This is a genomic window from Eubacterium sp. An3, assembly GCF_002159465.1.
Lineage (GTDB): Bacteria > Bacillota > Clostridia > Lachnospirales > Lachnospiraceae > Anaerobutyricum > Anaerobutyricum stercoris.
In genome coordinates, this window is the sequence record NZ_NFIR01000021.1 from 1 (window position 1) to 54,645 (window position 54,645).

General features: G+C 45.4%; 70 protein-coding genes (1 of these 70 only partly in view). 33 read left to right on the forward strand and 37 right to left on the reverse strand.

The window, feature by feature from the left end; translation table 11 throughout:
- Window positions 1-117 precede the first annotated feature (117 nt).
- The 8 genes from B5F87_RS14590 (at window position 118) to B5F87_RS14625 (ending at window position 6,090) form a co-directional block, all read left to right on the forward strand.
- The gene (locus B5F87_RS14590) at window positions 118-2,478 is read left to right on the forward strand and encodes a VaFE repeat-containing surface-anchored protein (protein WP_087282303.1); all 2,361 of its coding nucleotides are present in this window, start codon (window positions 118-120) and stop codon (window positions 2,476-2,478) included.
- 67 nt (window positions 2,479-2,545) lie between these two features.
- On the forward strand, window positions 2,546-2,908 hold the full coding sequence (locus B5F87_RS14595; protein WP_087282305.1) for a hypothetical protein: 363 nt from the start codon (window positions 2,546-2,548) through the stop codon (window positions 2,906-2,908).
- A gap of 62 nt (window positions 2,909-2,970) precedes the next feature.
- On the forward strand, window positions 2,971-3,249 hold the full coding sequence (locus B5F87_RS14600) for a hypothetical protein (RefSeq protein WP_087282307.1): 279 nt from the start codon (window positions 2,971-2,973) through the stop codon (window positions 3,247-3,249).
- Window positions 3,250-3,412: 163 nt separating this feature from the next.
- Window positions 3,413-3,826: a DUF3268 family zinc-finger domain-containing protein gene (locus B5F87_RS14605; RefSeq protein ID WP_087282309.1), complete on the forward strand. Its 414-nt coding sequence runs from the start codon at window positions 3,413-3,415 to the stop codon at window positions 3,824-3,826.
- 15 nt (window positions 3,827-3,841) lie between these two features.
- The gene (locus B5F87_RS14610) at window positions 3,842-4,417 is read left to right on the forward strand and encodes a sigma-70 family RNA polymerase sigma factor (protein WP_087162279.1); all 576 of its coding nucleotides are present in this window, start codon (window positions 3,842-3,844) and stop codon (window positions 4,415-4,417) included.
- Window positions 4,418-4,437: 20 nt separating this feature from the next.
- A complete protein-coding gene (locus B5F87_RS14615; protein ID WP_087282311.1) occupies window positions 4,438-5,121 on the forward strand; it encodes a hypothetical protein in 684 nt (227 codons plus the stop codon).
- A 17-nt stretch (window positions 5,122-5,138) separates the two neighbouring features.
- Window positions 5,139-5,576, forward strand: a complete 438-nt coding sequence (locus B5F87_RS14620) for a hypothetical protein (RefSeq protein WP_087282313.1) — start codon at window positions 5,139-5,141, stop codon at window positions 5,574-5,576.
- Window positions 5,577-5,685: 109 nt separating this feature from the next.
- Window positions 5,686-6,090, forward strand: coding sequence for a HEPN domain-containing protein (locus B5F87_RS14625; RefSeq protein WP_087282315.1), 405 nt, complete (start codon window positions 5,686-5,688; stop codon window positions 6,088-6,090).
- Between the two features lie 54 nt (window positions 6,091-6,144).
- On the opposite strand, the gene B5F87_RS14630 is transcribed toward B5F87_RS14625, so the two are convergent.
- From B5F87_RS14630 to B5F87_RS14675, 10 genes are all read right to left on the reverse strand, one after another.
- Window positions 6,145-6,561 carry a response regulator transcription factor gene (locus tag B5F87_RS14630; RefSeq protein WP_087282317.1) on the reverse strand — a complete coding sequence of 139 codons (417 nt, stop codon included), beginning with the start codon at window positions 6,559-6,561 and terminating at the stop codon, window positions 6,145-6,147.
- A 76-nt stretch (window positions 6,562-6,637) separates the two neighbouring features.
- Entirely contained in the window at window positions 6,638-7,873 is a 1,236-nt protein-coding gene (locus B5F87_RS14635) for an ABC transporter permease (protein ID WP_087282319.1), read from the reverse strand.
- Window positions 7,873-8,757, reverse strand: a complete 885-nt coding sequence (locus B5F87_RS14640) for an ABC transporter ATP-binding protein (RefSeq protein WP_087282321.1) — start codon at window positions 8,755-8,757, stop codon at window positions 7,873-7,875. The genes B5F87_RS14635 and B5F87_RS14640 overlap by 1 nt, the downstream gene beginning before the upstream one ends.
- Window positions 8,729-9,499 (reverse strand): hypothetical protein, encoded by a 771-nt coding sequence (locus tag B5F87_RS14645; protein WP_087282323.1) that lies wholly within the window; start codon window positions 9,497-9,499, stop codon window positions 8,729-8,731. The genes B5F87_RS14640 and B5F87_RS14645 overlap by 29 nt, the downstream gene beginning before the upstream one ends.
- A gap of 3 nt (window positions 9,500-9,502) precedes the next feature.
- Complete coding sequence (locus tag B5F87_RS14650) at window positions 9,503-10,006, reverse strand: sigma-70 family RNA polymerase sigma factor (RefSeq protein ID WP_158097058.1); 504 nt, start codon at window positions 10,004-10,006, stop codon at window positions 9,503-9,505.
- A 210-nt stretch (window positions 10,007-10,216) separates the two neighbouring features.
- Window positions 10,217-10,549 carry a winged helix-turn-helix domain-containing protein gene (locus B5F87_RS14655; protein WP_242964497.1) on the reverse strand — a complete coding sequence of 111 codons (333 nt, stop codon included), beginning with the start codon at window positions 10,547-10,549 and terminating at the stop codon, window positions 10,217-10,219.
- A 31-nt stretch (window positions 10,550-10,580) separates the two neighbouring features.
- Window positions 10,581-10,961, reverse strand: a complete 381-nt coding sequence (locus tag B5F87_RS14660) for a response regulator (protein ID WP_343215684.1) — start codon at window positions 10,959-10,961, stop codon at window positions 10,581-10,583.
- Window positions 10,962-10,967: 6 nt separating this feature from the next.
- Window positions 10,968-11,765 (reverse strand): ABC transporter permease subunit, encoded by a 798-nt coding sequence (locus B5F87_RS14665; protein WP_087162312.1) that lies wholly within the window; start codon window positions 11,763-11,765, stop codon window positions 10,968-10,970.
- On the reverse strand, window positions 11,762-12,652 hold the full coding sequence (locus B5F87_RS14670) for an ABC transporter ATP-binding protein (RefSeq protein WP_087162313.1): 891 nt from the start codon (window positions 12,650-12,652) through the stop codon (window positions 11,762-11,764). Before B5F87_RS14670 ends, B5F87_RS14665 begins: the two co-directional genes overlap by 4 nt.
- On the reverse strand, window positions 12,649-13,272 hold the full coding sequence (locus B5F87_RS14675; protein ID WP_087282329.1) for a TetR/AcrR family transcriptional regulator: 624 nt from the start codon (window positions 13,270-13,272) through the stop codon (window positions 12,649-12,651). Before B5F87_RS14675 ends, B5F87_RS14670 begins: the two co-directional genes overlap by 4 nt.
- Window positions 13,273-13,679: 407 nt before the next feature.
- Between B5F87_RS14675 and B5F87_RS14685 the strand changes: the two genes are divergently transcribed.
- The 14 genes from B5F87_RS14685 (at window position 13,680) to B5F87_RS21725 (ending at window position 24,602) form a co-directional block, all read left to right on the forward strand.
- A complete protein-coding gene (locus tag B5F87_RS14685) occupies window positions 13,680-14,465 on the forward strand; it encodes a single-stranded DNA-binding protein (RefSeq protein WP_087282433.1) in 786 nt (261 codons plus the stop codon).
- Between the two features lie 169 nt (window positions 14,466-14,634).
- The gene (locus tag B5F87_RS14690; protein ID WP_242964499.1) at window positions 14,635-15,405 is read left to right on the forward strand and encodes a hypothetical protein; all 771 of its coding nucleotides are present in this window, start codon (window positions 14,635-14,637) and stop codon (window positions 15,403-15,405) included.
- 15 nt (window positions 15,406-15,420) lie between these two features.
- Window positions 15,421-17,235, forward strand: coding sequence for an AAA family ATPase (locus B5F87_RS14695; protein WP_087282331.1), 1,815 nt, complete (start codon window positions 15,421-15,423; stop codon window positions 17,233-17,235).
- Window positions 17,236-17,254: 19 nt separating this feature from the next.
- Window positions 17,255-17,506 (forward strand): helix-turn-helix transcriptional regulator, encoded by a 252-nt coding sequence (locus tag B5F87_RS14700; protein WP_087282333.1) that lies wholly within the window; start codon window positions 17,255-17,257, stop codon window positions 17,504-17,506.
- 4 nt (window positions 17,507-17,510) lie between these two features.
- Window positions 17,511-19,628: a nitric oxide reductase activation protein NorD gene (locus tag B5F87_RS14705; protein WP_204245551.1), complete on the forward strand. Its 2,118-nt coding sequence runs from the start codon at window positions 17,511-17,513 to the stop codon at window positions 19,626-19,628.
- 30 nt (window positions 19,629-19,658) lie between these two features.
- A complete protein-coding gene (locus tag B5F87_RS14710) occupies window positions 19,659-20,351 on the forward strand; it encodes a hypothetical protein (RefSeq protein ID WP_087282335.1) in 693 nt (230 codons plus the stop codon).
- Between the two features lie 87 nt (window positions 20,352-20,438).
- Window positions 20,439-20,978 (forward strand): AbrB/MazE/SpoVT family DNA-binding domain-containing protein, encoded by a 540-nt coding sequence (locus B5F87_RS14715; RefSeq protein WP_087282337.1) that lies wholly within the window; start codon window positions 20,439-20,441, stop codon window positions 20,976-20,978.
- Window positions 20,975-21,517, forward strand: coding sequence for a sigma-70 family RNA polymerase sigma factor (locus tag B5F87_RS14720; protein WP_087282340.1), 543 nt, complete (start codon window positions 20,975-20,977; stop codon window positions 21,515-21,517). Before B5F87_RS14715 ends, B5F87_RS14720 begins: the two co-directional genes overlap by 4 nt.
- Window positions 21,518-21,552: 35 nt before the next feature.
- Window positions 21,553-21,804, forward strand: coding sequence for a hypothetical protein (locus B5F87_RS14725; protein ID WP_087282342.1), 252 nt, complete (start codon window positions 21,553-21,555; stop codon window positions 21,802-21,804).
- Complete coding sequence (locus tag B5F87_RS14730; protein WP_204245550.1) at window positions 21,801-22,442, forward strand: hypothetical protein; 642 nt, start codon at window positions 21,801-21,803, stop codon at window positions 22,440-22,442. The genes B5F87_RS14725 and B5F87_RS14730 overlap by 4 nt, the downstream gene beginning before the upstream one ends.
- Window positions 22,363-22,920: a hypothetical protein gene (locus B5F87_RS14735; protein WP_087282343.1), complete on the forward strand. Its 558-nt coding sequence runs from the start codon at window positions 22,363-22,365 to the stop codon at window positions 22,918-22,920. Before B5F87_RS14730 ends, B5F87_RS14735 begins: the two co-directional genes overlap by 80 nt.
- Window positions 22,920-23,498 (forward strand): hypothetical protein, encoded by a 579-nt coding sequence (locus B5F87_RS14740; RefSeq protein WP_087282345.1) that lies wholly within the window; start codon window positions 22,920-22,922, stop codon window positions 23,496-23,498. Before B5F87_RS14735 ends, B5F87_RS14740 begins: the two co-directional genes overlap by 1 nt.
- A 16-nt stretch (window positions 23,499-23,514) precedes the next feature.
- A complete protein-coding gene (locus B5F87_RS14745) occupies window positions 23,515-23,775 on the forward strand; it encodes a hypothetical protein (protein ID WP_087282347.1) in 261 nt (86 codons plus the stop codon).
- A 509-nt stretch (window positions 23,776-24,284) separates the two neighbouring features.
- Complete coding sequence (locus B5F87_RS21725) at window positions 24,285-24,602, forward strand: Fic family protein (RefSeq protein ID WP_343215681.1); 318 nt, start codon at window positions 24,285-24,287, stop codon at window positions 24,600-24,602.
- A gap of 35 nt (window positions 24,603-24,637) precedes the next feature.
- On the opposite strand, the gene B5F87_RS14755 is transcribed toward B5F87_RS21725, so the two are convergent.
- The 11 genes from B5F87_RS14755 to B5F87_RS14800 form a co-directional block, all read right to left on the reverse strand.
- On the reverse strand, window positions 24,638-24,991 hold the full coding sequence (locus tag B5F87_RS14755; protein ID WP_087282439.1) for a winged helix-turn-helix domain-containing protein: 354 nt from the start codon (window positions 24,989-24,991) through the stop codon (window positions 24,638-24,640).
- Window positions 24,992-25,218: 227 nt separating this feature from the next.
- Window positions 25,219-26,229: an ABC transporter permease gene (locus tag B5F87_RS14760; RefSeq protein WP_087282349.1), complete on the reverse strand. Its 1,011-nt coding sequence runs from the start codon at window positions 26,227-26,229 to the stop codon at window positions 25,219-25,221.
- Between the two features lie 3 nt (window positions 26,230-26,232).
- Window positions 26,233-27,225, reverse strand: coding sequence for an ABC transporter permease (locus B5F87_RS14765; RefSeq protein WP_087282350.1), 993 nt, complete (start codon window positions 27,223-27,225; stop codon window positions 26,233-26,235).
- Complete coding sequence (locus B5F87_RS14770) at window positions 27,225-28,073, reverse strand: ABC transporter ATP-binding protein (protein ID WP_087282352.1); 849 nt, start codon at window positions 28,071-28,073, stop codon at window positions 27,225-27,227. The genes B5F87_RS14765 and B5F87_RS14770 overlap by 1 nt, the downstream gene beginning before the upstream one ends.
- On the reverse strand, window positions 28,070-28,222 hold the full coding sequence (locus B5F87_RS21220) for a hypothetical protein (protein WP_204245549.1): 153 nt from the start codon (window positions 28,220-28,222) through the stop codon (window positions 28,070-28,072). Before B5F87_RS21220 ends, B5F87_RS14770 begins: the two co-directional genes overlap by 4 nt.
- A 169-nt stretch (window positions 28,223-28,391) precedes the next feature.
- Window positions 28,392-29,468, reverse strand: coding sequence for a HAMP domain-containing sensor histidine kinase (locus B5F87_RS14775; protein ID WP_087282354.1), 1,077 nt, complete (start codon window positions 29,466-29,468; stop codon window positions 28,392-28,394).
- Entirely contained in the window at window positions 29,465-30,133 is a 669-nt protein-coding gene (locus B5F87_RS14780) for a response regulator transcription factor (protein ID WP_087282356.1), read from the reverse strand. Before B5F87_RS14780 ends, B5F87_RS14775 begins: the two co-directional genes overlap by 4 nt.
- Before the next feature lie 76 nt (window positions 30,134-30,209).
- Complete coding sequence (locus B5F87_RS14785) at window positions 30,210-30,791, reverse strand: SOS response-associated peptidase (RefSeq protein ID WP_087282357.1); 582 nt, start codon at window positions 30,789-30,791, stop codon at window positions 30,210-30,212.
- 10 nt (window positions 30,792-30,801) lie between these two features.
- The gene (locus B5F87_RS14790) at window positions 30,802-31,131 is read right to left on the reverse strand and encodes a hypothetical protein (RefSeq protein WP_087163000.1); all 330 of its coding nucleotides are present in this window, start codon (window positions 31,129-31,131) and stop codon (window positions 30,802-30,804) included.
- Entirely contained in the window at window positions 31,131-31,448 is a 318-nt protein-coding gene (locus tag B5F87_RS14795; protein WP_087282359.1) for a hypothetical protein, read from the reverse strand. Before B5F87_RS14795 ends, B5F87_RS14790 begins: the two co-directional genes overlap by 1 nt.
- A gap of 18 nt (window positions 31,449-31,466) precedes the next feature.
- Window positions 31,467-32,735 carry a DNA polymerase IV gene (locus tag B5F87_RS14800; protein WP_343215772.1) on the reverse strand — a complete coding sequence of 423 codons (1,269 nt, stop codon included), beginning with the start codon at window positions 32,733-32,735 and terminating at the stop codon, window positions 31,467-31,469.
- A 410-nt stretch (window positions 32,736-33,145) separates the two neighbouring features.
- Between B5F87_RS14800 and B5F87_RS14805 the strand changes: the two genes are divergently transcribed.
- The 9 genes from B5F87_RS14805 (at window position 33,146) to B5F87_RS14845 (ending at window position 39,954) form a co-directional block, all read left to right on the forward strand.
- Window positions 33,146-34,048: a DUF5688 family protein gene (locus B5F87_RS14805; RefSeq protein ID WP_140398064.1), complete on the forward strand. Its 903-nt coding sequence runs from the start codon at window positions 33,146-33,148 to the stop codon at window positions 34,046-34,048.
- Between the two features lie 36 nt (window positions 34,049-34,084).
- Window positions 34,085-36,082 (forward strand): NAD-dependent DNA ligase LigA, encoded by a 1,998-nt coding sequence (gene ligA / locus B5F87_RS14810; RefSeq protein ID WP_242964500.1) that lies wholly within the window; start codon window positions 34,085-34,087, stop codon window positions 36,080-36,082.
- 156 nt (window positions 36,083-36,238) lie between these two features.
- Complete coding sequence (locus tag B5F87_RS14815; RefSeq protein ID WP_204245555.1) at window positions 36,239-36,928, forward strand: DUF3990 domain-containing protein; 690 nt, start codon at window positions 36,239-36,241, stop codon at window positions 36,926-36,928.
- A gap of 3 nt (window positions 36,929-36,931) precedes the next feature.
- Window positions 36,932-37,180: a hypothetical protein gene (locus B5F87_RS14820; RefSeq protein ID WP_054353166.1), complete on the forward strand. Its 249-nt coding sequence runs from the start codon at window positions 36,932-36,934 to the stop codon at window positions 37,178-37,180.
- 77 nt (window positions 37,181-37,257) lie between these two features.
- Window positions 37,258-37,764 (forward strand): NADAR family protein, encoded by a 507-nt coding sequence (locus B5F87_RS14825; protein ID WP_087282367.1) that lies wholly within the window; start codon window positions 37,258-37,260, stop codon window positions 37,762-37,764.
- A 15-nt stretch (window positions 37,765-37,779) separates the two neighbouring features.
- Window positions 37,780-38,226: an LPD11 domain-containing protein gene (locus tag B5F87_RS14830; RefSeq protein ID WP_087282370.1), complete on the forward strand. Its 447-nt coding sequence runs from the start codon at window positions 37,780-37,782 to the stop codon at window positions 38,224-38,226.
- A 66-nt stretch (window positions 38,227-38,292) separates the two neighbouring features.
- On the forward strand, window positions 38,293-39,024 hold the full coding sequence (locus B5F87_RS14835) for a YodL domain-containing protein (protein WP_087282371.1): 732 nt from the start codon (window positions 38,293-38,295) through the stop codon (window positions 39,022-39,024).
- Between the two features lie 20 nt (window positions 39,025-39,044).
- Window positions 39,045-39,713: a macro domain-containing protein gene (locus tag B5F87_RS14840; protein ID WP_087282373.1), complete on the forward strand. Its 669-nt coding sequence runs from the start codon at window positions 39,045-39,047 to the stop codon at window positions 39,711-39,713.
- A gap of 7 nt (window positions 39,714-39,720) precedes the next feature.
- Window positions 39,721-39,954: a hypothetical protein gene (locus B5F87_RS14845; protein ID WP_087282375.1), complete on the forward strand. Its 234-nt coding sequence runs from the start codon at window positions 39,721-39,723 to the stop codon at window positions 39,952-39,954.
- A 37-nt stretch (window positions 39,955-39,991) separates the two neighbouring features.
- Here B5F87_RS14845 and B5F87_RS14850 read toward each other — a convergent pair whose 3' ends face one another.
- The 5 genes from B5F87_RS14850 to B5F87_RS14870 are packed head-to-tail and all read right to left on the reverse strand — an operon-like array spanning window position 39,992 to window position 44,304.
- On the reverse strand, window positions 39,992-40,486 hold the full coding sequence (locus tag B5F87_RS14850; protein ID WP_087282377.1) for a winged helix-turn-helix domain-containing protein: 495 nt from the start codon (window positions 40,484-40,486) through the stop codon (window positions 39,992-39,994).
- Window positions 40,464-41,096, reverse strand: a complete 633-nt coding sequence (locus tag B5F87_RS14855) for an ABC transporter ATP-binding protein (protein ID WP_087282379.1) — start codon at window positions 41,094-41,096, stop codon at window positions 40,464-40,466. The genes B5F87_RS14850 and B5F87_RS14855 overlap by 23 nt, the downstream gene beginning before the upstream one ends.
- An 11-nt stretch (window positions 41,097-41,107) precedes the next feature.
- Window positions 41,108-42,553: an ABC transporter permease gene (locus B5F87_RS14860; RefSeq protein ID WP_204245541.1), complete on the reverse strand. Its 1,446-nt coding sequence runs from the start codon at window positions 42,551-42,553 to the stop codon at window positions 41,108-41,110.
- Window positions 42,554-42,557: 4 nt separating this feature from the next.
- Window positions 42,558-43,778: an ABC transporter permease gene (locus tag B5F87_RS14865; RefSeq protein ID WP_087282381.1), complete on the reverse strand. Its 1,221-nt coding sequence runs from the start codon at window positions 43,776-43,778 to the stop codon at window positions 42,558-42,560.
- A gap of 16 nt (window positions 43,779-43,794) precedes the next feature.
- Complete coding sequence (locus B5F87_RS14870) at window positions 43,795-44,304, reverse strand: hypothetical protein (protein ID WP_087282383.1); 510 nt, start codon at window positions 44,302-44,304, stop codon at window positions 43,795-43,797.
- Between the two features lie 165 nt (window positions 44,305-44,469).
- Between B5F87_RS14870 and B5F87_RS14875 the strand changes: the two genes are divergently transcribed.
- Together B5F87_RS14875 and B5F87_RS14880 are read left to right on the forward strand one after the other, a co-directional pair.
- Window positions 44,470-45,156: a response regulator transcription factor gene (locus B5F87_RS14875; RefSeq protein ID WP_201310237.1), complete on the forward strand. Its 687-nt coding sequence runs from the start codon at window positions 44,470-44,472 to the stop codon at window positions 45,154-45,156.
- Window positions 45,149-46,447, forward strand: a complete 1,299-nt coding sequence (locus B5F87_RS14880) for a HAMP domain-containing sensor histidine kinase (RefSeq protein WP_087282388.1) — start codon at window positions 45,149-45,151, stop codon at window positions 46,445-46,447. The genes B5F87_RS14875 and B5F87_RS14880 overlap by 8 nt, the downstream gene beginning before the upstream one ends.
- Window positions 46,448-46,539: 92 nt before the next feature.
- On the opposite strand, the gene B5F87_RS14885 is transcribed toward B5F87_RS14880, so the two are convergent.
- From B5F87_RS14885 to B5F87_RS14935, 11 genes are all read right to left on the reverse strand, one after another.
- Window positions 46,540-47,784 carry an ATP-binding protein gene (locus B5F87_RS14885; protein ID WP_087282390.1) on the reverse strand — a complete coding sequence of 415 codons (1,245 nt, stop codon included), beginning with the start codon at window positions 47,782-47,784 and terminating at the stop codon, window positions 46,540-46,542.
- A gap of 74 nt (window positions 47,785-47,858) precedes the next feature.
- On the reverse strand, window positions 47,859-48,695 hold the full coding sequence (locus tag B5F87_RS14890) for a tyrosine-type recombinase/integrase (RefSeq protein WP_087282392.1): 837 nt from the start codon (window positions 48,693-48,695) through the stop codon (window positions 47,859-47,861).
- Window positions 48,696-48,933: 238 nt separating this feature from the next.
- The gene (locus B5F87_RS14895; protein WP_087282393.1) at window positions 48,934-49,422 is read right to left on the reverse strand and encodes a hypothetical protein; all 489 of its coding nucleotides are present in this window, start codon (window positions 49,420-49,422) and stop codon (window positions 48,934-48,936) included.
- Window positions 49,419-49,724 (reverse strand): hypothetical protein, encoded by a 306-nt coding sequence (locus B5F87_RS14900; protein ID WP_087282444.1) that lies wholly within the window; start codon window positions 49,722-49,724, stop codon window positions 49,419-49,421. The genes B5F87_RS14895 and B5F87_RS14900 overlap by 4 nt, the downstream gene beginning before the upstream one ends.
- A gap of 22 nt (window positions 49,725-49,746) precedes the next feature.
- A complete protein-coding gene (locus B5F87_RS14905) occupies window positions 49,747-49,977 on the reverse strand; it encodes a DUF5348 domain-containing protein (RefSeq protein ID WP_087282395.1) in 231 nt (76 codons plus the stop codon).
- Window positions 49,978-50,277: 300 nt separating this feature from the next.
- Entirely contained in the window at window positions 50,278-50,889 is a 612-nt protein-coding gene (locus B5F87_RS14910) for a Type 1 glutamine amidotransferase-like domain-containing protein (RefSeq protein WP_087282399.1), read from the reverse strand.
- Between the two features lie 219 nt (window positions 50,890-51,108).
- A complete protein-coding gene (locus tag B5F87_RS14915; RefSeq protein ID WP_087282401.1) occupies window positions 51,109-52,116 on the reverse strand; it encodes a C45 family peptidase in 1,008 nt (335 codons plus the stop codon).
- 421 nt (window positions 52,117-52,537) lie between these two features.
- Window positions 52,538-53,170 carry an ABC-2 transporter permease gene (locus tag B5F87_RS14920; RefSeq protein WP_242963795.1) on the reverse strand — a complete coding sequence of 211 codons (633 nt, stop codon included), beginning with the start codon at window positions 53,168-53,170 and terminating at the stop codon, window positions 52,538-52,540.
- Window positions 53,167-54,018, reverse strand: coding sequence for an ABC transporter ATP-binding protein (locus B5F87_RS14925; protein WP_087282405.1), 852 nt, complete (start codon window positions 54,016-54,018; stop codon window positions 53,167-53,169). The genes B5F87_RS14920 and B5F87_RS14925 overlap by 4 nt, the downstream gene beginning before the upstream one ends.
- A 2-nt stretch (window positions 54,019-54,020) precedes the next feature.
- Window positions 54,021-54,395: a GntR family transcriptional regulator gene (locus B5F87_RS14930; RefSeq protein ID WP_087282408.1), complete on the reverse strand. Its 375-nt coding sequence runs from the start codon at window positions 54,393-54,395 to the stop codon at window positions 54,021-54,023.
- A 215-nt stretch (window positions 54,396-54,610) separates the two neighbouring features.
- On the reverse strand, window positions 54,611-54,645 hold the end of the coding sequence (locus B5F87_RS14935) for a flavodoxin domain-containing protein (protein ID WP_087282409.1). Its footprint extends 490 nt past the window's final position; the window shows 35 of its 525 coding nt (coding positions 491-525); its start codon lies beyond the right edge, outside the window — the gene reads right to left on this strand; the stop codon is at window positions 54,611-54,613.

Consider the following 54,645-nt stretch of genomic DNA (forward strand, 5'->3'; position numbering starts at 1 on the left):
GATCAGTATGAAAAAGAATACTATGCAGCATTAGATGAAAGAGCTGAAGCTTTAGCAGGGTAACTCAACATTAAAAGGGCATATTTAATTTGTACTTTTTCTTGACATAGGACCAAAGTGCAGAAACGTGACATCGAAACCGGGAAAGCTGCCGCTCAGGGCGGTGCTACCTTGGAAGGCGCAGAATTTACCATCACCAGCTTAAATGCCAATCCGGTGATCGTGGACGGGGAAACCTACGAAAACGGGGAAATCGTCCTGACGCTTGTGACGGATGAGAAGGGGCTGGCTTCCACGGCGAAAGATGCCCTGCCTTACGGCCATTACCGGGTGGATGAGACAAAAGCACCGGAAGGGTATCTGAACGAGGGCCGTATCTCCCTGGAATTTGACATCACGGAAGACGGCAAGATCGTGGAACTGACCGAAACCGGCTCATCCATTGAAAACCAGGTCATCCGTGGGGACCTGGAGCTTGTTAAAGTCAGCGACGGGGATCTGTCCCGTCTCGCAGGCGTACCGTTTACTATTACTTCCAAAACAACCGGCGAGAGCCATACCATCGTGACCGATAAAAACGGTTATGCCAGCACATCCGCAGAGTGGAACAAACATACCTCCAATACCAACCGGGGTGAGACTGCGGAAGACGGCATCTGGTTTGGAACCTCCGAGCCGGATGACTCCAAAGGTGCCCTGATCTATGATACTTACACCATCGAAGAACAGCGCTGCGAAGCCAATGAGGGCAGAAACCTTCTTACCTTTGATGTAGAAGTGTACCGGGACTCTGTTACCATCGACCTGGGAACGCTGACCAATGACAAGGTGGAGATTGCTACAACCGCACTGGATAAAGAAAGCGGCTCCCATATGGCAAAGCCCGATGACAAGGTAACGATTGTGGACACGGTTGAGTATGAAGGGCTGAAAAAAGGCGTGGAGTACCGGGTGGTCGGCACGCTCATGAACAAAGAAACCGGGGAACCTTTTGAAATTGATGGGAAACCGGTCACAGCAGAGACGACCTTTACGGCGAAAAAATCTACCGGCAGCGTGGAAGTAGAATTTACCTTTGACGCTACGGGCCTTGGCGGAACTACCGTGGTCTGCTTCGAGGAACTGTGGCAGGATGACCTGAAAATGGCTGTTCACGCCGATATCGAGGATCAGGACCAGTCCATCTTCTTCCCGGAGATCGGTACTCAGGTGAAAGATTCCGAAACCGGCCTTCAGATGGCTCACGCGGATGAGGAAGTGACACTCATTGATACCGTATCCTATTCCAACGTACCCGCCGGAGAAGAGCTTACCCTGCAGGGAATCCTGATGGATAAAGAAACCGGGGAAGCATTGGAGATTGACGGGGAAACCGTGACTTCTGAGCTGACCTTTACACCGGAAAGCACGGAAGGGACCGTGGATGTGGAGTTCACTTTCAACGCCACGGAAGCGGCAGGCAAGACACTGGTTGTCTTTGAATCTCTATATTATGGGGAGGAAGAAATCGCTTCCCACCAGGATCTCGATTCACCGGAGCAGACCCTGGTCCTGCCTTCTGTCAGCACCACTGCAAGAAATCCGGAACTTGGGAACCAGACCGGTCTTGCGAAAACGGAAGCATCCATTACGGATACAGCCGAATATACCAACCTCATTGCCGGGGAAACCTTCACGATCCGCGGCACGCTGATGGATCAGGAAACCGGCGAAGAGCTGCTGATCGATGACAAGCCCGTAACGGCTGAAGCAGAATTTACCCCGGAGGAGACTTCCGGAACCACCGAGCTGACCTTTACGTTTAACGCAGAGGCACTGGCCGGAAAAACACTGGTGGTCTTCGAGGAAATCTTTTATAAAGATCAGGTGGTTGCGTCCCACAGGGACATTTCTTCCGATCCGCAAAGTATCTACTTCCCGCAGATCGGCACCTCTGCCACAGACGGGGAGGACGGGGATCAGGAGATCCTGGCCGACAGCGAGGTAACCATCAAGGATACGGTTTCCTATGAAAACCTGATTCCCGGGGCATCCTATCTCTTAAAGGGCGTGCTGATGGATCAGGAAACCGGGGAAGAACTGCTTCTTGACGGCAATCCGGTCACGGCTGAAACCGCATTTACACCGGAAGAGCGCAGCGGCTCCGTAGAGGTTGTATTTACCTTAGACGGCAGCTCCCTTGCAGGAAAATCCCTGGTTGTCTTTGAAACCCTCTACTATGTAGATGCAGACGGGACACAGCGGGAGATCTGCTCTCACAAGGATATTGACGATGCGGGACAGACCGTACATCTCTCCGAAAATCCTCCGGAAGTACCGGAAGAGCCGACGGAAACACCTTCCGTTTCTAATCCGGTCAAGACCGGGGATGATGCACCCATCCTTCTTTACCTTGGCATCGGGGCAGGCGCTCTTGTCCTTGCCGGGACACTGACCTTCCTGTATCTGCGCAGACGGAAACAGAAGGATAACCAGTAACCCACACATTGACTCTAACAGGCGGTTCCTATTACTGAACCGCCTGTTTCTATGGAAGGTGACAGATATGGAACGAACCCACTGTACGGCGGATGCCAGGCATATCCGCCATTTCCTGGACTGTTGCGAAGGGAACTGGCACCAGTGCGTATATGTGCGCTGCGTTTCCTGCAAAACTCCGGGATATTGCAGACAGCCGGACTTTTTGTATCATCCGGATCCGGAGGGGAAGCCCTGTATCCTCCTCATGAGGGATGCCAGGCTTCTTTTCGCCCGGCTTCCGGAGCCCACCGAGTGCGCCGGCGCATTGACCATGGAGCAGTTTATCTCCCTGTACCGGCTTTATCTGGAGAAAGAGGGGCTGCTTGACGCCCCCTGTCTTCCGGAAGCACTGCTGCGTCTTCAGGAGGCAGCCTGCTATGACTGGTAAAGTTGCGTTTTGCAGGGCTTCTACGTATGGGATAAGTAAGAAAACGAAAGGAGGAGCATCACATGAGTTATCTGATTCTGATCATCTGCTGGATCGACAGGACATTTACCACCCTGATCTTTCTCCCCATGCTGTATATCCTGTACCGGAAGTTCCGCCCCACAAAGCCCTGGACGCCCCGCACCATGCGGCTGTACCTGGTCTGCAAGGTTCTGGTGATCCTGTTTCTGGTGCGTATCTTCTGCGCCGGATTCATCTTCACACCAGTCAACTATGAGCGCTTCACGGACAGCGGCCTGTTTCCGCTGATCAAGGCCATCTTTTACTCGGACTGGCCGTAAAAATGGTGAAACGTGCCATTTGGTCCGGATCTGGGACCAGTTTCGGCGCTCATCCTATGGGCATCTGTCACCTTTATCCTTACACTATAAGTAAGCAATACGTAGAGAATGATAAACGTATGCCGTACTTATGCCATACGTATGAAATTGAGGTGAACAGACTATGAAACAGAAGAAATCCATCCGCTGCCCATACTGCGGCGGCACTGCCATCCTCCGGGACGCTTCCTTCGTCTATGGGGAGAAGTCCTACGGCGGCAAGGTTTATGTATGCAGCAACTATCCCAGGTGCGACGCCTATGTAGGAGTCCATCCCGGAACCCGGATCCCCAAAGGCACGCTGGCAGACCAGGAACTTCGGAAGAAACGGATGCTGGCACATCAGATCTTTGACCAGATCTGGCTGAGGGGGATCTTAAGCCGCCCCGACGCCTATCACTGGATGGCGGACAAGTTCTGCCTCTCCGATGAGCAGGCACACATCGGGATGTTCGGGAACTATATGTGTGACCAGGTGATCCGGGAGTCCAAAAAACTTCTGGCAAACCAGCGCCCCCGCCTTCAGGCGGCAGGCTGAAGGGAGGGAAATGCGATGGTAAAGCCCATGACACCCGCCCAGAAGCAGCTGGCGGAAGATCATATGGATCTGGTCCCAAAGATCATCCGCTCAATGACAAACGGAAGCCCTTTAACCAGCGAGCAGCGGCAGGAACTTTGCCAGATCGGATACCTGGCCCTGTGCCGGGCAGCCGTCTCCTGCGGGGAAGGGTTCCCCTTCACTCCATACGCTGCAGCTGCTATCCGCAATGCCATTTATGACTCCTGGCGTCACGAAATCCGGGGAAAAGATCTTTTCTGCCCGCTGCAGGAAGATCTGCTGGATGCTATGCCGGCCCTGCAGATTGGCCAGGAGCAGGAAGCAATGCCGGATGCAGCGCCCCTGGCACTGAAAGATACGGCGGCAGGTGCTTATCTGGAGACGCTCAAAGCCTCCCAGTGCAGCACCATCCAAAAAGGCATTGAGGCCCTCTGCTTCCAGCTTGAGGGTTACTCGGCCAAGGAGCTGTCCGCTCACTACCAGGTGCCTTCCAACCATATCCGGGCCTGGCAGAGCAAAGCCCGCAGATTTTTACAGCAGGATGCAGCGCTGTGCGCTCTGTTATCCTGAACGATAAAGGAGGAACTTTTATGCTTACGCTCTATACCGCTGTCGGCAGTCTTCAGTTTGTAAATGTGAACGGGAAACCGGTCCCCCATGTGATCAATAATCAGAAGGAATACGGGATGTCCAAAGAAGAGCTTCTGGTGTGGAGCTGCCTGGCCTTCCAGATCCTGACCTATCCGGAACTGGAGCGGCTGTTTGAAAAGAACTGTGCGGACTCCGGCCAGTCCATCTCTCTGCCGCTGTCCCATTACCTGAACCGGCTGCTCCTGCGGGGCCTCTTGGTAAAAGGGATGGGAGTAAGCGCTGTGGACGCCCTGTACCGGCTTCTGGGAACGCTGACCATCACACCCGTCGAGGACCGTTTCCTTCCCCGGCTTGCCAGTGTGTTCCTGCTCTACACCAAAGGGCAGGTGCGTTTAAAAGACATTCCCCGGCTCCTGCGTAAGACAAAATGTACGCCCACGGAGCGGGAAGTCCTGGCTCTTGCCGGGAAAGCGTCTCTGTCCACGGCAGAGCTGCTGCTCAGTATGGAGCGGGGCGTCCTGATCCGGAAGGAAGAGGATATCCTGGAAAAGCTCTACACCTCGCCGGAAGACACCTGCAGCACCCTTACGGATACCGTGCAGATCACCCACGCCCAGTATCCCATCCTGCAAGCGGTCAGCAACCTGTACCTGAACCAGAAGATCCTGTTCCAGAAGATTTGATCCGAAAGGAGAACCCTATGCCGAAACCATTATTCACCCGGCTGGCTGCCATCTGTGCAGTCGGCCTTTTCTGTGTCCTGTTTGGAGGCGTTTATGCCCTGTCTCAGAAGGATACCATCCTGCTGGTCATGAGCCTGCTTCTTGGAGTGTGCTGCATCATCCGCTTCCTTCTTTTATATCGTACCATCAAGACGGAAGACTACCTGATCCTGGAAGGCACCTGTGTTAAGCGGGAGAAATCGCCCCTCACCCGGAATCAGCAGGTGTTGTTCCGTACTACGGAAGGGAAAGAATACCGCTTCAGCCTGGAAAAAAATACCCGGCTTCTGGCTGGCCACAGTTATCGGCTTTATTTTAAAAGAGAATACGCGCTGGAAGAAAATCCAGGAAAAGCACTTCACGATCCGGCGCTGATCGGTTACGAGGAACTGGTGGAAGTATCTGCAGAAGAATAAAGTAATTTTAACAATTTGCTTCCATCCATTGATTGTTTTCTGATAATAAAGTAGAATATTTTATGTAATGTAACTTAGACTATTTTCACAGGAACATAGGAGGTGCATCATGTTTCGCGCTCACTATATGTTAGCATTTGGCCACTACGAGCAGGCTACTAATGAATTAGCAAAAGCCATGACAATGATGGAACATCATGACTATAAATCTGCGTATCTTCATTTCAACGCATCTGCATCCCAGGGGCTCCGCACAATATCCGCTATAGATCTGCAGAAAATGATTACAAAGGGTACAAATGCGGGTTTGAATAGGTTGCATAGAAATGTTCCTGATTTCTCAGCCGGAATCCCATCCGTAGTACGGCCCGCTTCCAAAGTACAGGATGATCGATCTTCAGAAGCCTTTCCAGACGTAAGCAAAGAAATGGCGGAAGAATCTATGACGAGGGCAAAAGAACTGCATCGGACTGCCTCCAGGCTTTTATTCCAAGAAAAAGTACACTGTGGATAAACAGACACCACTCTTAGACTTCTTTACGATTTTCATTGAAAACATCCCAGGAGATCACTCTCCGGGGACATCCACAAATTTGTATCCGACTCCCCACACGGTCTGGATATATTCTTTTGTTGTTACCTCTCGCAGCTTCTTGCGGATATTACTAATGATACAGAACACCGCACTGCTTACATCCACCGGCTCCTCTTTCCAGACTGCCCGATATATCTGTTCTTTTGTGTAGACTCTTCCTGGCTGACTGGCGAGATAAACAAACGTCTGAAATTCATACGTTTCCGTCAGAGGAAGCACCTTCCCCTGGTAAGAAATCTGGTGCTTGACTGGATCAATGCAAAGACCGGAATACTGAAGAACCTTATCACTCCCTATCGCTGGCTCCTTTGTATCAAATTTCGCCAGGATCTGCTCTGTCACCTTTCCAGCTGGATCCGTGGTACGGAGGATGATTTCAATTTGCCTCATCTCTCACCAGCTTTCAAATGACTACAAATTAACGACATATTATTTCAGTTATCGGCTTATATTCATCATCTACAACTTATTTATTAACTTGGTGTTTTCTAAAAATCCAATAACTAATTGCAGAAAATATAACAGCTCCGGCACCGTTTACTATCATTGCCATATCTGGCCACCTTATTACCACATTTCCTATACTGTAGGCAGTATAGGACTGGAAAGAGAAATCTGCAATTTTAGATGGGAATAAAGACAATATACGACTCCAGGTATATCCTCCGGTATCTGGTGATAAAAAGGTTGGGATGATTATTAAAAGAAAAGCAATAATAATAACTCCATATGTGTTTTTTAGTAATGCAGACATTAAAAGCGTTATTCCCACTATCCCCAGAGTAAAGAAATATGCTAAAACCAATGCATAAATAACTGCCTCTCCCATTGTTAAATGATATCCCACGGATACTGCAGGATATTTTAATTGGATCGGTAGGTCTGCTCCATCAGTTCCTAGAAGACCAAGATATACTGCTGAATAAATTAATGTAATTCCCCAGTATACACAAGTCGTAAATAGCCATACTGTAATGATTTTGGCAAATATCAATTTGCTTTTTCCATATTTCATACATAGTATTAGCGAGTCACATTTTGATTGATATTCCCCGGAAAAAATCGGTGCAATCCCGATGCAAATAATCATCATAATCAGAACAGGCCATGTCAGTGCATCTAAAATCATGTCCCAGCCTTTGTGATAACCATATTGATATTCCGGTATTTTTTCCACTTCACGCTCCCAATAATCTGCTTCAACAGGCGTAAGCTGGCCTCGCTCTTCTCTTAATTGAATATATTTCTGGTCTCTCTCAAGACGTGCTTGTATAAAATCTTTACCGACATTTTCCTCAAAAACATCCTTTATGTCCATACTACTGCCAGGTTCCTTATATACATTTGAAATTAAACTCAGTAACTCTCTGTTGGACTGATAAAAAGTTCTATATTTTTCTTCAGACAAGTAATGGTACGCTTCGTTATTGGAATTAGTATCAGGGTTATTAGCGTACTCTAAATACTGATTTACAATTTCATTCACTCTATCCTGTGTTAATTCTTGCCGCTGCTGAGTATCTTTCAAAACTTCAACAGCTTGCATTCCACTTACAGTCTGGCCATTTTGATCTGTTGCAGTAATTTGAATAATGCTTGAATAAACACAAAAAACCAAAAATAAACAACATCCTATAACTGATATTTGTGTCAGTCTGCTTTTCCATATCTTTTTCCATTCATATTTAATCATTCCACCCATTAATTTCTGTCACCTACTTCCATCTCATCCGAAAAATACTTCAAATACAAATCCTCCAAAGTTGGTTCAACATTAATAGCCCCCTCAATTGGAGCTTCTAAAGACACAATTCTGGCATCAACATAATTCGCTAATGCATGTGAATTTGCTATACAAAACTGCGCTTCAAATTTTGTCCAGTCTTTATTTGGAATATGGCAGGACCACACCTCTCCTTTCACTTTATCAAGTAGCTCTTCTGGTGTTCCCTGCAAAATAAAGCTTCCTTTTTTCATCACAAGTACCTGATCAGAAATATATTCTATATCCGATACAATATGTGTCGATATAATGATAATTTTATCTTTTGACATTTCAGATATGATATTTCGGAAATACGCACGTTCTTTAGGATCTAACCCTGCAGTCGGTTCATCTAAAATTAAAATTTTAGGATCATTTAACAGAGCTTGTGCAATACCCAATCGTCGCTTCATCCCTCCTGAAAAGGTTCTGATTTTCCTATCTGCCTCTTTCTCTAAATTAACCAGCTTTAATAGTTCTCTTGTTCTTCTCTTTGCATATTTCGGCTGCAAACCTTTAATCGAAGCAATATAGAGCATAAAATCCTGCGCTGTAAAACCTGGCGTATATCCAAACTCCTGCGGTAAATATCCCAATAAATCCCGAAACCGCTCTCCCATCTGTAAATTATTTTCACCGTTTACTTTAACTTCTCCAGATGTAGGTTCAATGATTCCGCAGATCATTTGTAAAAGCGTTGTTTTTCCTGCGCCATTGGCACCTAAAAACCCATATACTCCTTCTGTTAATACCGTATCAATCTGTTTTACCGCAATTTTATTTTTAAATTGTTTAGACAGATGTTCCATAGCTAATTTCATCCAGATTTCCTCCTGTCTTTTTAAAAAGTCTGTGTAACTCTATTATCGTGCCCCCCAAAGCTATTAGCCCTATGCCTAACCACATATTAAAGTAAGATGCCTGGTATATTCTTATATCCGATATTTTGGAAATTATAATTATACAATTTAAACATACTCCCCAGGTTAAAGAATACAGCGAAACATTCTCCTCCCTGCACCTATTTAAAATCATCAAGCATCCAAAGCACATAATGATATAAGGCACTATTCCATATAATATTACCTGCCAAATTATAGTTTTCTTAAATATAGACATTCCTAACGCCATGCATACGAAAAAAATCAAATCAAATAATCCGAATGTTATCAAACGAACCATAAGCACTTTGCCAAATGAGTTTTTGGCTGTCATTTGTATTTCTACCATTCCTGGCTGAAATATGTTACATATCTCATTCGCATTAATTAAACATAGCGCAGGACCAGATACTGCGATCAAGGTCCATGTCCAACCGCTAATATCAATTTGTTCAGTGCTGATTACATATAAGATCATGATAGAAATAATAAACTTTAGAAGCCATGTTTTCTTATTAATAAATCGTAACTGGTTTATAAAAAATTCTTTATTACACATCCGTTGTTTTTCTGGATACAATTTTACTGCCTTAGCCTTCATAATAGTTTCTTCATATTTCCGGATGTCGTACAAAGGCACCTCTATTTTCCCCAGTTCTTTCATTAACCGTTTATCTATCATATTTCATAACTCCAATCTATTTTTCAGCGTTTTTTCAGCATTTTTCAATTTATATCGAACAGTAGATGCAGGAATATCTATTATCTGGGAAATATCTTTAATTCTGAGTTCCTGATAATATCTCAAAATAATTATTTCCTTGTCTAAATCATCCAAAGAGTCCAATGCTTCCCAAATGCTCATTTGCATTAACTTTTTATCTATGCCGCCATCATCATATCCTTCTTCCACTAATTTCAAATTCACATTTTTGGTTTTACGGATGTAATCCCTGATAGAATTTTTTGCGATAACATATAAATAGTTCTTCAGCCTACCATATTCTTTATATCTATCTATTTCCTTTATGAACTTTAAAAACACATCCTGAGTAATATCTTGAGCCACCTCCCTATTTCTCACATGATAAAAACAATATCTATATATACATTTATAGTTTTCTTGTATCAGCGTCTCTATCTCACCCTCATCGAAGATAAGTTTTTTCACAAGCTTTTTTTCAAACACAAAAATTCTCCTAGTTTCATCTATCTTGTTCTCGTTTACTTCCTTTTATAAGGTATAACGTTTGAAAACAAGAAAAAAGCAACTTTTAATCAATTTTTTTATTTTTTGTAGAAAAATCCCAGGAGATCACTCCCCTGGGACATCCACAAATTTGTATCCAACTCCCCGCACGGTCTGGATATATTCTTTTTTTGTAACCTTCCGCAGCTTCTATCGGATATTTGCAATGATACAGAATACAGCGCCACTTACCTCCACCGGTTCCTCCTTCCAGACTGCCTGGAAGATCTGTTCTTTTGTAAATACTCTCCCTGGCTGACCGGCAAGGTACACCAGAGTTTGAAATTCATACGTTTCCGTCAGAGGAAGCACCTTCCCCTGGTAAGAAATCTGGTGCTTGACTGGATCAATGCAAAGACCGGAATACTGAAGAACCTTATCATGATCTGTCGCTAGTTTCTCTGTATCAAATTTCGCCAGGATCTGCTCTGTCACCTTTCCAGTTGGATCCGTGGAGCGAAGGATGATTTCGATCTGTTCCATTACGCATCACCTGTTTAAAAGTCGAAAGACATTATTTCGTTTCAGTGTTAATCAAAGCTTTTATTTTTCCGATCAAATCATAATCGGTTTTGCAACAGAAAACGCCACCATAAAATTTTGTCTGTTTTTTAAACAGGCAATCATCATCGCCAGACATAAGCAGGAAAGGGACAGGGATTCCTTTTTGACGAATTTCTACGAGTAAATCCAGTCCTGTGCCATTCTGCATATTGTAATCAGAACAGATTGCATCGACTTTTTGATGTTCCAGTAATCGCAAAACATCTGTTCCCCCTGTTGCTATATAAACCTCAAAATACTTTTTAAAGTAGAGACCAGAAAACCTAAAAAATCCAAAAGGACTGCTACACGACAGTTTTTCTTTTGCCGTCGCCCGACAGGAAATAGCTATATTTTCTTAAAGTGGCAAATCCTTTCGTCTAAATCCCAACAATCCAATTGTCAGAAAAATAGCAGTTAATCCCAACAAAACCACAAGGCTAATAACCGAAACAATATTTCCATTGACAAGCTGCCTTGGATTGAACAAACTCAATGGATTGCAGTAAAGAAGAATTTTGGCATTATCATATACAGAAAAAAACATCTGCATAATGATGAACAACGAAATTCCCCCGGCCCCACAGCCGATTGAATATTTAACATCATTGAATAGACAAGCAAACATAAAGCAAAACGCCGCAATGAATAATTGCAGGGCGAGCAAGCCTAAATTTAGTAATAAAAACCGGGGTATATCCAATGCGCCTTTGAACATCATGGAACAGCATACAATCATCAATCCTGTATTGAATGCGATCATCACAACCACCCCCAAAAACAGATTGACCCATTGTGTTATAACAATTTTCGTTCTGCCATGCTTTGAATTTAGCAGATAGGCAAGTGATCCATTTTCCACATACTTTGCAAGTAGGCGATAGCACATTACGATACTGTAAATGAACGGTGTAACAATCAAAACAAATTTATACAGGTATGTAATGATGAAATCCAGCAAGGTCGTCCCCATATCCTGCATACCGAATGCAGCAAGAACAACCGGCATACTTTCCTCTAATGATTCCAGACTGTCCTTTAGTGATGGATCATACATTGCCACCAGTGTGACAGCATACATTGCAATGATACTTAAAAAAATAACATATAATTTATAGTTCGCTTTTACTTCTTGTTTCATCAATGAGCGGATCATGCTTTAGTTCCTCCATAATGCTGCATAAATACTTCTTCGATTGTTTGGTTTCTTACTGCTATATCTTGCACATCGTAATGTACTAATTCATGCACAAGATCATTGACAGAGCTATCCAGTAGAAAAGATACCTTATAATTTCCATCAAATGTACTGTCAGCATGAACCCGTGTAAATGCCTTTGCAAGTTCAGGGGTTGCAAAGGTAATCGTGTAGTGCTTTTTGTTCGTACCTCGAATACTCTGGATACCTTTATCGGCAATCAAGTGTCCGTCTTTAACCATCAGCACTCTATCACAAGTGTTTTCGACTTCTTCAAAAATGTGGGACGACATAAATATCGTTTTCCCTTTGTCTTTTTCTGATTTTATAAGCTCGACAAACTTATTTTGCATAATAGGGTCTAATCCGCTGGTCGGTTCATCTAAGATTAACACAGACGGATTGTGCATAAATGCAACGACTAACCCTAATTTCTGTTTTGTCCCCTTTGACATTTTTTTGATCTTGATACGAGTATCTAATTCAAAATAATCTACGAGGTGACGAACCTGTTCTGTGGAAACATTCTCTTTTGTTTCCATCATAAATCGGATGAACTCATTGCCAGTCATTCGGTCATTCAAGAATGATATTTCTCCCGGTAAATAACCAACTTTTGATTGTATTTGCTTTGCCGCAGAGAACGTATCCATATCAAAAATTTTAGATATACCCTGCTGGGGATGGATAAATCCCATCAAATGTCTTATGGTCGTTGTTTTGCCCGCACCGTTTGATCCCAGAAATCCAACAACCTCTCCTTGGTCAACAGTAAAACTTAAATCAAAAATTCCTCTATAGTTTCCATAGTCTTTTGTCAAATTGTGTACTTCAATCATCTTCATAAGTATTCCTCTTTATAACTAATCTGTTTAATCATTGCTTTCCATTTTTCAAATTCCGCAATAGCTTCCTCAAACACAATCGGTTGATTAGTTCGATGCTTTTCGGACAGATACCCCTCGGATAACCACGAAAACATTTTGTAAATGTACTTCGGATCAATGTCCTCTTTGAATCGCGAAAAGTCAATGTTCTTGAAGTATTCATCGAATGTGGTATCAAAATTTTCAGCGAGATAATCATTAACCGAAGCCGAAACTTTTTCGTCTTGAAAAAGAACCATCCGCAGCGAAAAATCATACATATAAGGATAGTCAGACCATATTTTCAATTTGGTTCTTATCCCGAAGTCCAACATATCGAAAAAATCAGTTATGGCACTCATTTCCGCTACATCTACTGCTTCCAAAGAAACTTTGCTGCAAAAATCGCACAGGTAAAGATAAAACGTTTCTTTATTTTTGAAGTAGTAAAATAACAGTCCTTTAGATATTCCTGCTTTTTCAACAATCAAATCAGTGTTTGCCTTTTTATATCCGTATTGCCCGAAACATTCCAGTCCTGCGTTTATAATCCGCATTTTCTTTTCGGACGGTAATTCCTCAAACTTCTCCGCAGACAATTTTCAGACCTCCTTTGACTATTTCAGTCAATTCCATTCTAATACGTTGACTATTTTTTTCAAGGTCCCAGCAATCACTTCTTTAGCCCTTCCCGATATTTTCTGCAAAAATACTATCCGTTTCAATTCAGCAATATATTGTTTGAGTGCATATATTGTTTGATGTTTGATTGCATATATTGTTTGATTGCATTTGACACCCACTATATCTTGTGCTACTATAATCTTGTATTTGAGTTTTTGTGTCATCCCGAAATGGGAGTCTGGGCCATTCACCCAGGACACATGCTGTTTAAGTTGGAAAATCGTGTCATTATAATGCCGTTTTTTACGGCACTGTAATGGCACTTTTTTTATTTTCACTATTATTTATTTTAACGCCCAAAGAGGCAGAAAGGAGAATTTCTATGTCAGCAATCATCATTTTACCAGGGAGGCCGACAACGGATCCTGAGATCGTGCAGGCAAAGAACAGCAACACGACCTATACGACTCTGGACATCCCCTGCCCCCAGCGGGGAGCGGACGGAAACAAGGAGAACGTATTTTATTCCTGCTATTTCAATTCTTATCTGGCAGACCGCCTGATGAAAGCAGGTGTAAAAAAAGGCACCGGACTGATTATCATTGGAGATCTGGAGCTGCATCCCTTCGTTCATCAGAAGGGGAAAAACCAGGGAAAACCAAACTCCGGCCCCAGCGTGGTTGTCAAAGACTGGCAGTTTGCGCCCTTGACTTATGACGATGAAAACGGGACCAATCCCGGTGTACCCGGAGGCGTTCCTCAGAACGGCTACGGACAGCCCGGAGGAGCTCCTGTTCCCAATCAGCAGGGCGGATACCCGACACCCGCACAGGGAGGCTATCCACAGGCATCCGGTGCTCCTGCCGGCAATTATGCACCTGCAGGCGCCGCACCACAGAACCAGAATGGATATGCACGGGGAGGACAGGGAAGAACAAATGTTCCACAGGGGAACGTACCGCAGAACGGTTACAGACAGCCCCAGAACGGCTATGCTCCGAATCCTGGAAGCGCACCGAATTACGCACAGGGCAATCCGAACCAGCAGCCTTCCGGCGGCTATGCTCCTGGAAACGGGGCAGCTCCGGGAACACAGGGCGGCTATCCGGGAGATGGATTTACCCAGGTTACAGAACAGCAGGCTGAGACACTTCCCTTTGTCGCTTGATGCCGACGCACAAAAAATTTCATAAGAAACGATCCATGTAGAGAATTGCACCCGGAGACTACTCCGTACAGGCAGTTCTTTTTTGTGTCTGCACAGGATCCAGGAGAACGCCGATCATCGGCTCTCCTGGGTGCGGCACAGCAAGTTTAGGAAGAAAGGAAGAATTTACATGAAAGCAAAGAAAGCCAGAACGATCAAAAAGACGTTACAGATCACCGTATTGTGCCTGTTTGCGGCGGCATTTCTGCTCCCAAAGGGAAGCCAATCCTATCTGATGACTGGCATCGCTGCTGCAGGTGTCCTTGTTTCCCTGGCAATCCTTATCATCCCTCCGCTTGCTTCCGGACTCCGGAAATTGCGGATTCCGACTGGAAGGGCAACGGATACAGGAAACGGGAACTCAGATCTGGAAACCATCCTGATCCGGCAGATCAGCTACCAGATCACAGATACACTTCAGTCTGCTTTTCCGGAAGCTACCTGGGAATTTGCAGAACCTCTGCGTCTTTCCCACCTGCTGGATGGCGATGCGATCCGCTTATCTACCAGGAACACCGGTAATCATAACTTTGCGGAAGTGTCTATGGATGAGTACGGAAACCTGCATCTTCAGATGCTGACTGTCTCTGCGTTGAAGCGGAGAGGCGACAAATCCGCATCCCCGGATACGCCAAAGGTTGATCCTGCGTCCTGGTACTCCCTGATTGGGAAACCATTCCTTGTGGAAATGATCGGGAATTTACAGGCAAAAGGACACCAGAAGCTGTTCATCGGAGAACAGGGGGACGTTTATATCCTCAACGGGAAAGATCCGGAAGTAAAAGGCAAGCTGGAGCATTTCCCGCCCAAAGCCTACTGGCCTGCACTCCTGCAGGTGTTTGCCGATGATGAACTGGAAGCGGCAGAGACGGAAAACGCAGTGGAGATCACCTGGGCATAAGGAGGAAAAGCAACAATGGCAAGTGGAAAATTAGTGGAGAGCTGGACTTTCCAGCGCACGCTCCCAGAACCTTTCAAAGACTATACGGATGACGCCGTATTTAAGAATATCGCATCCAAATACTGTACCCAGCCGCAGAAGAGAAGCACGCTCCATGCGGCTACGCTGCAGGCCGTCCTGACCTATATGGAACTGGAGGAGCCCGCAGGCGGGAAGTCCGCAGAGGAACTGGGCGCAATCGGGAGCCAGACCAATACCTATACGGTGGCAGAATATCCCAGCCGTACCGGAGAACTTCATGTGGTGGTCTATAACCCGGCAAACGGGAAATTTATTGCCGGGAAGTACACGGTGCCGCCGGATACGGAAAATACACCGGAGAAATATGTATTTAAAGATTCCGAGAATACAGGAACTGCTTTGTTATTCGCTCTGATGCCTACGTTTCTTTCCGATGAGGAGTTCAATGAGAAATACCAGCAGTTAAAGGAATACCGTGCAGCCGGTTATCCGGACATGGACGAGGCGGCAGAAACGGCGGCTGTCCTTTGTGACAACGCTTATCGCCGGATCCGATACAGTGATACGCTCGCAACGGGAGGGATCCGCACGGATATCGCTCCCAATGGTGTCATCCCGCTTTTGAAGCCGCTGGCTCTTCAAACGGGAACCTATGCGCCTACAGAGATCATCCACGGGGCGTTCCAGGTACTGAAGCCCGGCAACACCTTTAAGAAGAAAGCGGAAGTCATAGCGAAAGCGGATTTTGTGGGACAGTATATCCTGTCACCTGCCCGTGTACTGACTCCGGAGGAGGAACTGACCGTCCCGGTACTGCCGGACTGGTATATCATCCCGAAGGAAGTCAAACGGATCTGTGAACACGCAAAAGTCACTACGGACACGGTACAGCCCATGCGGAACTTTCTTCTGCGTGGCCCTGCCGGTACGGGAAAAACGGAAGGAGCCAAAGCAGTTGCTTCCGGGCTTCATCTTCCTTACCGGTGCCTGACCTGTTCCGCAAATACAGAGGTATTCGATCTGCTCGGGCAGATCCTGCCGGATGTGGACGGGAAACGCACTGCCCTGGAGCGGCAGTATCCGTCTTTCCAGGATATCATGCTGGACCCGGCAAGCGCCTATGAAAAACTGACCGGAACCTACGATGAAAATATTACAGAAGATCAGGTCTACAAGCAGCTCATTGATACTATTTTTGATGAAATGCACGAATACTATGCCTCCAAAACCAGCCAGCAGCATTTCCGCTACGTGGATACGCCGCTGGTGGAAGCAATACGGAACGGATACCTGATTGAGATACAGGAGCCGACGGTCATTGCAAATCCCGGTGTGCTAGTGGGATTAAACTCCCTGATGGACCGATGCAACAGTGTGTTTCTCCCCAACGGTGAAACGGTACAGCGGCATCCGGATATGGTGATCGTCGTAACAACAAACAATGACTATGCAGGCTGCAAGCCCTTAAACCAGTCCGTAATCTCCCGTATGAGTGTGCTCATCGACCTGATGGAGCCGGATGAGGAGACCCTGGTGGAGCGGGTGCTTGGCATCACCGGCTGTAAAGAGAAAAAGACCGTCCAGACAATGGCACGGATCGTCCATGCCATCTCGGAATATTGTCGGGAGAACCTGATCACAGATGGATGCTGCGGTGTCCGGGAGCTGATTTCCTGGGTGCAGTCCTATATGGTCTGCGGCGATATCCGGGAGTCCGCCCATTACACCATCCTGCCTTCCGCTACGGCAGATGCGAACAGCCGCACGGAGGTTGAGGAAAGCTGTCTGGATCCTGTCCTGCCATATTGAAGAGAGAGAAGGCGATCCTATGGGTAAATCAACTCTCACAGAACCAGAAATGTATGCACTTCTTGCAAAAAACCTGTCCTACTTACGCAAATCCCGGGGCGGGCTTTCCCAAAAAGCGGTGGCACGGATTTTACGCCTGCCGCCAAAAACCATTATGAATTACGAAAACTGCAGGTCCACGCCCCTTGCCTACGCTGTCCTCAGACTGGCAGAGTATTACGGCTGCTCCGTGGAAGACCTGCTGACAAAAAATCTCACAGAAAGGAAATAAAAGATTGAACAGCAACCAGAAAAAATTAAAACAGATGATCCGGGAAGAGGAGACTTCCATTCCCGACCAGGAATTTTTTACGTCCTCTGCCTTCCATCGTTATCTGACTTCCCAGGCGCGGGCTGCTACCGGGCGTTACTGCTACGGACTGCAGGCGCTGATCTCCTGGGATGAGTCCGAGGATGCGGCACTGGCTTACACCGACTCTTACAAGATCTACCTGAATGCAGCGAACCATGTCACCCAGAGCTTTCCGTCCCGCTTCCTGCGGGCGTTGAGCCTGGTAGGGATGACCGGGCATGAGACGGCACATCTTTTGTATACCGATTTCACCACCCGGAACCTCTACCTGAGAAATCTGGGGAACGGCACGTTTTACCCGGAAGATCCTTCCGTGGAGCTGTCCGCTTATCAGAAAAGCCAGACAGAGATCATGGACGCACTGCAGGAAAAAGACAAGGCCGTATCTCTGACCTTACGGACCTGTGCGGCTTCTCTCCAGAACATCCTGGAAGACGTCTATATTGAAGCAAGGATGTGCGCTGCCTTTCCCGGCAGCTTCCGCAAGGGCATCCAGCTCAATAACCTGCGGATGGTGGAACAGATCCCGGATCTTCACGAACAGCTCAGCCGGAACTATCAGCCGTTTACGATTGCGACCAACCTGCTTCTGGCCTATTGCCGGTCCGGCACCATCAGCAACCGCTTCCAAAGCGACAGCGAATATCTGGATGTGCTGACTGAAGGCATGGAATATATCGACACGGCACTGGAAGCGCCCTCAATCAAGGAGCGGCTGACTGCGACAAACTGCCTGCTGGTCCTGTTCTGGGACTTTATCAAACCGCTGGTAGAAGAAATGCGGGAAAAACTGGAACAAAAGAATGAAACGGAAGCAGCAAAAGAACTTCAGGATCTACTGGATCAGCAGATTGCAGGCGGCACGCCCATTCCTTTGGGAAAAGACGGAGCGGAGGTAAAAAATATCCCTTCCGCCAAAGGAGGCGCAGGCACCGATCCGCAAGACGCAGATTTCTTTTCTTCCAAAGGCCGTGAGGAACAATTAAAGGAAACGGAAAAAGTGATGGCGGAGGAAGGCGGGAGGCTGGCTCTTGCCAAGACCAGCGCTATTTTGGACGGCAATGACCCGGGCGTAACCTATGCGCCTCAGTATGCCGGCACCGGCTATGAGGATGCGGCAGCGGATATTGCCCGTGTCTTAAAGGAAGCCGCAGCAGAAAAAGCGCAGGAAGCCTATGAACAGCAGTTATCCGAAGAATTGCAGAAAGCGGCAAATGAGATCCATTACGGAAATGCCCATGCTGGGATCCATGTGACCATTCACCGGATCCAGGAGATCTCAGACCATCTGATCCGGCAATATGAAGAAATCTCGCCGCCCCTTCTTCGGGCATCCAAACGCCTGCAGAGTACCATCCTGCCCCTCTTAAAAGAGGAGGCGGAAGGCGGGAAACAGAAGAACCTGCTGTATGGACGGCGGCTGGATATGCGCTCCTTCCATCACCAGGACGGTTCTTTCTTCATAAGGACCCGGCTCCCCGCCGATGAACAGCGGCTGGCAGTGGGGCTTCTGATTGATGAAAGCGGCTCTATGGGGTGGGGTGACCGCATCACCCATGCCAGAAAGACAGCCATTGTCCTTTATGACTTCTGCGTCAGCCTGGGCATCCCGGTGACCATCTACGGTCATTCCACGGATTCCCGTGGGGTAGCCCTCTATTCCTATGCGGAGTTTGATTCTGTAGATGAGAAGGACCGCTACCGGCTGATGGATATGATAGACCGAAACGGCAACCGGGACGGCGCTGCGCTCCGCTTTGTTGCAGAGCATCTGGCGCAAAGACCGGAAAAGCGGAAACTTCTGATCCTGATCTCCGACGGCCAGCCCGCAGATGACGGTTATTACGGCACGGAGGCGGAAGCAGATCTCCGGGGGATCAAGCAGGAATACGCCAGACAGAATATCATCCTGTTTGCGGCAGCGATCGGAGAGGACAAGGATGCCATCCAGCGCATCTACCAGGAAGGGTTCCTGGACATTACCCGTCTGGACGACCTTCCAAAGAATCTTACCATTCTTATCAAACAGTATCTCAGATAATCCCAGTTTAAGAAAAAAGAGGTGAAAACCATGAATCAGTCTTACCAGAACAAGGCTTCTGACCAGATCTGTAAGATCCAGAATGACAAAAAACTGATCTCCTTCCACGACCGGCTGCGGGCAGCGCCCAATACCAGCTACGCCCAGCTCCACGCCAAAGGGGAGTTCTCAGAAAATAACCACAAGGTCCATTCCCTGATCGGCGTTTCCATCCAGGACTATTCCAACGGCACCGGGGAGCGCAACATCATCACCCGGTTCCACCTGGCTCCGGAGCAGATCCAGTTTTTCCTGACCCGCCTTACCGCAGGCTTCCAGGAATTTGAATGGAGTATCAGCAAGATCTTTGGGGAGCCGGATCAAAACGGCTTCTCTACTGCACAGCAGTTCTCCATATCCCGGCACAGCCGGACGCCAAACGGACAGGAATTGAAGAACCCGTGGCGGCTCCAGATCGTCAATGGGCGGGGGATCAAGGTTAAGAACAGAAACGGCGGCTCCTATATGCAGTCCGGCAGCTTCCAGATGGAAAAAAGCGCCTTCATCCAGCTTGCAGATATGGACCTCTACCTGCTGTTCAAGCGGGTGGACTCCTATATCTCTGAGTGGGAACACTGCATCGCACAGCCGCTGATCACAAGCGGAAAAGAGTTGCTTGTAAACCAGCAGGCCCAGCGCCAGCAGGAACAGCAGTCATTTCAGCAATATCCATACGCCGCATAATCAGATGCGGAAAAATACAGGCAGGAAAGGAAGCGGATCCCCGCTTCTTTTTCTGTCCTGTCATCAGGAAGAGAAAGGACGATTGATATGAGTATTGCATTGATCCGAAGTATGGACACCCAGGGCCGCATCATCATCCCTGCGGATATCCGGAAGGAAACCGGCATCCAAAGCGGCAGCACCCTGGAAATCGCAACAGAGGGCGCCACCATCCGCATACGGAAATGCAGGTCCCCGTTCCCCGGGCGCAAAGAACTCCCGGAGTTTCTGGAGCCTCTGCATCGGAAGATCTGCTGCGGGGCCGCCGTCTGCAATGCAGAATACATCCTGGCTTCCACCGGATGCTTTTTGCCGGAGGGCTCCACCATCACACCGGAGCTGCGCTCCCTTGTGCTGAAGCAGGAAGAACAGATCTTCCAGGCCGATATGCCGACACCGGTTCCGGGCAGCCGCCGGACGGTTGCCGCCCTGTTCCCGGTGCGCCTGTCGCCAGCTTCCAAAGAAGCTGCGCTGCTGCTGGTCCCGGAGACAGGCAGAACCCTGGCCGCTACGGAACAGGAGTGCGCAAGGCTTGTCGCAAATATGATCACCAGAAAATACGAAGAAAGAAAGGAAGAAAATTTATGAAAGCATTACATCCATTAACAGAAGAACAGCGGATTTTCGCAGAAGAACATCACGATTTTATCTACCAGTATTTAAACGGACGGCACCTTGGCATTGAAGAATACTATGATACTGTAGTCTTTGGCTATCTGGAAGCCGTACAGGATTATCTGGAAAAACCAGAGCTTCAGCAATATCGTTTCTCCACCATTGCTCGCATCGCCATGAGAAATGCGCTTGCACGGGAATGGGAAAAGCAGAGCCGCCCCATGCGGAAAGCCTTTCTGGAAGAATATGAAGAGGACACCGCCTCCCTGGATGCGTTCCTTCCCAGCCGGCAGGAACGTCTGGCAGAGGCAATGGATGACCGGGAACGCCTGCTGGCGCTGCTGTCTTACCTGACGCCAAAAGAGCGCCGGGTAGTCCGCTTGCAGGCAGACGGCTACACCTACCGGGAGATCGCTGAAAAATGCAGCATCACTTCCCACGGGGTAAACAGCCGGTTTTACCGTCTCCGTAAAAAGGTACGGATCCTGGGGCAAGAGGAAGGATTATTATAAATGACTGGCAGACTCATGTATGAAGGAGTGTGAACATGATGAAGAAAGAAAAGATCACGGCAATCCCTGAAAGGAAAAAAGATACTTACCTGACCGCTGTCCTCAGCCTGCCCCTGCGTGTGCATGAGCGGGCCTGGCTCTTTACCTGCGGGCGGTCCATTTCCACCTCTCTGGTGAAGCAGATCCTGGAAGTATCCCAGGACGGCGTGGTATTTGAGACAGAAAACACTGTCTATCATGTAACCTACGCCCACCGCCCGGCTGAAATCGAGGTGATATGTGCTTGAGTGATATCTATACCCTGGGAGGCAGCCTGCAAAGGCTGCTCTCCACCCTGAAGATCAACCGGGAACGGGTGCCCCTGGAGACCTTAAAGAGCGTATACCGTGTTCCCTATGAGGAACTGAAAGCGCAGATCCGGGAGGGCGTCCAGGAGTTTGTCCTTCTGGTCGCCTGCGGCCACCTCCTCATCAATCCGGATTATCCGCCGGAAGAACAGACGGCTGTGGCCCAGGATGCGGTTGACCGCTCCCAAATCCCAAAGGAGATCGGCAAAAGCCTGACCAGGGACTACGATGTGGCAAAAATCCACCAGATGGCCCTGAAACTGCGGGAAGAGATCGAAACGGCGCTCTGGCCTTATATCAACCAGAAAACCTGCCTGGTGGCAGACCTTGCGGATATCGAAAAAACGCCGGTCATCTATAATACTTTGACCAGACAGATCTACCAGGACGGGGGATGGATAGACCAGCCTCTGGATCTGCGGGGAACATTACTGATTTACAGAAAACAGGAGGATGCTGTGCTGCCAGGCGCAGCCCTCCTTCAGAAAGGAGAAGCAAATGAAAATATGGAAGAAAGAACAGCCGGGGGAGAAGCTCTTCTTTGCCCTGAGCCTTGGACAGCTCCAGAAAGCCCATGAAATTTATAAACGGCACTGCTTTTTCCAGGATTTCCTGGAGCTTTGTGTGGAGCGCCGCCAGGACGGGATCGGTCTTTGCAACCTGCCCTATGACACCTTGGAAGAGGAAACTGAACTGCTCCATCTGGCCTATGAACTTTACGAAAAACGGGCGGATATGAATACCGCTTATCTGGTCACGCTGAACTGCGTGATAGATGAAATCGAGAAAGCTCTTGGAAACGGTACACTCCACCTGCCTTTAGATCCAACGCCCCGGGTGGTGCTGGTCATAGAGGACGGCATGATCACCGGTTCCTATACAAGTGAGCCGTCTGTCCGGGTTGAAGTTATAGAACTTAGCAAAGAATATGCCTCTTCCGAGGAACGGGATGCGGTCTATGCAGAGCTGCAGTCCGACCCGGAGCTGTCCGAATGTGACTGCCGGATAACGGTTCCCGGATATGAGGATGAAATAGAAAGCGGGGAGATGGAATAATGGCGAATATATGCTCCGATGATGTATGCTTTTTCTCAGATGACAATCCGGAAGGGATTGCGTCTCTCTGGAAGGATCTGGAAACCGCTATCACTCCCGGTTATAAAGATGACCTGGGGAATATCCGGCGCCTGTTTCTCCATGCAGGGATCGCCACAGACGGGATCAGTCTGCGTGGCACCATTATAGATATGGGGAAAAATGATACCCGTATCCTCCTCTCTTTGGATACCGCATGGCGTCCGCTCCATGATGCGTACACAGCGATTGCGAACACATATGGCGTTTCCTTTGTCATGCGGAGCATGGAGCCAGGCTGCGGCATTTTCTATAATACGGATGATACCGGGAGTACCTTTCCGGACCGATACTGTGTAACCGGTGAGACCTCGATTGACACCCCCTGCGGGATCCCTCTGGAGGAAAAGGTTGATTATGGGACTGCTTTTCCCTCAGAAAATGCCCTGATGGAGACCTTCCATGATCTTGGCTACCCGGAAGAAACTCTGGAAGCGCTGGCTGCTGCTTTGGATAAACAGGGTGTCTATATCCACTCCTACATCAATCCCTATCTGTAAGAAAGGATGTGCCGAAATGACAATTTATATTTTACACGGGTATACGGATGGTCTGATTGACCCCATACCCAGTACCGACTACGAGGAAGTGTATGCAGCAATGAAAGCCGCTTACGAAGAGATTATGGCCAACGTGGAACCAGATGATCCTGACCGGGAATACTGTTTTCTGGAAGGCTGGTCCGCTACTGCTGTCGTGCATGGGGATTGGATGGAATGGCAGATTGCGGAACTGGAGCTACCCGTCCCAAACGGACAGCCTGCATCCCAGGCTTGAGATTTCTGTCAGATCCGACAGAAAATCCCCTCTGTATCTTGCTCCGGCAGTATGGTAAAATAGACTCATCGAAAATGCAAGGAGCGATTTCCTATGAAAAACGAAGAACTGACCCGGCGGTTCCGGATTGAGCGGAAGAAATTTGACCGCTCCGGGATCTATGCCTATACCCAGCGGACGCTGGCCTATAATTCCAATAAGATCGAAGGCTCCACATTGAATGAGGAGCAGACCGCCTCACTTTTTGACACTGGTATGCTGCCTGTCAGTGACGATTACTACCGGGTCAAAGATGTGGAGGAAACCAACGGCCACTTCCTGATGTTCAATAAGATGATCGACACCCTGGATGAACCTTTGAGCGAGGAACTCATTAAGGCGTTCCACTTTGAACTGAAAAGCGGCGTGTTTGAAGACCGCGCCAACGGCTATGCTATCGGAGATTATAAAAAGCGCCCCAATATGGTAGGCATTACGAAACCACCCTTCCTAAAGATGTGCCGGAAAAAATGCGGGAGCTTCTCACCTGGTATCACAAAATCCCAGACAAGACGCTTTCCGTCATGGCCCAGTTCCATACCCGGTATGAAGCGCTGCACCCCTTCCAGGACGGCAACGGCAGGACCGGCAGGCTGATCCTGTTCCGGGAGTGCTTAAAAGCTGACCTGACGTCGGTAGTTATTGAGGACAAGTACCGGACCAGATACATCGAAGGGCTGAAGGAATACCGGGAAACCGGAAAAACTGCACTTCTGGAGGCACTGTTTACGGAAGAACAGAAAGAATACGCTAAGAAAGTGGACTATTTTCTTGGCGAAGATGTGTAAACTGAGTTGGAGCCGCCCTCACGGACGGCTCCTTTCTATGTTCCCGGATCAAACTTGTAGCCTACACCCCATACAGTCTGGATGTATTCCCGGTCTGTATACTTCCTGAGTTTCTTCCGGATGCTGTAAATCATACACTCGACTTTGGCATCCACGTTGACTGGGATATCATCCCAGACTGCCTCATAAATCTGTTCTTTGGTAAATACCTGTCTCGGATGCTGTGCAAGATGCAGGAAAACATCAAATTCATAATGCGATAGAAATACTTCCTTATCTGCTGCTAAAATTCTCCGCTGATCTGGATAAACAGCAATTCCATGAAATGATATATTTCTGTTATTTGTCTCGCTTATACCTTCTCCAGAATATACGTTCAACATAGTCATAATTTCATCCAAAATGAATTTCTCAGAATTTTTAAATTCTACGAGTAAAATATATCCGATTTTTCCATCTCCCTTCAAATATTTTTTTAGTAAGTTTCACTTTTCTTCACTTCGTATACCATTCTCTTCAGCAATTCAGTAATTTCGCCTACTATCTTCTCATGCAAATCTACTAGACCCATCCAGCAGAAGCTCCGTAATAGCTGTTATACGGCAAAATATCCCATTTATGTCCTTGATTTAGTTATCTTTCGCATTAGCTTATATACAATACTCCAAAAAACTGCATGAATAAGTAGTGCCAAAAGCACAGGAATGGTTTCCTCTGTCCGGCCCTGCAATAAATCCATGATTCCATAGAAAGTAGCGCTGGATGGTAACAAATACGAAAGTTGAAAAACAAAACTGTTGCTTGGAACCGTCAAATAAAAGAAAATAGGCGGTGCAAGGAACAGAATCATTACAATTTTGATGTAAACAATCCCTACCATCAATCCGTTTGCATAATAGCCAATGAATAGCCCTATTAAGGCAGAAATATAGGTTGAGAGCAAAACAATCAACAGAAACGGCAATATCTGTACCGCTTGTATTCTCATACAGATCAATGTTGTTATGATGGTCGAAATTGTTCCACCAATAAAACCCAAAAGGGTTTTCTGAATGATGTAGGAAGTCATAGACATAGGAAGTACCTGATTGATAAATTCTATACCATCTTCCTTTTCACTGATAATGTTCATAGCATTAAAAGTGCAGCCCATAAACATTGCTGTTACCAATGTAATTACAATCAAGAGAGATTTTAACCCATCATTATCAGATACTACCGGGATGACTGTTCTGGTAATGGATAACTGTGTTGTCCGATTTTCATAGACTTGCGGAAGCGTATCTGCAATAACTTTGTTCACCTCTAATTCGTCCCCAGCAATAAACGTCTGTATTTCGTTCCCAGCTTGTAAAACTCCTATCGTTTGTGTGGATGGATCATTTACAGCGGCTTCCAGTTCAGCGCGTGTTTCATACGGTATAACAGCACCATTGCTTTGTAACCATTTCACAGCATCGTCAGTGATATTGTTTTCTACAATTCCGAAGGTAGTTTCTCCTATTGATTGGAAACTTACACCCGAAAGCAGATTGATGGCAATACCCACGATTACGGGGAGAAGAAAAGTTAAAATGCACATTTTATCACGGCGAATACTTTTTAACTGATACTTTAACCCTTTCATCCTTTATCCCTCCTTTGCCAGTTCCCGGTTCAAAGTATGATAGGAAAGCAGGAACAGAAGAATGATTGCGCCTATACAAATCAAATAGTATGGCGCTCCCGCCATTGGCGCGGAGAAGTATGCCGCTTTCATTGCAGTAAACAGATGGTACATAGGATGATAAACGATCCAATCCCATGTAATGCCGGTCTGCCCGGCCAGAAAAACGGGTGTTGTTACAAAAACCGCAAGGACAAGATAAAACAGAGAAAACTGTTTGAAGTCCGGCAGCCAGATTGCACAAAGAAAGCCAACCAATGCCATAATCAGCGATAAAATACCGGCTTGCAGAAGAACTCCCGGCAAAACATCCATCGCAGGGAGTGTTCCTAAATTACTCACAGTCAGCAAGACCGTAAATGCAAGGTCTGATAATAATAGCAGAAGCAATTTGGATAGGATGAACATAGAACGCCGGATAGGCAGCACCCCATGTACCCGTATCACACCCATTTGCTTCTCCTTAAAAAGCATGGAAGCCAGCCCCAAAAAGCCAACCGCCGATAATTCAAAAAACAGAAATTCAGCGGTGATCTCCCTGCGGTTTTTCATTTCTTTATTATTGACGCCAATTTTATCTGCCTGTCCATCCGTATTTCCATTCAGGACAGCTTCACCCCAAATCATGCGGTAGTGATCGGTAGTTTCCAGTCCGCAGGAGAGCATATAGAACCCTGGTTCAGCTTTGGAAAAATCATAGCCAACACAATATTGGTCTGCACAGGCAGTTTCTAACGCCTCTCTGCTGTCTACTTTTGTAAGGTATTCTGAATGAACATCTACTTTACTTTGTGGATCATAAAGATAAACCTGATGCATCTCCTGATCTAAATTCACATACACAAAATTGATATAGCAGGAATATAAAATCAGCGAAAGCAAGGCTAATAGAAAAAACTTGCTGGACAGCATCAGCTTGAAGTCTTTTTTCAGTAGATGGGAAAACCCTCTCCACATTAAGTCAGCCCCCTCCCTGTATATTGAATAAACATATCCTCCAAAGTCGGTTCTTGGGAATGGATGCTGATAAGCTCGTCATACACAAAGGGAATACCAGTTTTTAGCTCCGGGGCTTCCAACTTTCGTTCCAGCCTTTTACCTTGATAAAGATAATCAACCACAATACTGTGTTTACTGTTTTTCTCTTTAAGATTTCTCGGTGTATCGAGAGCTACAATATTTCCATTTGAGATAAATGCTACTCTGTCGCAAAGCAAATCAGCATCTAACATATTATGTGTTGTAAGAAAGACCGTTGTGCCTTTTTGCCGTTCTTTTTCTATGATTTTGCGAAAAAGGACGGCTCCCGCAGGATCAAGGCCGCTTGTAGGTTCATCCAGAAACAAAAGTTTTGGATTGCTGATAAGTGCCCTCGCCATACTAACACGCTGACGCATCCCTTTTGAGTAAGAAGATACCGGTTTTTTCAAAAAATCCTTCTTAAATTCCAGTTCATCCAGCAATTCTTCCGCATCACGCATATGCTCCGCTGGATAGAAAGACGCAAAGTAATGTAAATTATCGAGGGCACTCAAATTCGTATAAAGATAAGGAAATTCAAACAATACGCCTATGTTCTGGAAAAATTCCTCTTTTTGCAAATTGTCAATTTCCTGTCCGAACAGAGAAACCATCCCGCCATGTCCTTTTAGTATGCCGGTCAATATTTTTTGGGTTGTGGACTTGCCGGAGCCATTCGGCCCTAAAAAGCCGAAAATTTCCCCATCCCTTACAGAAAAGTTCAGACCATGTAATACCTGCTTGTCTTTCCCATAAGAAAATGTCAAATTCTGAACCTCAATCATTCATCATCCCCCCATTTCCCATGCGGTTCCTTTTTCTTTTCCTGCTGGCGCTTATTCCACCATTTCATAAACTTAATCTTGAACGGGATCGAGATCAACAGTGCCACCAGAAGAATAAGCCACCAATACCATTCCAAACCTAAAAACATACTCATTACCTCCTTGTTTTGATGGGTTGCCCCTCTTATTTGAGGTAAAGGTATAAAAATGCGTTGAAGTTGGTGTGAGATTGCTGTGAAGTTGGCGTGAAATCTTCCCGAATATAAAAGGCCCCGATTTCCATTTGGAAACCAGAGCCTATGAGAAAATAGGAACTTGTTATTTTATTGTAGGAATGGAGAAGTAAAAAGACACGCCTCCCGGTTGGTTTTCTACGCCATAGTGTAAGTGCTGCATGGATAAGACTTGTGCAACAATCGCAAGCCCCAGCCCGGAACCACTGTATTTAGAATTTTTATCACGATAGAATTTCGACCATATCTTTGACAGACTTTCTTCCGGGATAGGTGGCCCCTGATTGAAGATTGAGAAATCGAGCATACCGTCATTTTCTTTCAGCAGCAGTTTCAAAACGCCGCCAGATTGCGTATTGCACTTTGCATTGACAACCAGATTGTTCAATACCTGTTCCATCCGGCGTTTGTCTGTTTCGACGTAAACGGGATGTTCCGGCAGTTCATATTGCAAATCAAAGTCTGCATCTGGAGCGTCGATCAATAATCTCCCGGCAATGGTTTCCACAAATTCTATAAAGTCAAATCGTTCTGGAGAAAGCCGGGCGGCCCCAGTTTCCAATGCAGACAAATCAAGGAGTGTTGAAATAAGGCTGCTCATACGCTCTGTTTCAGCTATAATTATTTCTAAATACTTTTGCCGTTTTGTTTCATCCGGCTCATCTTGCAGACCTTCGGCATAGGCGCGGATCACCCCCAACGGAGTTTTCATTTCATGGGAAAGACTATCTACCAGCTCTTTGCGTTCCTCCAACAGCCGCTTTTCCCGTTCTACATCTTTTTCCAACTGGCAATTAGCAGTTTGTAACTGCGAAAGTGTCTGCTGTAAATTCTGTGCCATTTTGTTCAGGTTTTGAGATAGTTCGCCAAATTCGTCATTTGTGTGAATTTCGCAAGAAGAAGAAAAATCAAGCTGCGCCATTTTTCGAGCTGCTTCACTTAACCGATCAACCGGCTTCGAGATAAAACGTCCCATTAAGTAATCAACTGCCAGAACCAACAATATCACAAAGCAAAGCCAGAGAAGAAAAGAAAAATCCTGCTCAATAGGCAACCTTGTTGATATGACATATGAGATAATCAAAATAATTCCCGCTATTTTAGAAACCATAATAATTTTTTTGCGAACTGTCCGCAAGGAGAAATTATCTTCTATTTTCATACATTTACCTCAAATTTGTACCCGGAGCGGATCAAGGTAACAATATGTTTGCCCTCATCCCCCAATTTCTGTCGCAAAGTTTTTATGTGAGTATCTATCGTTCGGGTAGTACCCTCGAAATCATATCCCCAAATCCGATTAAGTAACTGCTCTCTGCTGAATATCTGGCCGGGATTTACCATGAAGAAATACAGTAATTCATATTCCTTATGGGTCAAAGTGATTTCCTGTCCATTGACAAATGTTTTGTGGGATGCTGGAATGATTGAAATTTTCCCCACATTCAGAGCATCCGTTGGTACGGTGGAAGAACGGCGAAGCAGCGCGCCTACTTTTGCCAGTAATACTTTAGGGCTGAATGGTTTTGTGATATAATCATCAGCCCCCAACTTATATCCTTTCAGTTTATCTTCTTCTTCGCTTTTGGCGGTCAGTATAATAATAGGGAGATTGCTCATTTCTCTTGCCATCTTACAGACAGAAAAGCCGTCAAGGTGAGGCATCATCACATCCAGTATCATTAAGTCCATTGGATTATTTTTCAATATCATTAAGGCGTCTACACCATCATCAGCCGTAAAGCAGGTATGTCCACCACGCTGCATATATTCAGCAATGATCTCCTGCATATTCTTTTCATCTTCTACAACTAAGATATTAGCCATGTTAATTTTCCTCGCTTTATAATGTTGTCGTTTCAAACACACCCCTAGTTTGCCAATTATACCAAATACTAGCGCACTAAAACAACCTCATCTGCTCATATTCTGCACGCTGTTCCAGCAGCACCGGTGTCTTATGCAGCAAAGATTCTGTTGCCTGATCATCCAACACCCAGTCCCCTAACTCCTCTGGCTCCAGGATCAGCGGCATCCGGTTATGGACCGGTGCCACGGAAGAGTTTGCGTCTGTGGTCAGGATCACGAACCTCTCCTGGCCTTCATACCGGTTATAGCATCCTGCCATAAACAGAACCGGTGTTTCTTTCCGCTCAAAGGTAAACTTCTCCTTGCTCTTATTCCACTCATAAAATCCCCTGGCAGGGATAATACAGCGCCGATCCTGTACACTCTCCCGGAACGTAGGGCGCTCCAGTGCAGTCTCTGCCCTTGCATTGATCAGCAGCTTTCCTTTCTCAAATCCCGGAAAGCCCCACCGCATCTGTTCTGCAGCAAGATGGTGCTCCTGCCCTTTTATTATTGTAGCATTTTGCGCTGGGAAAACATCACCAGTGCGCTCTATCTGCAATTTCCTATCCAGATCCCGTACCAGCTTCTCAATCTCCCTTGCCGTCTCATCATCCACATAATAACGTCCACACATTTTCTTCTCCTTATCTCGACTTTCCCAGCGTTTGTTCCCTGCATTTCTTCAGCAATCTCTGGAGCCGTAAATAATCATAGGTACGAACAGGATTTTTAATCATCGCTTTAAAAGAAAACCGAAACAATATCTGATAAATGATCCCCTGACGGATACACCAGATACACAGTGCATAGGTGCTATGAATATCGCCCCTCTGAAGCAGCCGGACCAGATAAGAGATCTTCACAATATCCTGTTCTGTATATGCAGCAACTGCCACAGGAAAGCTTAGTCCTTCCATAAAAAACTGCAGTTGCTTTAATCCCTCCTCTGGAAATTTTAAAATATGCTTATTCACTATTCCTCTCCCCAACTTACCTTCCAACAATGCGACTCCGGATAATAATATAACCGAAATAGATATTCCTGATTTTCCACCACTGTACTACAGCAGAACTCCTGAATAGGAATACCACAATAAAATTTTTCTGCCTGCTTCTGTACATTAATGTGCGTAACTTTATGAATTACGCCTTCCTCATCTTGATATTTGAACATCATAGGAATTGTTCTGCCTTTGCTCGTATACCAGACAGAACAGGCAATTTCCTTCATTTTTCTTTTCAGCTCGCCCTCATCCGGTTTCTGGGTGTTCGTTCCAATCCCCATGTTCATAGATCTCTACCTCCTATTTTACCCCGATTTTCTTATAATCAACAGTCCTTTTTTCTCTTGAGATTCCACCGGACATAGGTCAATCGGACTTCCGACAAATGCCGCCCGCTTTACCGAGTCAATCCCATACCGTCCACGGATCCGGTCCACCGTTGCGTCCATTTTCTCCAGCTTTTCATAATCTGTCGTGTCAAACATATCCAACTGGCACATATTGAACCCATCCTTTACCCGGCTGGTGTGGATCCCCAGATGCCGGATGGCTGTCCCATCCCATAATTGGTCAAAAAGCTGGCAGACACAGCGATGGATCTCAATGGTAATGTTCGTAGTGTTCCGCAGCGTCATCTGGTGGCTGGCATAACGCAGGTCATGAGATTTGATTCCCACAGCAATCACTTCCGCCCGCACCTTTGCTGCCCGCAGTCTGGTTCCCACCGTCTCCGCCAACGCCAACAACACCAGCTTCGCAGTGGACGCATCCGTTACATCAAAGGCAATGGTGGTGGAGTTCCCGTATCCTTTATTGGCCGGGGCTTCAGACTGCACCACGGATACATCCATCCCATTGGCAAACGCCCAGATGACCTCCCCGTGCTTTTTCAGATGGACTTTCAGCAGATGCGGGTCCGCATGGGCCAGTTCCCCTATGGTATGGATCCCCAGGTTAAACAGCTTTTTTGCAGTCGCCCTACCCACAAAAAATAAATCACTCACCGGAAGCGGCCACATTTTATCTTCAATCTCATTATGCCACAGCGTATGCACCCGGTCTGGCTTCTGGAAATCTGATGCCATCTTGGCCAACAGCTTGTTCTCCGAGATCCCGATATTGACGGTAAATCCCAGCGTATCCCGGATTTGATCTTTCATCCTATATGCTGCCGTCACCGCATCGCCCCAGAGTCCTTCCGTACCTGTCATATCCACAAAGGCTTCGTCTATCGAGTATTGCTCTACGGTTGGAGAATACTGGCGCAAGATATCCATAAATGCCTTGGAGCACTTTTCATATAGCCCATAGTTAGGCGGAACCAGAATCAACTCCGGACATTTCTGTTTCGCCTCCAGAATAGTTTCTCCCGTTTTTATATGGAACTTTTTGGCCGGAATAGATTTCGCCAATATAATTCCGTGCCGCATTGCCATATCACCGCCAACCGCAGACACCTTTTCCCGCAGATCCTCCTTCCCGCCTAAATGGTGGAGGCGGTAAACAGCTTCCCAGCTCAGAAATGCGGAATTTACATCAATATGAAAAATAACGTTTCTTCTTTCCAAACTCATGTTCGCCTCCTTTTTCTCTTATTATGGCGAACATATGTTCTTTCGTCAAGAGGATTTTTCTGTCAAAACCTGACGTACAAAGGGGTGCTGCTTATTTGTTATGCTATATATAGGTGTGTAGAGCTATTTTTCATTTGACCACTACTATATCTAGTGTTATACTAAATTCGTACCATATATTTTGTGTCTATCCGGAAAGGATTTATCACACGCTGTTTAGGTTTGTAATCAGTCAGAGGGATACTATGCCTCCAGGGCAGTACCTTCTGGCTTTTTTTATTTTGCAGGGAACTGCACGCTGTCAGAGAATGAACATTTTGCGTCATTCTCTTTTTTTATGCCTGAACATGGGAAAGGAGGGTTATTTTTCAATGCTCCGGATGGACATGGTAACAGAAAGGAGAATCAAAATGACTTACAAAGAATTTGAAATGCAAGTAAAAACGTATCTGGAGGAGAACCTCGGTGCTGACGTTACTGTCAGCACATACACGGCGAGAAAGAACAATCAAACCCTCTGCCAAGGTCTTCTCATTGAAGACGCCTCCGATGGAGAGCGTTTCTCAGCATCCCCGGTTATCTATCTGGATGATTTCTATAGAGACTTGTGTAATGGATCATCTTTTGAAGAGATAGCAAAAACCATATATAAGTTATATCGGAACGCCAAGCAGACTGGAGATTTTAAGCTGAAGGACTTAACTAATTTCGAGGAACTGAAGGAAAAAATCATCTATAAATTAATCAATCTGGATATGAACAAGGATCTTTTGGACGATATTCCTTATATCCCGTATCTTGATTTGGCAATCGTTTTCTATTGCTGCATTGCGAACACGGATGAACAGACTGCTGGTTTTCTCATTCATAATTCCCATTTGGATCTCTGGGGAATCCAGCAAAACGAATTATACAAGTATGCCCATAAGAACACTTGCCGACTGTTTCCCTATTCACTTCAGTCGGTATGCGCCACGCTTAACGAAATGTCAGAAAATCTTACCGCCCCATTATCTGTAATGCCGGAGGAAGACCTTCTGGTCTTAACGAATCAAAGCCGTATAGACGGTGCAGCTTGTATCCTGTATGACAATATGTTGGAAAAAATAGCAGAAGTATTACAGGAGGATTTCTATGTAATTCCCAGTAGTATCCACGAGCTTCTGATTCTGCGTAAACATTTGTCTCCAGAAGAAGGAGGTCTTTCAGAGTTAATTACATCTGTCAATCAGACAACCGTGTTGGATACGGACATTCTGTCATCACATCCATACTACTATGACCGTAATTTACATACCTTAAAATGCGCTTAATAATTTATGCGAATCCCAAGAAAGGAGCATCCAATCATGCACCATGTAAAAGAAGTAAAATTGCTTGTAGACAACCTTAACAAACACCGTCACGCCTACTATAACCTGAATGCACCGGAAATCTCCGATGCGGAGTATGACCGGATGTACGAACAGCTGGAAAGTCTGGAAAAGGAAACAGGGATCATCTACTCCAATTCCCCAACCCAGACCGTAGGCTACCCGCCGGTCAGCGAACTGGAGAAAGTACCACATCCCCATCCGCTTCTGTCCCTGGATAAGACAAAGCAGGTGGAAGATTTGTGCCGTTTCTGCGGCAATCACGCAGCTTTGCTTATGCTGAAGCTGGATGGCCTTACGGTAAAACTCACCTACGAAAACGGCAGGCTGACAGAGGCATCCACCAGAGGAGACGGGGAGATCGGGGAAGATATCACCCATAACATTCCCACCTTTGAGAATGTACCGATCTCCATTGCTTATAAGAAACGGCTGGTTGTCACCGGGGAAGCCTTCATACACAGAAAGGATTTTGAACGGCTGAACATCACACTCCGGGACAAGAACGGGGAACCTTATAAAAACGCCCGGAACCTGGCTGCCGGATCTGTGCGGAGCCTGGATCCTGAGAATTGCAAAGACCGCTGTGTCACCTTTCTTCCCTTCAACGTACTGGAAGGGCTGGACGAGGGAGAAAACAGCAACAGCCGGGAGGAACGTCTGTACCAGTTATCAAAACTGGGCTTTGGTTCCTGCCCGTATATTCCCCTCAATCCGGATCAGATTTCGCCGGAATATCTGGAGCTTCGTATCCAGGACCTGAAGGAGAAGGCAGAAACACTGGATCTTCCCATTGACGGAATGGTACTGATCTTCGATGACCTGGCGTATTCCGCAAGCTGCGGAAGAACCGGACACCACTACAAGGACGGACTTGCTTTCAAATTTGAGGACGAAACCTATGAAACCGTTCTCCAGAGTATTGAATGGACGCCCTCCCGTTTCGGGGAACTGGCACCTGTGGCAGTCTTTGACACCGTGGAAATAGACGGATGCTCGGTATCCAGAGCCACGCTTCATAACCTCACCTTTATCCGGGAACTGGAGCTGGTGCCGGGATGCCGTATCCTGGTATCCAAACGGAACATGATCATTCCCCATGTAGAGGAGAACCTGGACCGTGGACATTACCGGGATGCAGCCCCTGCTATCTGCCCGTGCTGCGGCGCTTCGACAGAACTCCATCGAAAAAAAGGAGAAAAAGGACGGATCATTGAAACCGTACACTGCAGCAATCCCTCCTGTGAAAGCCAGCAGTTGAAAAAATTCGTCCATTTCGTATGCCGGAAAGCCATGAATATTGAAGGGTTAAGTGAGGCTACCCTGGAGAAATTCCTGAATCTGGGATACCTTCAGACCTTCCATGACATCTACCATCTGGATCAGCACCGGGAAGAAATCATCCGGCTGGAAGGGTTCGGGGAGAAATCCTTTGACCGGCTCTGGAACGCAATCCAGGCCAGCCGCAGCACCACCTTTGTCCGCTATCTGATCAGCATGGATATTCCCATGGTAGGCCGTACAAAAAGCCGGGTATTGGATACCGTATTCTCCGGCAGTCTGGATGCCTTCCGGGCGGCTGCCACCGATGACTATGATTTCACACAGTTAGAGGATTTTGGCGCCACACTGGACCAGAACATTCACGACTGGTTTGCGGATGAAGAAAATCTGATGCTCTGGGACACGTTACAGAAAGAATTTATATTTGAAGAAAGAAAGGAAGAAACCACTATGGCAAAAAATACTGAATTTGCAGGAAAGACTATCGTAGCAACCGGAAAGCTGGAAAACTTTACCCGCTCAGAGATCAACGACCAGATCCTGGCGCTTGGCGCAAAGCCGGGCAGCTCGGTATCCAAAAAGACCGACTACCTGATCTGCGGGGAAAAAGCTGGCAGTAAGCTGGCCAAAGCCCAGGCTCTTGGCGTCACGATCCTGTCAGAAGCAGAGTTTTTAGCAATGATTGCATAAGATTGTACATGATCCACTTGGGGAAGCTGCCTGACAAGCAGCTTCTCCAAAAATTACCTGTCTGGCAGTATGGAAAGGGCAGATACGCTTGTTTTTTTGCGTTGAACATCCCGTTTCCTTTGGGTATAATAGAGGCAAATGGAGGCAATGATGAGTATGAGTATTCAATCCGATGTGGAAATCTTATCTGTACAAGCAGTCGAGTATTACGCACAAAAATATCATCTGTCTGAAGGGGACGTCTTTGATCTCTTCTGTAAGCATCAGGTTTTTGAAAAAATCCTGATACAGCACGAAACGCTTCATCAGTTAGATATGGAAGAGACTTTTCAATATGTGGAGGAAATCATCAAAGAAAATGCTCTGGAACTGGTGCTTTACCACGGTTCCAACATCGCATTTGATGAGATTGACCTGGGAAAATCCCATAATCGCCGTGACTTTGGCCGGGGATTTTACTGTACCGTCTTGGAAAGCCAGGCGGAGGAATGGGCCAGACGTCTTTATCTGCGCTCCCACAAAGGCGGCAGATATGTTTACCGTTACTTGTTCCGCCAGACAGAGGACCTGAAGATCAAGCACTTTGCTGCTCTGGATCAGGAGTGGCTGGAGTTTATCAAAGAAAATCGCACGAAAGGCGGCATCCAGCACGCTTATGATGTGGTCGTAGGGCCTGTTGCAGACGACAATACAATGGAGACTGTGCAGTTATACCTGTCAGGTATTTTAAAAGCCGAGGAAGCAGTGGAAAGGCTTCGCTATAATAAAGTAAACAACCAGGTGTCTTTCCATACGCCCCTTGCCCTGGAGCACCTGACGCTGGAATCCCGAAGGGAGGTTTCGTAAACTATGGAAGGAAAATATTTTTTCAATAACAAAGATATCACGATGAACCTGTGTATCCAGATCCGGGATGTGATCGACATCATCAAGGAACGGAGCCATCTTTCTTTCCAAGATGCCGCCGGAGCCTTTTACCATTCTAAGACGTATCAGGCTCTGCAGAATACCGAGAATACGCTTTGGGCGGAGTCGGCAGGGTACATCGCAGACCGGTTCTATGAAGAGCAGGAGCAAAAAGAATTACAGACAAACTGAAGATTTAAGCACTATGTTTAAGAAGGGAACTACCTATAGGATAGGCGGTTCCTTTTTTTGTGCGGAAAGGAATGTGCATGAAATCCAATGATCAACCAAAAGAAACTATCCATAAACAAACTCACAGGAATGTCATCTCCTCTTTTACAGGAAAATACGCATTTCTCAGTAATTTTTATCCGGCTCCTGTTACCTACATGGGGCAGACCTACGCCAATAATGAAGCCGCTTTCCAGGCGCAGAAGACCTGCTGTGCAAAAGAGCAGCAGCAATTCTCTATTTTCCGCCTGCATAACCCGGCAGAAGCCAAAAAGCGTGGAAAGAACCTCACGCTGCGCCCGGACTGGGATAAGGTAAAGATTTCCCTGATGTATGAAATCTGTATGTGTAAATTCATGCAGAACCCAAAGCTGCGGGATGCCCTGATTGCCACAGGAAACAGTGTTCTTGAGGAAGGCAATACCTGGGGCGATTACTTCTGGGGCAAGGTCAACGGCCATGGGGAAAACCAGTTAGGGCTTATCCTGATGGACGTGCGTGAAAAGCTGAAATGGAGCATGGGAATGGAAAATGAGATTGCATAACGAGGTGAATGAAGCATGGAAGAAAAGAAACAGACGGTCTTGACGCTGAAATTCATCGGCATAGATGATTTTTCTTGTCCAACTTATGAGGATCAGTACGGACGGTTCTGGAAAGACCTTAACCTGGGGAAATCCGAACCCCCGGACTTGTATTCTACTACAAGGAATGACCTGGATGGGGAGCCAGTATCTCACATCCAGCAGGAATATACCTTTGAGTCAGAACCGTTCCGAAGAAACCCGTATGAGTTCCAGTATATGATGCTAAGCCGGATGCAGAGTGACTGTGAATATTTTCTCGGTTACGGGAACCGAAGTGTTACCATCTTATCTGAGAGCAATCCACAACAGCACATTAATCGCATGAAAGAGTTATGGGAGGGGTTACCTTCAGACGGGAAACCGGAATGGCTGACCTGGGAGCAGCTCCTGAACTATGAAAAAGAATTGTGTAACGAATAACCATAATGATTACGAAGGATCTTCCAACCAGGGAGGTCCTTCTTTGGCAAAGGAGGACGATGTCTTATGAAAATAACGATCTATCAGATCATCCCGGAATTGGATCAGGACCGGCTGATGTTTATGCCCCTTTCCTATTTTCAAAAAGCCGGGTATCCATCACCGCCTGCAGAAATTTATGAATCCGTATTCTGCGGAGAGACTGAAGTCACCACGCTGGAAGAAATCTACCGGATTTTTAACCGCAAGGATGAAGCGGATACCTGCTATCTGGAAAAGATAGGTTTCACCGGACATTCCATGTCAGTCTCTGACATTCTGGAAATACAGGACTCGCCGGCAGAAAGCCGCTTCTATTTCTGTGATACGTTTGGCTTTCCTCAAATATCATTTCAGAAAGAAAGCGCCATGTTGCCCGTCCAAAATCATGATTATATCCCTTATGAGCAGGTCAGCCGGTCCAAGTCCGGTTATCTGGCCTATATGGATAACAGCGGAATTTCCATTCATCCCTGTATCCAGGTTCAGCTCCAACGCTGCAAATACAGTCAGTGCCAACTCGGCTACCGGTTCCGTTACCAGGAGAAGGAAGAGTCCCCTTGGCGGCAGCGAGATTTTCTGGAACGTCCTGCTGTCCTTCTGTTCGAGGATACGCAAGGGCCGGCTCCGGAAGATTTATGGTATCACAGCCCTAAACCTTCGGTTTGGATCTCCCGTCACCCGGCGCACAGCCCGCTAAACCTGAATCTGGTGGAGGAATGGTGCCAGAGCCAAAATGTAACCTATGAATATCTTTAAAAACAAATGGAGGAAAATCTATGATCAAAGAAAGGAAAGGGGATCTGCTTCGTTCTGATGCTGCCATTATCGCCCACCAGGTCAACTGCCTGGGTATCATGGGGGCAGGCGTAGCCAGGCAGATCCGGCATCGTATTTTGACAGCAGAACAGTATCGGACATACCAGCAGATTTGCAGGAAGAATAAAGAGGAACTTCTAGGATCCTGCTCTTTGATGCTGCGGATGGATACCGGCACCACTCAGTATGTGGCGCATCTGTTTGCCGAGAATATTCCCACAGGCAGAGGATTAGATACCGATTATGCGGCACTGAGACAGAGCCTGACTGCCATGATGTTCCTGGCAGCACAGCGGGAATTGTCGCAGATTGCCATTCCCGGTTATCTGGGATGCGGGCTTGCAGGCGGCGACTGGGAGACGGTCTACAGCCGTATCCTCATCCCCCTGTTTTCCGAGTCTTGCTTTACCCTTACCATCCTGTACCTGCCGGACAGCATCCGGCGTCTCTGGACAGAATTTGGAGACATCCCTATGAACCCGGAAACAGAATGTATTGAGCAAGCCTGGCACGGATTTTCAGCTGGAACACATCGGGAAGAAATCTGGCACTGGTTTGAAGAAACATTTCAGATCAGCGTGGCGGAAGCTCTCATGTATGCAAATAATAAAAAGAAAATTATGAGGTAATAACGATATGAAAGAAAAGATGAAGTGCAGTGAATGTGAGTTTTGCAATTCCTTTCGTCCCTACGGTAACAGCCGGGCTTCTTTTCGCTGTAAGCATCCGGATCAGCATTATATTTTTGATTATTTTCAGGAACATAGAATGTCGAAAGATCCAGGATTCCTGGATTATGGAAAGGCCTGGTCCAATGAGGTTCCGCTAAAGACCTCTCCGGCATGGTGTCCGAAGAAGAAAAGCAAATAACAAATGACTTGGAGCCGCCCTCACGGACGGCTCCTTTCTATGTTTCCGGATCGAATTTGTAGCCTACACCCCAGACAGTCCGAATGTATTGCCTGTCAGTATACTCCCGAAACTTCTTCCGGATGCTGTAAATCATACACTCAACCTTGGCATCCACACTTACAGGGATGTCATCCCAGACTGCTTCATAGATCTGTTCTTTGGTAAATACCCAGCCTGGATGATTTACAAGAAGCAGTAAGATATCAAACTCATAATGTGATAGAAATACTTCATTCTCCGCTGCTAATATCCTCCGCTGATCTGGATAAATAACAAGCCCACGAAAAACGATCTTTCTTATGTTCTCTTCCTCACATTTATACTTAGCAGAATATCTTTTTAATACAGCCATAATTTCATTTAAAATAGCCTTTTCTGTATCATCAAATTCTGCGAGTAAAATATATCCTATATTCCCATCTCCAATCAAATAACTTTTTCTAACGGGTTCATATAGATTGCAGCCCTTACTCTGTACACAATTTGCCATTCTTTATTTCATAAATTTTATCTGCCTCTTCTGCAAGTAGTTTACTATGAGTTACCACAATTACACTTTTTCCCAATTCGTGTGCAGTTTTCTTTAGCAATTCAATAATTTCCCCTGCCGTATCCTCGTCCAAATTTCCAGTGGGTTCATCCGCTAAGAGCACCTTGGCTTCACTTGCCAAAGCACGGGCAATCGCCACACGCTGCTGCTGGCCACCGGAAAGCTGCAGCACATTCCGCTTCCAGTCTTCCCTTGGAATACTGACTTCCTGTAATAGCTTCTCTGCATCTTTCTTTCCACCTAGCTTCACATTTTCTTCCGTTGTCAAATAATCGATCAGGTTGTAGTTCTGAAAAACAAGAGAGATATCGTGCCTCCGGTGATAATTCAGCCCCTTTTTACGAATATCCTCTCCATTATAAAGAATGGTTCCTGATACCGGGTTATCCAAGCCCGCTAAAAGGGAAAGAAATGTGGTTTTTCCTGAACCACTGGAACCGACAATCGCATAGAACGTAGCTTCCTCAAAAGTGGCAGATACATTTTTTAGAATTATTTTATCCCGCTTCGATTTATAAGAATATAAGACATTTTTCGCCTCTAAAATCATTTCCATTCCTCCTAACTCATTTCGCTTAAAATATCTTTCGGGTTCTTGCGGAAAATCAGGACGCTTGCCGCACCTGTAGATAAAACAATCAAGACACCTACGCTAAGACTATCTGCAAGCAGCATAGTAGAGGTAATCTCTGTTTCTACATCCGTGACGGTAAGTTCCGGCGCCTGATAATCGGTGGCAACTTTGCCCGTATCCATTTCATCCTGCAATTCGGCCTGTTGTGCCTGCTGACCCACCAGATAATCAGCAGCGGCATTGGAAACTGCCGGAGCAATCAGGAACGAAAGTGAAAGCGCCAAAACGCCGATCAGAACAGCTTCGGTTAAAATCTGCAAAAATATTTTTCCCTTTGCAATTCCAATGGACAGAAGTATGCCAATCTCATTTGTTCTGTTCCTGATCCAGAAAATAAAAATCAAAAACAGGATCACAAAGCTTGCTCCGGTCACGACCAGAAGCAGCGTGTTACTGATTTTTTCCAAATCATTGAAGTTGGAAGCCATTGTGTCAAGATTTCCGTTGTTGTCGATCAAATCATACCATTGCCAGTTAATATCCGTTTTCTTGATGGCCTCCTTTACCGCATCGTAATCATCCACATTTGCCACTTTAAAATAAGCCTTTTCATACAGCGGATCATCCTGCTCCACCTTCTCAGGAAAATGTAAATCCGTGAAAATAACATTTTCAGAGCGGTAAGTATCACCGGACATATAAGGTTTCATCTGTTCTTTTACCTGATAGATTCCTACAATCGTTGCCTCTTGCACGGGTTCCTCCGCTTTTACTGAATGAAATTGCAGATGGTCGCCGACCTTTAGCTGGTTTTTTTCTGCCAGTTCTTCGGAAATGACACAAACATTTGTATCATCCTTTGTCGTCATCCGTCCCTCCAGGATGGTAACATTGCCGCTGAGGACATTGGCGTCCATTGACATATCCCGATTACCAATCAAGGCTACACCCTGAAAATCATTGGTCTGGTCTGCATCGGCATCCTCAATCCGTTCAAAATTTGCCTGTTTTACCGCAGTAGGAACCGTGGTTATATTATAGTCGGCGATTCCCTCCACAGCAGCAATCTTTTCAATATCATCAGCTTTTAATGACTCAAAGGAATGATCCGTCGTTACCATCAGGTTTTCGGAACCCATGACAGTCACGTTTTTCAAATGGACTCCACCATAACTTCCCTGACCGTCCGGATTGCGTTCTAATATTTTTTGACTGGCTTCTTCCAATCGTTGGCTTCTGCTCTCTGGATTATATTCCAGTAAAAATCCTGCGCCGATGGCCTGCCGTGTACTGTCTTTCGTAGCAATGTTTGCAGAACGGCTTGCCATACCAGACAGGAAAAGCAGACTGATGATACAAACTACAAGCAGAAGCAGCAGACTTTTAACCGGCTTTCTAAAACAGGAACGAATTGCCCGTTGCAATAAGTTCATCGTATTATCCCTCCATTCGTGACAGAATATCTTTCGGATTTGCACGGATTACTGGCAGCAAAGACAGCAATACAGCAATTACAACCACTCCGCTGCCAATCCCCAATAGCAATGCGATATCGGTAAATTGTAAGGAAACCTGCAGAGAAACGCCTGTTTCCACAGAAGACAGCAACAGTTCTGTAAGGCTTCCTGCAGCCAGCGAACCTAGACCGCAGGAGCAAAGCAGGGCAATGAGAAACACGGCTGCCGCTTCCAAAAGAGCCTGCAAAAAGATAGTGGCTTTCTGTTCGCCCAAGCTGATAAATACAGCCATTTCCTTTTGTCTGCTCCGCATCCACATACAAAGCAGTAGGGAGACAATCACCGTGCCGGCGAAAAAGGTAAGCAAACGCATCAGTGATACCACCCTTGTTATTTGTGTTAATGGAGCTTTCATCTGCTGATACAGGGCATCCGACGTGGTAATGTCCGCTTTATCCTGCAAAATGCCCTGTATGCTCTCTGCCAATGGATCTAAAAGCTCCGGCTGACCGGTATATGCCGATACTTTATAAAATCCGCTGCCGTCAAATAATTCTAAATATGCCGTATTATCTATATAAATCTGATTTTCCATCCGATAGACGGCAAGTGTATTGTTTTCCTGCTGGCTTTCATTACCAGTAAGATATTCCCCAATCACTTCCACGGTAACAGCTTTTCCGTTTTCTGTTTCAAAAGAAAGTGTATCGCCAATCTGCAAACCATTGTATTCTGCAAATCCCGCATTAATGACGGCGCCATATTTGGTTTCCGGCTTGACCAGTTCACCGTCTGTCAGCCGATAAGACTGATCCGCAAAGGGACTGTCTGTATCCATATCATCAAAGGATAGCAGGCTGACTTTCAAGTTGTCCGGTTCTGTGGAAGCGCTTGCGGTCACAGGCGCAAGATCTGTTAAATATGCGGATTGCTGCCCCATTCGATTGATGGACGTTACCTCCGCTAAATTTTTAATCATTTCGGCTTCTTTGTCTGTAATCGGATTGGCGGTGTCTGAAATTTCACATACCACTTTTGCTCCTGCTTTTTCCTGCATGGCAGCCTCTGTGCTTTCTGTTGCGTGTAAAATCATGTTTGTACTGAGGATCATGCTGTTGACAAAAAGGAAAATCAACAGCAGCAGCACCGACTTTCCGCGTTTCCGCATCAGATAAAGGAAGCCTCTCTTATAAAAAGGCATCGATCTATCCCTCCTGTTAATTAAACCGGGTAATCAGCACTTTTGTAGCATGGATTTCCCCATCATCCTGTGTTTCTCCATAAACATAAACAGACGTAGATTTTTTTACATCGGAAGCCGTAGCCGCTTCTAATTCCACTGCGCCGGTGGAACTGTTGATGTTGGCAATCTGGAAGGTACAATCTTCTCCATAAGAAACCGTAGTGCTTTCCATGCCGCTTTCCATTCCCTCTGCCGCTGATTTTGCTATCTGCCCATCATCCTGATCGGGAACGACCTGAAAACTTCCATCCTGAAAATCAGCTACGCTGCCTCTTAAACTAGCTGTCTCTACCAAATTGTCCAGATTTGTTGAGTTTTCGCCGCCATCGTCCGATGCTCCTGTGTCACCAGCTTGATTCTCACTCTGACTGTTCACAGATGTCCCACTATCTGCGGCCTGTTCCCCTTTGGAATTTCCACAGCCTGCCAGTGAGAGTGCAAAAATCAAGACTCCAGTTACCATTACTAATTTCATATGTTTCATTTGACATAGCTCCTTTCTGTTTTATGGGCCTATCATACAAAAAAACTTCTGTAAAACTCATCTAAGAAATAAAGAAATCGACCTCAGTTTTTAGAGAACTTTTAGAGGATTTCTTTGCTATACTTGTTATACTGATGATATGAACTAAAAAAGGATGAATGGATTATGAAAATATTGCTTCTGGAGGATGACCTGGATCTATGCGATCTGATACAGAAAGAATTATCCAAAAGCGGGCATACCGTAGACTGCTGTAATGACGGGGAAACAGCCATGCTTTACGCACTCAATAAAGATTATGGCTATGACCTTGCCCTTGTTGACCGGATGCTCCCCATTATAGATGGACTGACAATAATCAAGGCGATGCGAAGAAAGGACATACAGATTCCGGTTATTATTATTACCGGTATGTCTGCCCTCGATGACCGGATCGATGGTCTGGACGGCGGAGCGGACGATTATCTGGTTAAGCCGTTTCATATCCGGGAGTTACTTGCCCGGATAAGGGCATTAACCAGGCGCTCCAAAGAGATCCATGACGATGTAATATTAACTTACGGGGATCTGCAGTTTGACAGAGAAATAAGGGAATTGACCTGCCATGAGCAAAAATTAGACCTGACAGGAAAAGAGGCGGAGCTTCTGTATACATTTATGAAACAGCCGGAAACCCTTTTTACAAAAGAACAGCTTGTTTTAAAGGTCTGGGGAACTGACTCGGATATTACTCCAGGAAATATTGATAATTATATTTCCTTTCTAAGAAAAAGGCTGAAAGAGCTTAAAAGCTCCTGTATCATTAAAACAGTATATGCTACAGGCTACAGATTGGAGAACACTCATGCTTAAACAATTATCCAACCGACTACATCTGTTTTTAGCAGGAATCCTAATGGTCATCATTACTTTGATCCTGTGTTTTTCCCTCTGGAATATGTATCAGTCACAACAGCTTGCTGATATATCCTATATTCAACGTATGACTTCCCTGATCATCTATCAGTTGGAGGATGATACTTCTAACCCGCAAGCGGTTCTCTCAAACTATGAAAGTGGGACAAATGTTTACAGCATTTTAGAAGATTCTGAAGGAAAGGTGCTATATCAAAGTATTCCTGATACCGGTACTGACTTTGCCAATCTCTTCCAAAAAATAAGTAACAGCATTTCCACGGAAAGCGCAGCGGACAGTCAGAAATTTCAGACGGTAACGGAACAGGGCGGATTTATAGAAATGGATGGAGCAGATCATGACCACTATTATGCTATCCCGGCTACAGTCAGCACGAAAGCGGGAACAGTTTATACATTAGCTTTATTCTATGAGCGGACATCTATTGTAGACCTGCTGTTACGGGAAGCGCCAAAGTATTTATCTATTTGGATCGTTTCCCTGATCAGCATCCTCTTTATCAGCAGGTTTCTCCTGCGAAAAGCCTTTGAGCCAACTGAGCAGATCCTGCAGAGCCAGAAAAATTTTGTTGCCGCTGCTTCACACGAATTAAAATCACCGCTGGCTGTTATCATGGCAAATGTTGAAGCAGTCCATAATACAGAAATACAAGACCCCCAGGCACAAACCTGCTTGAAAACGATTGACTCAGAATGTAGCAGAATGTCTAAGCTCGTAAGAGATATGCTTCTCCTTGCGTCTTCTGATGCTGATAAATGGACCATCCAGAAGAATGATGTAAATATTGATACACTATTGATTACACTGTATGAAGCGTTTGAGCCAGTATGTATCCGTAAATCCATCTTCTTAAAACTTGATATTAGTGAAGAAAGCTACCCTGTACTCTATACAGACCGGGAACGACTGTTCCAGATCTTAAGTATCTATCTTGATAATGCAGTCTACTATTCACCAGAAAACAGCACCATTGAGATACGAACAAAACAGACTTCTAAAGAATTGACCTTTTATGTTGTTGATCATGGGTGCGGAGTGGCTGAAGAAGACAAACCTTTTATATTTAACCGTTTTTACTGTGCAGATAAATCACGAACAGATAAATCTCATTTTGGCCTGGGATTAAGTATTGCGAAAGAACTCTCAAGAATACTTGGAGGCAAAATAGGATTTGAAGATACGGCTGGTGGCGGGGCCACATTTTATTTGACTATACCTCTGAAATAATGAAACAAAATAGTCAAAGATTAATTATATGTATAAACAAACGGGATATTAATTGGAGCCGCCCATTTGGACGGCTCTTTATTATCACTGAGTTATATATCCTTCCCATCTAGCAGAAAGTCGATAATATTATAATGGACAATTCCATTCCTGCTCATATCTACGATGTCGCTGCTGATCACATATTTCGGATAATTGTCATCGATCTTCTCCAGATTGCCAAATTCTCTTGCAATGCAGTCCTCTGACAATACATAGGCCACCTGGATATAGAGTTTCTTCTGCCCTTTGTAACATACGAAGTCAATTTCCTGAGTATCCAGTTTTCCTACTTTCACCTCATATCCCCGGCTCAACATTTCCAGATATACCACATTCTCCAACAGTTTACTTGTGTCGATCTGCTCACTGGCTTTGCTCACATTACGAAGCCCGATGTCACCAGCATAATACTTTTCTGTTGAAGCCAGGATGTTTTTCCCTTTTATATCATATCTTTCCGCTTTTGAAAGGATCATACCTGCCTGCAGCTTATCAATATAATTCAGCACCGTGTCCACTGTGGTTGATTGGCCGGCTGATATCAGGGAACGGCTGATTGAGCGTGCAGAGAACGGATTTCCGATATTGTCCAGCAGAAATTCCAGCAGCTTTCGCAAAAGACTCTCATTGCGAATGGCATATCTGGAGAGAATATCTTTCATCACGACAGAATCATAGACATCCTCCAGATATGTGCGGACGGAATGTTCATCCGGCAGCACCAGGCGCATCGGCAGACCGCCATATTTCAGGTAATTCGTAAAAAGCTGTTCCCTGGTGTATGGGAGTCCATTGACCTCATAAAATTCCTGTATCTCGGACAACACAAAAGGATACACATGAAAAGAAACATATCGGCCTGCCATATTTGTTGCCAGTTCACCGGACAGCAATTTGCTGTTGGAGCCTGTCACATAGATATCGCAGTCAAAATCAATCCGGAAGGAAGGGATGACTGAGTGCCACTCTTTCACATGCTGAATTTCGTCAAAAAAGAGATATACTTTTCCATCCGCCTGCTCTGCCCGTTCCGTGACGTACTGATAGAAATTATCTGCATCCTCCAGCTTTTTAAAACGCCGGGACTCGAAATTGATCTCTATGATATTTTCCTTTGGCACTCCACGCTCTAAAAGAAGATCCCGGATCTGCGAAAGCAGGATCGTCTTTCCACTTCTTCTAAGGCCGATCAATACCTTGATCAGATCCTGGTCAATGAATGGACGTATCTTATCCAGATACAAATTTCGTCTTATCATCTCCATACATTCCACGTCCTTCGTTAGTTTTGTCATTATTATACCTCACACTTTTATTATAATCAACTTATTGTCTGTCTATGCAAAGACAATTATATTCTTATAGTTACTTACAACAGGTTTGATTTCTCCTTCATCTGCTCCCGGCTTGTATTGGTATAGATCAACGTTGTCCGCTCGCTGGCATGGCCAGCCTGATTTGCGACTTCCGCAATTGTATATCCCATCTCCAGGGCATGAGAGCAGAAGTAATGCCGGAGCGAGTGCGGTGTAATCCGGTCCGAACACTGATTGAAAAAACGGCTCACACTGCTGCGGTGGAGCTTTCCGCCATTCCTGCTGACAAACAGGTACTCAGACTGAGAGTTTCTTACCTTCAGATACTCCCGGACTGCATGGATGATCTTGTCATTAATGAACACGATCCGCTGCTTATTGCCTTTTCCAGTCACCAGCAGTTCCCTTGCCTGAAAATCAATATCTGTCAGGCCAATACTGATACACTCGCTGACACGCAGGCCGGCATATGCAAGGATCACCGCAATCGCATAGTTTCTCTTTCCAGTATCCACAAGTACCTTCTGGAGAAACGCCTCCACATCTTTCTTTTCTATTTCCGCCGGGCTTGCAATTTCCTGCTGGAATTTCAGCCGGTCCTCTGCCGTGATGACCAGATCTTTCTGAACTCCAATCTGCACCAGGAACTCATTAAAGCTGGTCAGAGAGGACAGTTTCGTATCAATGCTTTTAAACTTCAGTTTCTTAATGTTCTGCAGGTATGACCGAAAATCCAAAATGTTGGTATGGTAAAGCAGCGTCGGCGCCTCCCCGAAGGTATCCATATACCACCGGTAATATTCATTTACATGACCGCTATAGGTCTTAATGGTATTCTCTGACTTGCCCTGTCCTCTCAGGAACTTTTTATAATCATCCAGTAATGCCACGGTTTTCCTTCCTCTCTGCGATTATGTTGCGCTCACTTCTCCGTGAGATTTGCGTAATTATGTTGCGTCCAGATAGGATTTCTTCTGTCTTTCATGCCTCCAACACAACATAATTGCTATTATGTTGCGTTCAGAAAATGGCACGGTTCTGACACACTTCCTATATATCATCCATACGTTTCACGGCATAAAAACGCAAAAAGGACAGCAGATTTTTTCCGCTGTCCGATCTGGATGATTACAGGGGGCTGCTCGCCCTTTTGAAAATCCGCTTCCCGTCTTTTACCTCAACGGTGAAGCGCTGGGCTGGTTTGGACTGTTTCTTCCGTCTCTGGCACTCAAGCAGTTCTTCGTTCATCAAACGTTCCCTCCGGAAGTCATGAAGATGGAAGCTCTCACGATATCTGTGGAAGAAACGCATATAATACTCCCGTCTCCGTGTGAAGATCATATCAGAGTCACCGTTAATGGAGTTCAGAAGGCTCTGCAGCTGTCTTGTGATCCGATAAGGATTGCCCGGCCGGTTCGTATAGAGTTTTCCGTATTTGCTGGATGCCTTCAGAACGATCCTCCCGTCAAGGTCACTTTTCTGCAGCGTTACCGCATCCCCTGTCCGAATCGGCATCTGGTACATCAGCCCGATAAACGCTGCTTTTTCCAGTTCCCCTTCCGCAATGAATTGTTTCATCAGCTGCTTCCCCATTTTTGCTTTTTCATAGGAAATCATCCTCCGTCTTCTCCTTTCCTGACAGCTTCCAGGATTTTCTCTCCCTGCTGTACAAACACCTGCTTTTCCGGTTCTTTTTCATAGATCTTCCAGAGCCGCTGATGCAGAGCCTCCAGATCCCTGACATCTCCCTGTGTGTTATTTGCCAGCATCCGGAGAAAAGGGAAGATCATCGTATGCCGGATATTCTTCCCAGCCAATACAGACTTCTGTTCCTGTCCATACACCTCATAGAGACATCCCAGGATAATATCCGGATCTGTCGTAAACCGGATCTCCGGTTTCACCCATTCCTTTTTCATCTTCATCCACCCCGCTTACTTTTTAGCTGTAACATCCGATCTGAACTGTCAGACCTTCCAGCCGCAACTCCGGCAGTCCTACCAGATACCAGTCCTCAGACATTTCAATCCGTGTCGGCACCCAGACCTCATTCAGCCTAACGTCCAGGCACTCTCCGCAGTGCAGTCCTCCATAATATTTCCCATCGTCAAAATGGATGTCGAACCTGTCAGATTCCCGATCATACTGTAATGTACCTTTTTTCTTTGTCATAATGATTTCCTCCTGTATTTTTCATTTCATAAGAACAATAGGGCTGCTTTTTAACGGGGTGGACAAATTTTGATATTTTCATAAATTTATTTTCCGCAGGACTTCATGCAGCTCTGATACTTATTTCATACGTAGGAGGCCCACAAAGAGCAACAGCAGGAAGAGAAGTTCAGAATAGAAAAAGCAGGAAACCGTTCAATGATTTCCTGCTCGGTGGTGCCGCCGGTGGGCGGCTGGTATTCAGTTTTGAAAGTTCGGGTCAGGTGGCCCAAAGACGAAAAAACAACAGCATTCAATTTATTAAATAATTTCCTGCCGATTTCCTTTAATCAATACAGTTTGACCGTCAGCCAATTCAATCAAATCGTTCTTCGATACTTCTCCACAAGGGCTTTCTTTTTCAGCGTGTGGTATCAACGGATTTGCTAAATATCCTAATCCATCGGAAAAATTTCCAGCAGCAATCATACTACCTGCGCTGATTCCCAGATACACCAATCCATTCTCTATTGCTTGCTTTAGGGGCTTCAAAAATCCTGTTCTGTTTATTTCGATGAGAAGCGTATGGGCATTTCCTCCACAAAAAACAATCATGTCATATTGAGTGAGTTCTTGAACACTCATTAAGCGAAATGGTACAGGTATGTCACTGATATAACTTGAATATGTTCTTTTATATCCATCGGAAAGTAAAAACGCAAGATTATATATAAGAATATTATTCATAGGTATTCCCATATTCATAAGGCGCTCCATACATACAATGATTCCTTCTCGCGCACCATCATTTCCAACTGCAGCGGATGGAACCAAAATTGCTTTTGTGTTAATCGGTTCTTTTCCGATGCATTTCCAAAATAATGCCATAGTCTTTTCGTTTAAGCCACTTGAAGTTAAAAAAAGGGTTCTCATAAACTTAGTCCTCTTTTAATTATCATAAATTACGTTTTGTCGCTGACTACATTATACTGCACTAATTTTCAAAAGAAAATAGATTTTCTGGAAACATGCTGGACGGGAACAGCTTGCAGTGCAAGGTGTTTCCGGGCGGAAAATCTACAAAGAGAGTAGCTGGCGGCATCCAGCGCAGGGGAAGTGTAGTTTCCCTCCTTTCTCCCGGCGTCCGGCAAATCAAAAACAAAAACGGGTATCTTCTTTGAAGTTGCGGCGTCCGGGATTTCCCTCACTCCGATAGATCTTATGCTGTTTCAGATCATAAATAACAGACCATACGGTATCTTTGCCGGTACTCCTGTCATATTGACAGAGAAAACCATAATTGCCGGATAACAGTTTCCTCGCAAATACCAGATCAAATTTTTTAGTATTTTGGAAGGCAGACATCATAGTTTGAAACCTTGTCTCTGCAAACCAATCATCAATACCAGCTCTGTTATATTGCATCATATTTGTAAGATGAAAAGCATTTGTATCACAGACAAAAGGATGCGTATTACTTAATGATGTTGTAACTTCTACACGATCCGGAGTACATTCAACAAGTGCTATCTTTCCCGATATATCCGCCAAAGTCAATGTCTGGGCGGAAGCGATTGGTAATTGATGTAAGCAAGAGATGGCTTCCGATACATTTTTGCATTTTTCTAATAGATATCTGAGAAGCAGGCCCGCATTAAATCCTGGCTTGTGCTGAATAGGGTAAACTGAAGTCAGTCCAGCAGCCAGACCATATTCATTAACACCATCTTCAACCTCTACAAAAGCGGTTGTATTCCCGGTAAAAGAATATGCCCCATCAGTCAGCCTATATATTACATTCATATTCAACTTTTCGATTTCTGTTAGAAAGTCACTATTCCGTCCCAGGAGAATTTCCTGCCCGGTCGTGAACGCAAAGCAAGAGCAGTTACAGGTCGGCGGCATAGAGTACATACTAAATAATACTGCCTGCAAGATACGAACATCACAATGCTGTCCGTCTGCAAGTCCCTGAATTTCTTCTATGATTTCATGGTAAAATTTCTCATAGATGGGAAGACAGGATGAAGCATAGTCGATTCGTTCCTGTGAAATTTCAAATGGAATATTTTCCAAAATTATATTTTGGTGTTTCAACAGTAAGGAACCCCACCGAAAACCAGCTTCATAGTGTGTTCCCCTAAAATGTGCATGATACATTTTTACACGCTCCTTATTGATTAGATAAAGAGCTACCGGTAACTCTTATCTAAGGGTAACTGAATAAAAATTTTTAGTCAAGCCTCGCTTTATTATCATGATATAGAATGTAAAGGGGAGAGATTGCCGACTGATAATGTCAAAGAATTGGATGCAATCGAAGTGCATTATATGTATTGTAAAGAACTCCCATCTCAACGGATGGGAGCCTTCACATTCTCATGGCATGAGTTGGTTCATGCCTACATTATTTTATCATGTATATGCTGTTCCAATCAACACTGCCACCGGTGCAGATCGAGGAAATGAAAACTGCCGTTGTGGGAATGGGTGTTCCTGCAGCGGCAGCTTTGGTTTTTCTTATATGGTTGTTAAAATGGTTCTATTACTCACAAGGCAGCTCTTCCTGCTTGCTCAACTGTCAGGTAATATCTTTCTTTTGATAAGCCATTACAGCAATTTTGTGTGAAATGAAAAAGATAATCACTGCTATAATAAGTACGATATTAAATGACATAAGGATACTATCTTTTACGGGAATAATCAAATTGACAAGTAATACTAGCGCAGTAATAATTCCCGTTGCAGCCAGAAACGACATTATAAAGACAATTTGTGATTTGTCAGGGTCAAAAAAATATGCGCACGGAAGGCTGATACTGCCAGCCAGTAAAGAGGCGCTTATCCCTATGGAGCCGTAGAGACACAAAGAAGTTAATGATATTCCGCCGTCAATGATTGCAAGTACGCCACAGGGAATGAGTGTTGCAATAATTCCCAACACGGAAAGAATAATATAGAGAATGAATTTTTCTCCGATAATCTGGCTCCTTGATACCGGCATGGTAATTACATTCTTGCTCCATTTCGAGTTTTCGTCACTTGTGATACTGATGAAAACTGCAGTTGTGGCACACGGGGGAGCCAAAACTAAAAGTGCGCTGGGTTCCAGTAAAAATGAAAGCCCAAACCCTAAAACAATTAAACATACGATTGTTACAAGGATATTGCTTTTGGCAATATACAGATCTTTCAATATAAGTCCTTTCATCATCTTTCCCCCTTTACATAGAGAAGCATAATTTCGTCAATCGTTGCCGGAACAACCATTGCTTTTGGATATTTCTTCTGCATTTTCTCCCTGTCTGAAACCAAAATCTGCCACTCGTAGTCCATTTTCCGATATACAATGATATCGCTTTTATCTAAGGCATCAAACTGGGCAGCTCCACATTTGATTATGCCATATTGCTCAGTCAATTCGTCTTTCGGTTTGAAGAAGACCACTTTCCCCTCATGGATAAACACGATATAGTCAGCTATTTTTTCTAAATCACTGGTAATATGGGAAGAAACCAGTATAGAATGTTCCTCATCCTGGACGAAATCTAACAGCATATCCAGAATATCATCCCGGATCACAGGATCAAGGCCACTGGTCGCTTCATCTAAAATCAGCAGTTTTGAATTGTGAGACAATGCGACGGTGATTGCCAGCTTCATTTTCATTCCTTTTGAAAATTGACTGATTTGTTTATCGGCGGGTAATGAAAATTGTTTCAAAAGAGACCTATAGGTGTGTTCATCCCAGGAATGATAGATATTCTTCATAACCCGGTTGAGCCGTTTGGGGGATAGAATTTCCGGGTAATTGCTGCCGTCAAAAACAACGCCGATCTGTTCTTTGGTATCGTTATCCAGTTCTTCCTTTCCCATGATGGAAATCTGACCTGCGTCTTTCTTAATAAGCCCCATAACAGCGTTAATTGTCGTGCTTTTGCCTGCACCATTTTCTCCGATCAGCCCTACGATGGAACCCTCCGGAACATCGAAAGAAACACGATCTAAAACAAAGTCCTTATACGTTTTGGTAAGCCCTGAAATCGTCAACGCATTATTCATTGTCACTCCTCCTCATACAGTAGTGTCAGCAGATCAACCAATTTATTAAGCGATATACCGCTTGTGCGGGCAATCTCGATTGCTTCGCTGAAATGTTCCTCTATTTTTTTCTGCTGCTCTTCCAGATAGAAATCTTGATTTTGGACAGAAACAAAACATCCCTTTCCTGCGGTTGTTTCAATAAAGCCATCTTCCTGCAATGTGGTATATGCCTTTTGAACCGTTAAAATACTAATATGCAATGATTTTGCTAATGACCTTACAGACGGAATTGCTTCGCCAGCTTTTAACTCACCGCTCATGATCGCAGCTTTAATTTGTGACGCTATCTGCTCGTATAAAGGCCGGCTTGCCTTATTGCTTACGACTATCTCCAAATTCCCACCACCATTCCGTTCTTTGGTGTTATGTTATTACAAGTACAGTATAAAACACACAAAAACAGTTGTCAATAGAAAAAGAAAAAGTAGAACAGTAATTTTACCATTCTACCTCTGTGACCTGATTATATATTTATACGCCGTGCGCTACTCTCGTTACGATTCCATTTCTCCATCAAAAGCCATTGAAAATATCTCGTTTCAGGATTGCCTTACTTTATCGCCTCTACAATTTGATCCAGAGCAT

What these genes read in the sequence shown, in the direction of transcription:
- B5F87_RS14595 (WP_087282305.1), top strand. Translation starts at nt 2,546, where the DNA reads ATGGAACGAACCCACTGTACGGCGGATGCCAGGCATATCCGCCATTTC.
- B5F87_RS14600 (WP_087282307.1), top strand. Translation starts at nt 2,971, where the DNA reads ATGAGTTATCTGATTCTGATCATCTGCTGGATCGACAGGACATTTACC.
- B5F87_RS14605 (WP_087282309.1), top strand. Translation starts at nt 3,413, where the DNA reads ATGAAACAGAAGAAATCCATCCGCTGCCCATACTGCGGCGGCACTGCC.
- B5F87_RS14610 (WP_087162279.1), top strand. Translation starts at nt 3,842, where the DNA reads ATGGTAAAGCCCATGACACCCGCCCAGAAGCAGCTGGCGGAAGATCAT.
- B5F87_RS14615 (WP_087282311.1), top strand. Translation starts at nt 4,438, where the DNA reads ATGCTTACGCTCTATACCGCTGTCGGCAGTCTTCAGTTTGTAAATGTG.
- B5F87_RS14620 (WP_087282313.1), top strand. Translation starts at nt 5,139, where the DNA reads ATGCCGAAACCATTATTCACCCGGCTGGCTGCCATCTGTGCAGTCGGC.
- B5F87_RS14625 (WP_087282315.1), top strand. Translation starts at nt 5,686, where the DNA reads ATGTTTCGCGCTCACTATATGTTAGCATTTGGCCACTACGAGCAGGCT.
- B5F87_RS14630 (WP_087282317.1), bottom strand. Translation starts at nt 6,561, where the DNA reads ATGAGGCAAATTGAAATCATCCTCCGTACCACGGATCCAGCTGGAAAG.
- B5F87_RS14635 (WP_087282319.1), bottom strand. Translation starts at nt 7,873, where the DNA reads ATGGGTGGAATGATTAAATATGAATGGAAAAAGATATGGAAAAGCAGA.
- B5F87_RS14640 (WP_087282321.1), bottom strand. Translation starts at nt 8,757, where the DNA reads ATGAAATTAGCTATGGAACATCTGTCTAAACAATTTAAAAATAAAATT.
- B5F87_RS14645 (WP_087282323.1), bottom strand. Translation starts at nt 9,499, where the DNA reads ATGATAGATAAACGGTTAATGAAAGAACTGGGGAAAATAGAGGTGCCT.
- B5F87_RS14655 (WP_242964497.1), bottom strand. Translation starts at nt 10,549, where the DNA reads ATGGAACAGATCGAAATCATCCTTCGCTCCACGGATCCAACTGGAAAG.
- B5F87_RS14665 (WP_087162312.1), bottom strand. Translation starts at nt 11,765, where the DNA reads ATGATCCGCTCATTGATGAAACAAGAAGTAAAAGCGAACTATAAATTA.
- B5F87_RS14670 (WP_087162313.1), bottom strand. Translation starts at nt 12,652, where the DNA reads ATGAAGATGATTGAAGTACACAATTTGACAAAAGACTATGGAAACTAT.
- B5F87_RS14685 (WP_087282433.1), top strand. Translation starts at nt 13,680, where the DNA reads ATGTCAGCAATCATCATTTTACCAGGGAGGCCGACAACGGATCCTGAG.
- B5F87_RS14690 (WP_242964499.1), top strand. Translation starts at nt 14,635, where the DNA reads ATGAAAGCAAAGAAAGCCAGAACGATCAAAAAGACGTTACAGATCACC.
- B5F87_RS14695 (WP_087282331.1), top strand. Translation starts at nt 15,421, where the DNA reads ATGGCAAGTGGAAAATTAGTGGAGAGCTGGACTTTCCAGCGCACGCTC.
- B5F87_RS14700 (WP_087282333.1), top strand. Translation starts at nt 17,255, where the DNA reads ATGGGTAAATCAACTCTCACAGAACCAGAAATGTATGCACTTCTTGCA.
- B5F87_RS14710 (WP_087282335.1), top strand. Translation starts at nt 19,659, where the DNA reads ATGAATCAGTCTTACCAGAACAAGGCTTCTGACCAGATCTGTAAGATC.
- B5F87_RS14715 (WP_087282337.1), top strand. Translation starts at nt 20,439, where the DNA reads ATGAGTATTGCATTGATCCGAAGTATGGACACCCAGGGCCGCATCATC.
- B5F87_RS14720 (WP_087282340.1), top strand. Translation starts at nt 20,975, where the DNA reads ATGAAAGCATTACATCCATTAACAGAAGAACAGCGGATTTTCGCAGAA.
- B5F87_RS14725 (WP_087282342.1), top strand. Translation starts at nt 21,553, where the DNA reads ATGATGAAGAAAGAAAAGATCACGGCAATCCCTGAAAGGAAAAAAGAT.
- B5F87_RS14735 (WP_087282343.1), top strand. Translation starts at nt 22,363, where the DNA reads ATGAAAATATGGAAGAAAGAACAGCCGGGGGAGAAGCTCTTCTTTGCC.
- B5F87_RS14740 (WP_087282345.1), top strand. Translation starts at nt 22,920, where the DNA reads ATGGCGAATATATGCTCCGATGATGTATGCTTTTTCTCAGATGACAAT.
- B5F87_RS14745 (WP_087282347.1), top strand. Translation starts at nt 23,515, where the DNA reads ATGACAATTTATATTTTACACGGGTATACGGATGGTCTGATTGACCCC.
- B5F87_RS21725 (WP_343215681.1), top strand. Translation starts at nt 24,285, where the DNA reads ATGCGGGAGCTTCTCACCTGGTATCACAAAATCCCAGACAAGACGCTT.
- B5F87_RS14755 (WP_087282439.1), bottom strand. Translation starts at nt 24,991, where the DNA reads ATGACTATGTTGAACGTATATTCTGGAGAAGGTATAAGCGAGACAAAT.
- B5F87_RS14760 (WP_087282349.1), bottom strand. Translation starts at nt 26,229, where the DNA reads ATGAAAGGGTTAAAGTATCAGTTAAAAAGTATTCGCCGTGATAAAATG.
- B5F87_RS14765 (WP_087282350.1), bottom strand. Translation starts at nt 27,225, where the DNA reads ATGTGGAGAGGGTTTTCCCATCTACTGAAAAAAGACTTCAAGCTGATG.
- B5F87_RS14770 (WP_087282352.1), bottom strand. Translation starts at nt 28,073, where the DNA reads ATGATTGAGGTTCAGAATTTGACATTTTCTTATGGGAAAGACAAGCAG.
- B5F87_RS21220 (WP_204245549.1), bottom strand. Translation starts at nt 28,222, where the DNA reads ATGTTTTTAGGTTTGGAATGGTATTGGTGGCTTATTCTTCTGGTGGCA.
- B5F87_RS14775 (WP_087282354.1), bottom strand. Translation starts at nt 29,468, where the DNA reads ATGAAAATAGAAGATAATTTCTCCTTGCGGACAGTTCGCAAAAAAATT.
- B5F87_RS14780 (WP_087282356.1), bottom strand. Translation starts at nt 30,133, where the DNA reads ATGGCTAATATCTTAGTTGTAGAAGATGAAAAGAATATGCAGGAGATC.
- B5F87_RS14785 (WP_087282357.1), bottom strand. Translation starts at nt 30,791, where the DNA reads ATGTGTGGACGTTATTATGTGGATGATGAGACGGCAAGGGAGATTGAG.
- B5F87_RS14795 (WP_087282359.1), bottom strand. Translation starts at nt 31,448, where the DNA reads ATGAACATGGGGATTGGAACGAACACCCAGAAACCGGATGAGGGCGAG.
- B5F87_RS14800 (WP_343215772.1), bottom strand. Translation starts at nt 32,735, where the DNA reads ATGAGTTTGGAAAGAAGAAACGTTATTTTTCATATTGATGTAAATTCC.
- B5F87_RS14805 (WP_140398064.1), top strand. Translation starts at nt 33,146, where the DNA reads ATGACTTACAAAGAATTTGAAATGCAAGTAAAAACGTATCTGGAGGAG.
- ligA (WP_242964500.1), top strand. Translation starts at nt 34,085, where the DNA reads ATGCACCATGTAAAAGAAGTAAAATTGCTTGTAGACAACCTTAACAAA.
- B5F87_RS14815 (WP_204245555.1), top strand. Translation starts at nt 36,239, where the DNA reads ATGAGTATTCAATCCGATGTGGAAATCTTATCTGTACAAGCAGTCGAG.
- B5F87_RS14820 (WP_054353166.1), top strand. Translation starts at nt 36,932, where the DNA reads ATGGAAGGAAAATATTTTTTCAATAACAAAGATATCACGATGAACCTG.
- B5F87_RS14825 (WP_087282367.1), top strand. Translation starts at nt 37,258, where the DNA reads ATGAAATCCAATGATCAACCAAAAGAAACTATCCATAAACAAACTCAC.
- B5F87_RS14830 (WP_087282370.1), top strand. Translation starts at nt 37,780, where the DNA reads ATGGAAGAAAAGAAACAGACGGTCTTGACGCTGAAATTCATCGGCATA.
- B5F87_RS14835 (WP_087282371.1), top strand. Translation starts at nt 38,293, where the DNA reads ATGAAAATAACGATCTATCAGATCATCCCGGAATTGGATCAGGACCGG.
- B5F87_RS14840 (WP_087282373.1), top strand. Translation starts at nt 39,045, where the DNA reads ATGATCAAAGAAAGGAAAGGGGATCTGCTTCGTTCTGATGCTGCCATT.
- B5F87_RS14845 (WP_087282375.1), top strand. Translation starts at nt 39,721, where the DNA reads ATGAAAGAAAAGATGAAGTGCAGTGAATGTGAGTTTTGCAATTCCTTT.
- B5F87_RS14850 (WP_087282377.1), bottom strand. Translation starts at nt 40,486, where the DNA reads ATGGCAAATTGTGTACAGAGTAAGGGCTGCAATCTATATGAACCCGTT.
- B5F87_RS14855 (WP_087282379.1), bottom strand. Translation starts at nt 41,096, where the DNA reads ATGATTTTAGAGGCGAAAAATGTCTTATATTCTTATAAATCGAAGCGG.
- B5F87_RS14860 (WP_204245541.1), bottom strand. Translation starts at nt 42,553, where the DNA reads ATGAACTTATTGCAACGGGCAATTCGTTCCTGTTTTAGAAAGCCGGTT.
- B5F87_RS14865 (WP_087282381.1), bottom strand. Translation starts at nt 43,778, where the DNA reads ATGCCTTTTTATAAGAGAGGCTTCCTTTATCTGATGCGGAAACGCGGA.
- B5F87_RS14870 (WP_087282383.1), bottom strand. Translation starts at nt 44,304, where the DNA reads ATGAAACATATGAAATTAGTAATGGTAACTGGAGTCTTGATTTTTGCA.
- B5F87_RS14875 (WP_201310237.1), top strand. Translation starts at nt 44,470, where the DNA reads ATGAAAATATTGCTTCTGGAGGATGACCTGGATCTATGCGATCTGATA.
- B5F87_RS14880 (WP_087282388.1), top strand. Translation starts at nt 45,149, where the DNA reads ATGCTTAAACAATTATCCAACCGACTACATCTGTTTTTAGCAGGAATC.
- B5F87_RS14885 (WP_087282390.1), bottom strand. Translation starts at nt 47,784, where the DNA reads ATGACAAAACTAACGAAGGACGTGGAATGTATGGAGATGATAAGACGA.
- B5F87_RS14895 (WP_087282393.1), bottom strand. Translation starts at nt 49,422, where the DNA reads ATGATTTCCTATGAAAAAGCAAAAATGGGGAAGCAGCTGATGAAACAA.
- B5F87_RS14900 (WP_087282444.1), bottom strand. Translation starts at nt 49,724, where the DNA reads ATGAAAAAGGAATGGGTGAAACCGGAGATCCGGTTTACGACAGATCCG.
- B5F87_RS14905 (WP_087282395.1), bottom strand. Translation starts at nt 49,977, where the DNA reads ATGACAAAGAAAAAAGGTACATTACAGTATGATCGGGAATCTGACAGG.
- B5F87_RS14910 (WP_087282399.1), bottom strand. Translation starts at nt 50,889, where the DNA reads ATGAGAACCCTTTTTTTAACTTCAAGTGGCTTAAACGAAAAGACTATG.
- B5F87_RS14915 (WP_087282401.1), bottom strand. Translation starts at nt 52,116, where the DNA reads ATGTATCATGCACATTTTAGGGGAACACACTATGAAGCTGGTTTTCGG.
- B5F87_RS14920 (WP_242963795.1), bottom strand. Translation starts at nt 53,170, where the DNA reads ATGATGAAAGGACTTATATTGAAAGATCTGTATATTGCCAAAAGCAAT.
- B5F87_RS14925 (WP_087282405.1), bottom strand. Translation starts at nt 54,018, where the DNA reads ATGAATAATGCGTTGACGATTTCAGGGCTTACCAAAACGTATAAGGAC.